Genomic DNA, 55,921 nt, shown 5'->3' on the forward strand with positions numbered 1-55,921 from the left:
TTGCTGGAAGACATCGAACACGCAGCCGAAATGGGCTATCGCATCAAATTGCTGGGCGTGGCGCAGATGACAGGCCGCGGGCTGGAACAGCGCATGAGCCCCTGCCTTGTGCCAGACGGCTCGCCTTTGGGGCAACTGGAAGGCGGCACCAACATGGTGGTGGTCGAAGGCGACGCGATTGAACAAGTCGTGCTGCGCGGACCCGGTGCAGGCGAAGGGCCAACCGCCAGCGCGGTCATGGGCGACGTGATGGACATTGCGCGCGGGTTTAAACTCGCGACATTTGGCCAGCCGGCTGACACGTTGCGCCCTGTGACGGGTGTGAAAGCGATGAAGCCTGCCCCCTTCTACTTGCGCATGATCCTGCTGGACAAACCCGGCGCACTGGCGAAGGTCGCTGCGGTTCTGGGCGACGCTGGCATCTCGATCGACCGGATGCGTCAGGTCAGCCATCAGCAGAAATTGGCACCCGTGCTGATTGTTACCCACAAGTGTACGCGTGACGCGCTGGATACGGCGTTGGCCGGTTTGGCAAAAACCGGGGTGGTCGACGGCGAACCAGTGGCCATTCGCATCGAAGAAGTCTGATCCAACGATGGATTGGCTTGCCGCCATCGACATCTATTGCGAGCGGACCGGGCCGGAATTCTGGGCAGAACCTTTGAACGCCCTGTCGAACCTGTCCTTCATTGGGGCTGCCCTTTGGGGTTGGGTCGAAGCAAAGAAGCGTCACCGAACGGACGTGATGACGGTGATCCTGATTGCACTGGCCGCGATGATCGGGGTCGGCAGCTTTCTGTTTCATACATTCGCAAACACATGGTCCGAATTGGCGGACGTGGTCCCGATCTGGACCTTTGTCCTGCTGTTTGTGCTGGTTGCAATCCACCGGATCGGTGGCGTGCGGCCTGGTCGTATTGGCATTGGGCTGGCTGTGGTGGTCGCCGTCTTTGCCCTGTTATTTGCCTTCGGAGGCGACGGGGCCGACAACCAAGCTATCGCCGGACAACCCGAGATCACCCACACACATAGCCACGCCGAAGAACCCGCAAACACTTTGCTGAACGGATCCGAGCAGTACCTGCCTGCGGTACTCGCATTGCTGGCCTTCGCCTTTCTCAGCCACCGCAAGGGGCACCCGATTGCGCCTTGGGTAGCCGCAGCCACAGCGACTTTCATGGTCTCGCTGACCCTGCGCACCCTTGATATGCACCTATGTGCCATCTGGCCGCTCGGCACCCATTTCATCTGGCATCTTCTGAACGGCACGATGATCGCGCTTCTGTTTCAGGGCCTCATCCGAAGTCGCGACGCACGCACCGTCTAAACAGGCAAAAACCGACCAAATCCCTTGCCCCTGCCCCGCCCGGGCACTAAACCCGTGATCAACCAATTTAAGTAAGGATTGCCCATCATGGCCGATAAAGTCGTTTTCCAGGACCGCATGCTTTCGCTGGGTCTGGCTCGTGTTTCTGAAGCCGCCGCGATGGCCAGCGCCACCCTTGTGGGACGGGGCGATGAAAAGGCCGCAGACCAGGCTGCCGTGAACGCGATGCGCGACCAACTGAACCTTCTCGAAATCCACGGCACCGTGGTGATTGGCGAAGGTGAACGTGACGAAGCCCCCATGCTCTATATCGGCGAAGAGGTCGGCACCGGTGAAGGCCCCGCCGTGGACATCGCTTTGGACCCGCTGGAAGGCACCACGCTCACCGCAAAAGACATGCCCAATGCGCTGACCGTCATTGCCATGGCCCCGCGCGGCACATTGCTGCACGCCCCCGATGTTTATATGGAGAAACTGGCGATTGGGCCGGGTTATCCGAAGGATGTGGTCAGCATGGCGATGTCCCCCGCTGAACGCGTCAAGGCATTGGCCAAGGCACGCGGATGCAAAATGGCCGATATCACCGTCTGTGTGCTGGAACGCCCGCGCCACGAGGAAATGATCGAAGGCATCCGGTCAACCGGTGCGGCGATCCGCCTGATCACCGATGGTGACGTGGCAGGCGTTATCCACTGTGCCGAAGCCGACATCACCGGCATCGACATGTATATGGGCAGCGGCGGCGCGCCTGAAGGCGTGCTGGCGGCCTCGGCTCTGAAATGCATGGGTGGTCAGATGTGGGGTCAGTTGACCTTCCGCAATGATGACGAACGTGGCCGCGCAGCCAAAGCCGGCATCACCGATCTGGACCGCATTTATACCCGCGATGAAATGGTCACCGCAGATGTGATCTTTGCCGCAACGGGCGTCACCGATGGTTCGATTGTATCAGGCATCAAACGCGAACCGGGCTTTCTGACCACAGAAACCCTGCTGATGCGGTCAAAAACCGGTTCCGTACGCCGCATGATCTATCGCAACCCTGTTTCGGCCAGCTGATGACAGAAAGCCGGGCGCTGATCCTGATCGACATCCAGAAAGGGTTTGATGACCCCGTCTGGGGCGCCCGCAACAACCCGCAAGCCGAGGCGAACGCCGCCCGACTACTGACCCATTGGCGGGCGAACGACTGGCCCGTTTTTCACGTTCAGCACCTGTCTGTGACCCCCGGAAGCCCGTTGAACCCAACCGGCGGCGCAATTGATTTCAAACCCGAAGTCACCCCTCTTGCCGAGGAACCGGTCCTGACGAAAAACGTGAACTCGGCTTTCATCGGAACGGATTTGGAAGACCAGTTGCACAAGGCGCGCATCACCGCGGTCGTGATCTGCGGGTTGACCACGCCGCATTGCGTCTCGACCACCACGCGTATGGCCGCAAACCTAGGCTTTCAGGTCACCCTGCCCCACGACGCCTGCGCAGCTTTTACCGGGAACGCAAACGCGGGATGGCGCGCGAGCGATGGACCGACGGCAGAAGAGATCCACACCGCAGCGCTCGATCACCTGAACGGCGAATTCGCCCATGTCTGCACGACCGACGAGGTGATGGCATGAACAGCTTTCTAGGGGTCGACAGCTCGATCACAGGTCGCCGCTGGGTGGGTCCCACAACCGAGATCGACCGTCAGGCCGAAGCTTTGGTGCAGCAAACCGACCTGCCCGCACCGTTGTGCAAAGTGCTGGCCCGGCGCGGCCTGCAAGCAGCGGACGCCCCGGGGTTCCTTGACCCAACCCTGCGCGACCTTCTGCCCGACCCGCGAAAAATGAAAGATATGGAGGCCGCCGCGGCCCGTATCTTGCAAGCGCTCGACCAGAACGAAAAGGTCGCCATTTTCGCCGATTATGATGTCGATGGCGCAACGTCGGCGTCCCTTCTGATCGATTGGTTTCGCCATTTTGGTCGTGACGTCACGCTTTATATCCCGGACCGTATTGACGAAGGCTATGGTCCAAACACGCCCGCGATGGAAGAATTGGCGCAGCGCCACAGCCTGATCATCTGCGTCGATTGCGGCACGCTCAGCTTTGAGCCCATCGCGGCGGCGCGCGCCAAAAAGGCGGATGTCGTGGTGCTGGATCACCACCTTGGCGGCGAGGTCTTGCCAGATGCAAACGCGGTGGTGAACCCGAACCGGCAAGACGAAGTTGATGCACCCGGTTACCTGTGTGCCGCTGGCGTGGTTTTCTTACTGCTCGTGGAACTCGGACGCCTGCTGCGCGATGCAGAACGCGCGGGTCCCGACCTGATTTCAATGCTGGACCTCGTGGCGCTTGGCACGGTGGCCGACGTGGCCCCGTTGACCGACGCAAACCGCGCAATGGTTCGTCAGGGCTTGAAAATCATGGCGCGGCGCAACCGCCCAGGAATGGTTGCGTTGGCCGACGTCGCAGGGTTGAACGAAGCGCCCCGAGCCTATCATCTTGGCTATCTGATGGGGCCACGTGTGAATGCGGGCGGCCGGATCGGAAAGGCCGACCTTGGTGCGCGACTATTGTCTACAACGGACATGAACGAAGCGCGGTCTATCGCCGAAAAGCTGAATGAACTCAATGCTGAGCGCCGCGAAATTGAGGCCCGTGTGCAAGACGCGGCGATGGAACAGGCGGAAGCACGCGGCCTGCAAGCACCCTTGGTATGGGCCGCCGCAGATGGCTGGCATCCCGGCGTGGTCGGTATTGTAGCAAGCCGTTTAAAGGAAGCCGCCAATCGGCCAGCTGTTGTGATTGGCTTCGACGGCGAGGACGGCAAAGGATCCGGGCGATCCGTCTCGGGCATCGACCTAGGCGCGGCGATCCAAAGGCTTGCGGCCGACGGATTGATCACCAAGGGCGGTGGTCACAAGATGGCTGCCGGGCTCAGCCTGACGCGGGATCAGTTGGAACCTGCCATGGCGCGCTTGTCAGAGCTGCTCGCCAAACAAGGTGCAGGTGACCTGGGCGCGGCCGATCTGAAGATTGACGCGCTGTTGATGCCGTCAGCCGCGACAGTTGAATTGATCGAAACGCTGGAACAAGCGGGACCGTTTGGCGCGTCTGCGCCCGCCCCTCGGTTCGCCTTTCCCGAGGTTCAGATTCTGTTTGCAAAACGGGTTGGCCAAAGCCATCTGAAGGTCAGTTTCGGAGACGGGCTTGGCACCCGTATCGACGCCATCGCTTTCGGGGCATTTGATGGCCCGCTTGGCCCGGCACTGGAACAGCATGGGGGTCAACGGTTCCATTTGGCGGGACGACTCGAAATCAACCAATGGCAGGGTCGTACCAGCCCTCAATTACGCTTAGAAGACGCGGCAAAAGCCTGATTTTCATGGGCCTTCCAGTTTTTTCAAAAAAGCTGAGAATCCCTCTTGCACGGCTCGAACCTTTCTCCTAAAAACCCCCTCACCGACAGAGTGGCCCGTTCGTCTATCGGTTAGGACGCCAGGTTTTCAACCTGGAAAGAGGGGTTCGATTCCCCTACGGGCTGCCACTTCTTCCCCTACATGCCGAAAAAACAGTCCGATCAATTTGACTTTGATCGCGATTTTTATGCCGCTCTGCCGACAGGAGCGCGCCTAAAGGCACCTGCTGGATGAATTTCTGCGCTCCCGATATCGGGCCCAAGCCATGCAAACGGCATCCTTTCGACGTTCACAGGCTCAAGGCGACGTTTCGCCAGATACGACGTGAAGGCTGTGCTAAGCCTGTTGCGCCGACTGGCGAAACTCCGGTCGGAAAAGAGTCATGCAGGCGCGGCCCCTGTCTTTGGACATGTAAAGCGCCAGATCGGCGTCGGCGGCCATCTGATCCGCCGTCGCTGGGTTATAGTCATTGCTGCGCGCAATGCCGATGCTGGCTGAAATTCGGCACTCCTGCCCGGCAAATGCAATCGGACACTCAAGCCGCGAGATGATCCGCGTCGCGATGCTTTCCAAGACGTCCTCTTCCGCTAAGCGTCCAAAAAGAATGACAAACTCGTCGCCGCCGACCCGCGCAACCATGTCCGATTCTCTCGTCTCATCCGTCAAGACGCGTGCGACTTCGCGCAAGACGGCATCCCCTGCCGCGTGACCGAGTGTGTCATTCACCGCTTTGAAAAAGTCGAGGTCGATATGCATCAGCGAGAATACACCGCCTTTCCCAATGTGACGGTTAAGATTGGCGTCAAAGGCGCGTCGGTTATGCAGGCCGGTCAACCCGTCTGTCATCGCTTCAACCTGCGCTTCCGCCTTTTCGTCATGGAGGCGGTGCGCGAGTTGGGTGGTTGCTTCCATCGCCGCTGTTTTTGCTTCCATCAAGTACAACATTTCGACGGTCAGATCGGTGGGCGCGAAATCCGAACCAGCAAGCTGATAGCGGGCAACTGCATCGACCACGGAATAGCCGAAGGAAAGGTTCATCAGCACCTGGTTGCTGCCAGGTAGTACGGCCACAGCGCCCACCATCGTAGTGCCTGATCCGTCTTTCAGGCGCAAATACACCTTGGCGTCGCCCATAGCCCGCACATCGTCCATAGACCGAACCACCCGAGGGCGCCGAAGTTCGAATAGGGAAAACGCGCTGCGCCCGACCAATTCACCGCCGAAGATTTTGACAATTGTGGGGCCTGCATGACTGACGCGCGCGCCATCGTCGAGCAGCAAGTGCATCGGCATCATCTGGTCGAGTGTATGCAGCGCTATTGGAATAGAGGTATCGGGTGTCATGACACGCTCGCAGCAGCAAGGTGAAAGGCGCGCCCTTCGCCGTGGCGTATCTCAAGCAGCCTTACCGATATTGTTTCACTTTGATCGTTGCGGCCAAGGTGTTCCAAAAAAGCGAGGGCGCCGTAATCGTCGGCAAGGGCACGAAGGACGCCCAGCAGAACAAAACCCATGCCATGTGATGCGCTAAAGCAGGTAACTTCAAACTCTTCAGTTGAGATCTCGTCCAATTCGATTGCCGGCAGATCGAGATCGGGAACGGCAAGTTGCGCCCGCCCCCTAAGGTCTTCGAGTGAATGAAGAAAATCCGTATAGTTCACGCCACCAAAACGTAGCAGACGCCGAACCCGTTCGACCCGAGCGTCGGTCACGAGGAAGGTTCCAAAATCTTCGAGTAATGTGTCCGACGGTTTGTCCAGTTTTTGAGCGGCCACTGCCACCAAACGATTGGCAACATCGACATCATACCGAAACACAGGTTCGAAGCTGTCATGCCCAAGGTCCAGTTCGCACATGATATCACGCCAGTGCGCGATCCCATACGTGAATATGAGAAACCCTTCAAAACACCAAAAAATCAGACCATGTATTGTCATTGCACACTCGTTTCACCCGCCACGTTAGCAGCCGAGTGTAAACAAACCGGAAATGCACAAACGATCTGATGGCGGTCCCTGCTTAGCGCTGCGCTGAATCAAGCCAGAGGGGAATCTGCCCGATGTCGTCCAAAACAACGTCGGCAAATGGAGCCAACTCCTGCTTGCTCGCAGGCCCTGTCAGAACTGCAATGGTCTTCATGCCAGCCGCCCGCCCGGCGTGCAGGTCATGCAGGCTGTCGCCAACCATAGCGATGCGATCGGGTGCGATACCGGTCGCGACCGCAAAAGCCAGACAGGGACCAGGTTCGGGTTTCGAACCGTGACCACTATCGTATCCGGAAATGAAATCGAACAACCCCGTGACACCGGCCGCGTCCAAATGCGCGCGCGCAGGGCGTTCAGCATCATTTGTGGCAAGGCCAATTTTCAATCCGCGCCCACGCAACGCGTCGAGATACGAGGTCAGAGCTACAACCTGAATTTGCGGGACCACCGCGGCCTCTTCATTAAGAAGTGTTTCCAACTCATCGGCGGAATGGGCAACATGCCGCCGAAGTGCTGCGACGATCTGGGTTGGGGTGCCCGCGATGACGACGCTGTTTGGTTGAAAGCTTCGCGCGTCGACATCATACCCGATGTCGGCTCCGATTAAACGAGCGCGATCCATATCCCCTTCGGTCAGGCGCAAAAGCACGGCCTGCGTCCAACCTTCCCATGTCGCTTCAAACAGAAATAATGTGCCGTCTTTGTCAAATAAAAGGGCGTCGATTGGCATGGATTCTCTTTCCAATTCTGCTGTATCGCATTGGCGATTGAACATTTTCTTTTCAGGTCCAGTGAACCTGTGCCCCACCGGGAAGGGCTTGGCGTGCCGCTGACAATTCCTGATAAGGCATATTCAGCGCATCGCAAACCCGCACCACCCAAGCGTCATCCATCAATAGGAAATCCAGCACCGAGCCCAGAAACGCCGCGTCGCCAGCACCTTGGCGCAGCGTGTCCTGATCGACGCCGGTTGACCCCATGAAAACCGGCAAAAGCTCGTCGTCTGAGACAAGCCATCCCAACACGTTCAGGGCCGTGGCCTCGGCCTTTTCCAGCTTCATCCTCATTCTCCTTAACAAACAGAAAGGTTTTCTTAACCAATCTGGCAGCAAAATGACCAGACCATTCAATTAGGCACAATGACAAGGGCGAGTTGACGATATGAGTGAGAGAATCCTAATCGCGGATGACCTTGCGACCAATCGCATCGTGTTGAAGGTCAAACTGACCGTCGCCTGTTACGAGGTCATTCAGGCGGACCGATGCGCCGACGTGGCTGCACTGGCGCGTGAGACCCGGCCCGACCTGATAATTCTCGGTCGGGGCCGCACCGACTGCAGTTTGTCGACCTGTCGGCAATTGAAGGCGGATGAAGCGCTTGGTTCGATCCCGATAATCATGGTGTCAGATCAGGATGATCAGCCTGCGAGACTGGAAGCGATCATGGCCGGCGCGGATGACGTTTTCTCCAAACCGTTGAACGAAGCCACGCTGATGGCAATGGTGCGGAACCTGATCCGGGCGCGTGGGGCCGAGGACGAAGTGTTGCGGCGGCGCGATCTCTCGCGCGATTTCGGATGCGCTGAAGCGCCTGCCCTGTTTGAACGTCACGCCCGCGTCGCGCTGATTGCCCCGGATGCCGAGACCGGCATTTTCTGGCGCATGCATCTGGCAACCGAAATTCGCCACCGAATTGATATCATGACACAATCTCAGGCGCTGGAAGATATCAGCGCGTTGGGCGGTGTCCCTGACGCCTTTGTCATCGCCTCAACCCTGAGCGAGACGTCAGATGGCCTGCGGCTGGTTAGCGAATTGAGATCGCGCCAGACAACCCGCCACGCCGTCATTGTTGTGCAAGATTGCGGCGAAGCCCCCTCGCCCAGCTCGATGGCGCTTGATCTGGGGGCAAATGCTGTGCTGCGACCGGGCTTTGATGCCCGTGAACTCGCGGTACGTCTGACCCGTCTGCTGGCCCGAAAGTTTGAAGGCGACGACCTGCGAAAAAGCTTTGATACAAGCTTGGCGCTGGCCGTCCGTGATCCGTTGACCGGCCTGCACAACCGTCGCTTTGCACAAAGCTATCTGGACCGGTTGGACCGCGAGTCGCGCAGCAATGGCCAGACCTATGCGGTGATGGTTTTGGATCTTGACCGGTTCAAATCCATCAACGACCAGTTTGGCCACCCGGTCGGCGACGAGGTGTTGGTCGAAGTGGCCACCCGCCTGAAACGCAATCTGCGCGAGATGGACCTGCTGGCGCGATATGGCGGCGAGGAGTTTCTGATCGCATTACCCGGTGTCTCGCGCGCGCAGGCTCAGACGATGGCCGAGCGGTTGCGCCGGGCGGTCGGCGACCATCCGATCGCAACAGGTGGCAGACCCGACTGCATCACGGTGACCTTGTCGATCGGGGTTGCGGTGGCTGACGACGCGATGGGTGTGTCAGGGACGGCGCATGAGTTGCTGCAATTTGCCGACCAAGCGCTTTACCGCGCCAAGTCGGACGGGCGAAATCAAGTCACGTTTGTCTCGGACGCGGCCTGACTCAGCGCGCCCTTTTCCGGATCGACCCTTCAATACGGTCGGCAAAGGCCAAGCGCTCGTCGCTGCTCATCTGTTCGATCCGCTCGACCAGCACCGACCGGGCAAGACCGCCGCGTTGGCGCTGCCGTTCAGATTGTTGGTCCATGATCGAAAGCAGGGCGCCCGCGTCAAACGGATCAGCACGCAACACGGTCAGCATGGACTGGAATTCTTCTGCCAAAGCGCGGCGGTTTTCTGAGAATGAACCGCTCCGATCACGTAGAACTCTGCCGATTTGTCGCCGGTCCGACCGATCCAAAGCGCTGGCCAGTGGCGCGAACCCCAGGTCGCGGATCGCGCCCCGGTTGGGGCCGTGGGCATCAAAGCCATGATCCCAGTGACCGCCCCAATTGGCCCCGGCCACAAGCCCGACCACCAAGAGGTTGAAGGTGAGAGACACGGCTAGAAGGATGCGCGGCCATTTTCGTGGTTTTGCGCCTGACTTGGCTACGGGCGGATGTGTGGGCTCGCTCATCCCTCTTCCTCCATCAAAATATTGGTGCCCAGATAGCTGGGGACGAGATCCTCCAGCGCATAAGTTTCCTCGGCTAGGGTGTAGTCACCGGTCAGGATCAACCCGCCCGAAATCGTCTCAAGCTGTGCGGGAGCGGCAAACCCGATCCAGACACCGGCCACGGTCGCCGTGGCCATTCCAGTCAGGGCGGGCCAGCCGCCAATCGCCGAGATCAGGCTCGCCCAGCCGCCCCGTCGCGCGCGATCTTCGCGAACGTCGGCAAAAGCAGCCTCTGGTTGCCGCTGGTGCTGTGTCGCATCGGCAAGGATCGCCGACACAAGGGCATCGGACGGCATGGCGGCATCAGACCGGGACGCGTCGAAAAACACCTCCAATGCCTGATCATCCAACATGGTCTTGTCAGTCTTTGCCATATCCCAACTCCTCTCGCTGGCTTGCCAATGCTGTCGCAAGCGCTTTCTTGCCCCGCGCGGTCAAACTTTCGACCGCTTCGATGCTGATGTCCATAATCTGCGCAATCTCGGGGTTTGCTTCCCCTTCGATGTGGCGCAGGGTGACCGCGATCCGTTGGCGCTCTGGCAGATCGTTCAGCGCAGCTTGCAATGCAGCTGCCCGATCCGCCTGGATCATCCGATCAACAGCGCCCGGCGTGTCATCGGCTGGTTCTTCGATGGCGTCGATGTCGACCGTGCGCCGCTTGCGCAATCGGTCAGTGCACAGGTTTGACACCACCCGAAACAACCAGGTCGACACTTTGGCCTCGCCGGTGCGCCAATCCGGCGCGATCTTCCAAAGGCGCAACATGGCCTCTTGGGTCACGTCCTCAGCCTCGGCCCTGTCGCCACCTAGCAGACGCGCAGCATAGCCCAAAACCCGCGGCGCGAGCCGGCGGGTCAGCAGCTCAGCCGCCATCGGATCACCGTTCCCGTATAAAACGAGAAGCGCATCATCCGTCGCTTCTGAATACGCGTCCAAGGCCATTTCCATTCGTCCTGCCTAGCCCCTCTGCCACCCAGTGACAACGGGCGCGGTAGCCCCCGCATGATGCGGGGGCACGGGCGATCCTTATCCGCCGTTACGCTTGCCGTCGCCGCCTTTGCCATGGCCGCCGCGTTCATGACCACCTTTGCCGTGACCACGCATGAAGGCTTCTTTTTGTGCCTCATCAAATTCGGCCTGTGAAATTGCATTATCATCGTCGGTGTCAAACCGGTCGATCATGCGATCCATTCGGGCCTGATCCGGGATCATCTCATCAAGGCTCAGCGTGCCATTGCCATTCGTATCGCGCTTGGCGATCATTTTTTCCATCATCCAGCCCATGCGCTTTTCGGCCATCGGGCCTTTGCCCTTTTCCTGACCACCCGCCTTGGCCTGACGCTCGGCCATCATTGCAGCGCGATGCGCCTGCATCTCTTCGACCGACAATTCGCCATCACTGTCTGTATCAGTCGCCGAGAAATGAGCAGCAGCATGCGCTTGCAGGTCTTCAGCGGTGATCTGGCCGTTGGTATCCATGTCCAGATCCGCAAATTCCATTTGCATGAAGCCGCCGTGACGACTCTGCATACCGCGACCCTCTTTGCCACCAAATGCCATTGCGGCAGTGGTGCCAATCGTCAAAGCTGCACCCAGTGCCAGTGCGATGGCCGTTGCTGTGCGTTTTTTCGTCAAAGTCATAGTGTGTTCCTTTTTCCTTGCCTGTTCGCGCCGAGCCTGTATCTGTCCGGCGTCATACCCATTGAACGCGGCAGGTTGCGGTTTCCGTCGCGGATTTGGCAAAAAAATCGCGACATCCCGCCGCAAGAGCGATACGCGGCATGGTTTTCCGCGGTTCAGTCCTTAGGATGGACGGGTGCGCGACAAAGGAAACATGAATGACCGACGTGATGACAATGAACGCCCAACCAATTGCCGATGACGGGCAGGAGCGCGAGCTGAAACCCGCGATCAAGAAAGGCTGGCGCAAGCGTTGCCCCAGCTGTGGCACCGGAAAAATGTTTCAAGGCTATTTGAAAGTGCAGGACAGCTGCACTGTGTGTGGCGAAGAGCTGTTTCACCAGCGCGCTGACGATGGCCCTGCTTATCTGACGATCCTTGTGGTCGGCCACCTGATGGCACCTATGCTGCACATCACCTATGTGAATTTCGTTCAGGATCCGATGGTGCTGGCCTCGATTTTTACGGTGGGCACAGTGGCCGCGTCCCTGTACCTGCTGCCGCGCTTCAAAGGCCTGATGGTCGGGTTCCAATGGGCCAAGCGATCGCACGGTTTTGCAGCAAATCGGCGGCAAAAAGGGGCAAACTGATGGATAAGATGTTGGACAAGTCGAAAATCATCCGGGATGCGGCGACAGTGATCCTGATACGCGACAAGGCCACACGGCCACAGGTGCTGATGGGTCAGCGCGGGGCCAAGGCGGCCTTCATGCCAAACAAGTTTGTTTTTCCCGGCGGCGCGCTTGATCGAACCGACAGCCAAGTTCCTCTGGCCGAGGGCGGGGCCGAGCCATGCCTGACGCGGCTTGGTGAACACGCCGACCCGTCGATTGCGTCTGCCCTTCTGGTGGCCGCCATTCGCGAGTTGTGGGAAGAAACCGGCCAGATGCTGGCCGCACCCGGCGACTGGGCTGGAGACGCCCCCAAAGGTTGGGAAGCATTTGCAGATGCAGGATTGATCCCGTCCGCCCGCGGCATGGCCTTTGTTTTTCGGGCCATCACCCCCAAAGGTCGCCCGCGTCGGTTCGACGCCCGGTTCTTCGCCGTCGACGCCGACGAGCTGCACAGTGATATCGACGATTTCTCGCGCGCCTCGGACGAGCTGAGCCATTTGCAATGGATCCCCTTGGATGACGTGCGCCGCTTTGACCTGCCCTTCATCACCGAAGTTGTGCTGGCCGAGATTGTCGGCAATCTGCCGGAACTGGGTGCCCCCGCACAGGTGCCTTTTTTCAACAACACCGATGAAGAAAGCTTGTTTGAACGGTTGGGCGGTGTTGGCCCGCTGACCGCCGCAGGCTGACAGCTATTTTAGAAATAGCACCAGAACCAGAACAGAGGCGAGGATCAACGCCGTGCCGGCATATTCGCGCCCCGTGACCTTTTCGCGGAACACAAACAGCGTGGCCGCATAGGAAAACAGCAGCTCGACCTGCCCCAGTGCCTTCACCAGCGCAGCGTTTTGCAATGCGAAGGCGGTAAACCAGCAAAAGCTGCCGATCATCGAGCTGAGGCCTACCAGCACGCCCACACGCCACGCGGCGAAGACCCGTGTGATTTCGCCCTTCTCGCGCAAGGACATCCAGATCAACATGACGGTGGATTGAAACGCTGTAACAACGGCAAGGGTAAATCCGGCCCGCGCAATCACATCCTGTGCCGGAAGCGACAACGCCGCCCCGCGATACCCGATAGCCGACACCGAGAACAGGAACCCTGCCCCCAGCCCCAGCGCCGCCGCCCGGTTGAAAAAGCGCTTCCAGCCTGACTTGCCACCCTCGGGCGGGTCTGACAACAAGATCAACCCTATGAACCCCACGGCGATGGCCAAACCGCCAGCAAAGCCGACGCCTTCGCCAAGAACAGCCAAACCAACAAGGGCGGTCAAGACGACTTCGGTCTTTTTGAACGTGATGCCAACAGCGAAATTACGTTCGGCAAACAACGCCACGACACAGATCGTGGCCAGGATCTGGGCGATGCCGCCTGTGAAGGCGAACAGGAAAAACCGCCCCCCCGGTACCGGCGCGCTTTGGTTGGTTGCAGACAGGTAAACCACGAGGATCAGCGCCACCAACGGCGCAGAATAGACGAACCGCGCCAGCGTCGCCCCGGTCGAGGACAGGCGCGTGTCCTTCAGCCGCTTTTGCAGCATGAAACGCAGATTTTGCGAAAACGCCGCCGCGATGGTGATGGGGATCCAAGCTTGCATGGACACCCTTTGGCATGACCTGCCTTAAAACGCCAGCGATCCTAACGGATTTGCAGCCGCGACAGGTCATAACCGTTAAAGCCGAGCACGTCGCTGGCCGCCTTGATGCGATCCTCGCCGCCGGACGTGTTCCGGTCGATAATCCAGCCAAAGCTGCCAGACGGCGTGCCGATAGCTGCGGTCCGATAATCCGCATCAACCCACAGTACCCAATACTGCGTGTCAAATGGGGCAGTCCCGACCGAAATGCGGCCAACCGCAGGTTGTTTTGCCGGGTAACGATCCAGCAGTCCCCCCGGGCCATAAACGTCCAGCCCGGTAATGACGCCACCGCTTTCGGAAAAGGTGACGGCCCCGAAGGATGGCCGCTCGCCCGGATAGACGAACTCGCCCCGGATCACCCAGCGCCCGGCAAAACGGGCCGCATCGAACCGCGTGGTCGAGCCAAGCGTCCGGCTGCTGCTGCGGTGAAACTCGACACCGGAGCCACCGCCACCAACGCAAGCCGTCATGCCCGCGCCAACAGCCAAGGCTGCCGCTGTTTTCAATACCTGCCGCCGCTTCATGGCGTGCTCCTTCCGGTTCGGGTTCACTTTTTTGGCTTGTAGGACCCCGCCAATGACACAGGCGGTCGCTTGTGCTTCACATCAGAACGGCATCGGGTGGGCGCGATGGGCCAAATCAATGTCTTTCAGGACCTCGGCAGACAGCGTGAGGTCTTTGCCGTCCAACACACGGGTTAATTGCTCCATGGATGACGCCCCAAAAATCGTCGACCCCATGAACGGTCGCGAGACCGAGAAGGCCAGCGCCAGATGCACCGGGTCCAGCCCATGTTTCTTGGCAACGGCCAGATAGGCATCGACGGCGTCAAAGGCGCGCGGTGTGCAGCGGCCACCCAGACCGGGCGACAGATCCAGACGCGACCCTTTGGGCACTGCGTTGCCCTGATATTTCCCGGTCAGTAGCCCTGTGGCCAAAGGCGAATAGGACAGAATGCGCACGTCTTCATTCATGCACAACTCCGCCAGATCCGTGTCTGCCAAACGGTTCATCAAACTGTATTCGTTCTGAACAGAGATCACTTCCGGCGCGCCCATGTCGCGTGCAATCCGCAGCCATTGCGCGGTGCCCCATGCGCTTTCGTTGGACAACCCGAAATGGCGCACCTTGCCGGCCTTCACCACGTCGATCATCGCGCTTAGAACGTCGCGCATATGGGCTTCGACCTCGTCCCGGTTCTGGCCAGACGGATCAAAGGTCCAGTTTTGGCGAAACGCATAGCTGCCCCGAATGGGCCAATGGGTTTGATAAAGGTCGATATAATCGGTGTTTAGCTTGGTCAGGCTGTCGTCAACCGCCTCGTGTATGATCGCGCCCGTATATCCCTTGCCACCGCGTTTCCATCCGGGATTGTCACCAGAAACCTTGGTGGCCACCACCACGTCGGACCGGCGACCGCTTTTGGCAATCCAGCTGCCAATCACTTCTTCCGAGCGCCCGCAGGCCTCCGCCTTGATCGGGTTCACCGGATACATCTCGGCGGTATCGATGAAGTTGATGCCATGATCCAGAGACATGTCGATCTGCGCGTGACCCTCGGCCTCGGTGTTGGTGGAGCCCCACAGCATAGACCCCAGGCACAGCGCACTGACCTCAAGCTTGCCGCCTGCCAGTTTGTTCATCTGCATCGCGCCTCTCCTTTAATTGTCTGACCGTCGTTTTTGCCCGGTTCTCGGCGGCAAAGTTGCCCATCAAATCCACGAGGGCAAGAGCCAAAAATACCCCGGACCATGCCTCTAGAACGTCGCGTTGACCGCGCCGCCATCTAGAAGCACATTCTGTCCCACCATGAAGCCCGCATGTTGCGAACACAGGAAGGCGCAGGTCGCGCCAAATTCCTCGGTCGTGCCATAACGTCCGGCAGGGATCGTCGCCGCACGGGCCGCGCGCGCCTCGTCAACCGACCCGCCATGCGCCTCTACCACACCTTTATCCAGTGCGGCGGCCCGGTCCGTGTCATGGATCCCCGGCAGCAGATTGTTGATGATCACGCCCTGCCCGGCCACTTGGCGCGCCGTCCCCGCAACGAAGCCGGTCAGCCCGGTGCGCGCAGTATTCGACAAGCCCAAAACCGGGATCGGTGCCTTGACCGAGAAACTGGTGATGTTCACCACCCGACCCCAACCCCGATCCGCCATTGCGGGGATAAGCGCCTGCATCAGGGCAATCGGCGCCAGCAAATTTGCGTCAAACGCCGCGATAAAGTCATCCCGGTCCCAATCTGACCACAGGCCCGGAGGAGGGCCACCCGCATTTGTCACAAGGATGTCGACATCGCCTGCGGCGTCCAGCACACGTGCGCGCCCGTCTTCCGTGGTCACATCGGCAACAACTGTCACCACGTCCACACCCGTTTGCGCACGGATGTTCTGGGCGGCAGCCAGCAACGGCCCTTCACTGCGCGCATTCATCACCAGCGAAACACCTTCGCGCGCCAATGCCTGCGCACAGCCCAAACCCAAACCTTTCGACGACGCGCATACCAATGCCCGCTTGCCCGAAATTCCCAGATCCATGACGTTCTCCCTTTTCTTGACGTCGCCCGTCGCGCGCCCTGTTCGGCTGAAACCTAACAGGGCTGTTTGGGCGAGGAAAGCGCCCATGCTTATTGCGCCGCCCCGCGCCCGTCGCTATATGCCAACTCATGTTAGACACCGTATCAAATCGCCCCAAATTGCCGCCCGAGATTGCGCGACGTCGCACCTTCGCGATCATCAGCCACCCGGACGCCGGCAAGACCACCCTGACCGAAAAGTTTCTGCTTTACGGTGGCGCCATTCAAATGGCTGGTCAGGTGCGCGCAAAAGGCGAAGCACGCCGCACACGGTCCGACTTCATGAAGATGGAGCAGGATCGCGGCATCTCGGTCTCGGCCTCGGCGATGTCGTTCGATTTCGGCAAGTATCGCTTCAATCTAGTGGACACACCCGGCCACTCTGATTTCTCGGAAGATACCTATCGCACCCTGACCGCTGTGGACGCGGCCGTGATGGTGATCGACGGAGCGAAGGGCGTGGAAAGCCAGACCCAAAAGCTTTTCGAAGTCTGCCGCTTGCGCGATTTGCCGATCCTGACCTTCTGTAACAAGATGGACCGCGAAAGCCGTGATACATTTGATATTATTGATGAAATTCAGGAAAATCTGGCCATTGATGTGTCGCCCGCCAGTTGGCCCATCGGCATGGGTCGCGATTTCATGGGGTGTTATGACCTACTGAACGACCGGCTTGAGCTGATGGATCGCGCCGACCGTAATGTGGTTGCAGAAACCGTTGAGATCAAAGGCCTCGATGACCCGAAACTCGCCCAGCACGTGCCCGCGCATCTGCTCGAGAAATTTCTGGAAGAAGTTGAAATGGCGCGCGAGCTTTTGCCCGCGCTGGACCCGCAATCCGTCCTTGAGGGTCATATGACGCCGATCTGGTTCGGCTCTGCCATCAACTCGTTCGGTGTACAGGAACTGATGGACGGCATCGCCAAATACGGCCCCGAACCGCAGCCCCAACAAGCCGATCCGCGCGCGATTGCACCGGAAGAAACAAAGGTTGCGGGATTCGTCTTCAAGGTTCAGGCCAATATGGACCCCAAACACCGCGACCGCGTGGCCTTCATGCGGCTGGCGTCCGGCCACTTCAAGCGCGGCATGAAGCTGACCCATGTGCGATCAAAAAAGCCAATGGCCGTGTCAAACCCGGTGCTGTTCCTTGCCTCAGACCGTGAACTGGCGGAAGAAGCGTGGGCGGGTGACATCATCGGCATCCCGAACCACGGCCAATTGCGCATCGGTGATACGCTGACCGAGGGCGAGATGATCCGCGCCACCGGCATCCCCTCCTTCGCGCCCGAGCTTTTGCAAGGCGTACGTGCTGGCGATCCGATGAAAGCCAAGCACCTTGAAAAAGCGCTGATGCAGTTCGCCGAAGAAGGGGCCGCCAAAGTCTTCAAGCCCAATATCGGGTCCGGCTTCATCGTCGGTGTCGTGGGCGCGCTTCAGTTCGAAGTGCTCGCCAGCCGTATTGAGTTGGAATACGGCCTGCCTGTCCGGTTTGAGGCGTCTCAGTTCACATCGGCCCGCTGGATACTCGGCGATAAAGCCGAGGTTGAAAAACTGGTCGAAGCCAACAAGCAACACATTGCGCATGACAATGATGGGGATCCCGTATTTCTGACGCGTCTTCAATGGGATATCGACCGTGTTGAACGTGATTATCCCGCGCTGAGATTGTCCGCTACGAAAGAAATGATGGTCTGACCAACAGCGCAGGTGGGCGGCAGTGAAAACCCGCCGACCCGCAAAGTTTTGCTTTTCATTCTCACGCGCATTTCACACACTCCACCCAACGAAAGAGGAGCCAGGTGTTATGAAGACGAGTTCAATTGCCATGGCCGCTGTATTGGGCGCACAGGTCACACCCTTGTTTGCCAACAGCGCCGCCACGAATACTATGGATATTTGGTCGCTGCTGTCTGACATCCAGGTTGAAGAGGTCGTGACCGAGAACAGCTATCGCGTCATTAAAAGCTGGCCAACGGCACTCTCTCAATCGCTGGAAGATGTAGAAATTGCCGGATACGCGATTCCTATGATCCCTGGAGAAACTGTTCAGGACTTGATCCTATCCTCGGATACCGGCATCTGCCCGCTCTGCGGTTCAGTTGACCACGGCGCAACGCTTCAGGTCACGTTGGATGAGCCAATAACCGGTTTCGAGGACGGCGAGCGCATCACGCTGCGTGGCACGCTTGAACGTGTGGAAGACAGCGAAACCTGGCAAGCCGCAAAGCTGACTGGCGCACAGGTGATCGCGCGCTGAACTGCGAGATGTCATCCAAAGAACCCCTCCAAAATCGCGTGTTGCCGACCGGGGATATCGTCGCGGTACCTTCACGCGGCATGTTCACCGGAAACCGAGGGGCTTTGCCGCTTGTGAACGGTCGGATGGGCCACTCGCGTTGGAAACACCAGCACTGGATCATCTGCGCGTTGGCCCATCCAAAAGGGCGGTATCACGGCCCTCAGCCCGCACGTGGCTGGACACCCCTGTTCTTCCTGGACGAGGCCGTCGGCATGGCCGCAGGTCACCGCCCCTGTGCCTATTGCCGACCTGAAGCATATCGCGCGTTCAAAGCGGCTTGGGCCTCTGCCGCAGGCCAGACCGTAAATCATAAAGAAATGGACAAGAGCTTGCACCTGAGCCGGGTTGACCGGGCGCGTAACCAAATTCGGCACGAAGCGATAATGGGCACCCTCCCGAACGACAGCTTTGTTTTACACGAGAACACGCCGCACCTGATCAAGGATGATCACCTTCTTCCCTTCCAAACAACGGGTTATGAGCCGCAGGTTCGCCGACCGTCAGGCAAGGCGACGGTCTTAACCCCGCAACCGCTGATAGAGGTTCTGCGCGCCGGGTATTCGCCAATTCTGCATGATACCGCCTGATCCATGCAACAATCGCAACGCTTGACCGGGATTGTTCACAAAAGCACCCATGTCATTGACCAAGCCGCTTTTTTTCTTTACCCAAAGGGCATATCGAAGGGGCGCAAACATCGCGCACCGGCCATACGGGTCTTCCCTTCTCATCCGCACGGGCCAGTGATGTCCGTGAAACAGGACATACATGACAAAATTTTCTGACCTTAAGCTCAGCCCCAAAGTGCTGAAAGCCATTGACGAAGCAGGCTACACCAGCCCTACCCCTATTCAGGAAGGTGCCATTCCGCCCGCTCTTGAAGGGCGCGACGTATTGGGTATTGCGCAAACAGGAACCGGTAAAACCGCCAGTTTTACCCTTCCAATGATCACTGCCCTTGCCCGTGGCCGCGCGCGCGCGCGTATGCCGCGGTCGCTGGTATTGTGCCCGACACGTGAGCTGGCAGCCCAAGTTGCCGAAAACTTCGACACCTACGCCAAACACGTGAAGCTGACAAAAGCCCTGCTGATCGGCGGCGTCAGCTTCAAGGAACAAGATCAACTGATCGACCGTGGTGTCGATGTTCTGATCGCCACCCCCGGCCGATTGCTGGATCATTTCGAACGCGGCAAACTTTTGTTGACCGGTGTGCAGATCATGGTGGTGGATGAAGCCGATCGAATGCTCGACATGGGCTTCATTCCGGATATCGAAAAGATCTTCTCGCTGACGCCGTTCACGCGCCAGACGCTGTTCTTCTCGGCCACCATGGCCCCCGAAATCGAGCGTATCACCAACACCTTCCTGTCAAACCCGGCCCGGATCGAGGTCGCTCGTCAAGCCACGGCGTCCGAAACAATCACGCAAGAGCTTTGCATGTTCAAAGCCTCGCGCCGTGATCGTGCAGCATCCGAGAAGCGAAAGCTGCTGCGCGCACTGATCGACCGCGAAGGCGACGCCTGCACCAACGCCATCATCTTCTGCAATCGCAAGACGGACGTGGATATCACAGCAAAATCGCTGTCAAAATACGGGTATGATGCGGCTCCCATCCATGGCGATCTGGAACAGTCCAAACGCATGGAAGTTTTGGATGGTTTCAGGGCCGGAACGCTCAGGTTTCTATGCGCCTCAGACGTGGCCGCCCGCGGATTGGACATCCCGAATGTTAGCCACGTATTCAACTATGACGTGCCCGGCCATGCCGAAGACTATGTGCACCGGATCGGCCGCACCGGCCGTGCAGGGCGCGATGGCAAAGCCATCATGATCTGCGAGCCGCGCGACGAAAAGAACCTTGATGCGGTCGAACGGCTGATCGAAAACAAGATCCCCCGCGTCGACAACCCCTTGGTCGACGCGTCTGCGCCGCGCTCAAGCGCAGCCGACAACGACGTGAAAGAGGACCCCGCGCCCAAACGCGGCCGCAGAAGCCCGCGTACGCCGAAAACCGAACCGAACAATGCCCGCGAGGACACGCCCAAAGACCTTGCAAAAGAGCCGCAAAGTGACAACAAGCCCGCGCGCAACCGCGGCCCGCGCGGTGGCGGTCGTCGCGACGACAGAAAATCCGTTGGAATGGGCGATCATATGCCTGATTTTATTGCAAAAAGCTTCGACGATCGGCGCACAAGTTAAAGCACCGATTGCAGCGCATTCAGTGAAGGCCCGCGATGTAGACCGCGGGCCTTTTTTCATACGAAACCTTGTCTTCTTCTGGCAAGAAAATATCCCCGCCGGAGGCTGCCGCGCGCAGCGCGACCCCCTTCCCTATTCCAAACGGCTGACCACCACAGTGACTTCCGGTTTGCGACCAATCTCCTCATTGGTGGATTTGCGGGCAATCCGTTTCAATTCCTCGCCAAGCTTATCGTCATCGCGTAAGGTCTTTCGGCCGGCCCGCATCAGAAACTGGCCCAGATCCTCCTCCAACACGTCAACCAGTGCCGCCTTGGAGCGACCGATTTCAGGCAAGCCCATCAGTTCGACCCATGGGTCGCCCAGCGGCTCGTCACCCTCCACGATCACATTCACGATCACATGACCGTTCAGCGCCAACCGGATGCGGTCGCGCACGACACCATCCAACGCCCCAATCAAAATGTCGCCATCCAGATAGATGCGGTCTGTGTCGACATGCTCGACCACATGCGGCGTGTCGCTGGTCAGATCACACACAGCACCATTCACCACGACCAGTGACGTGCGCCCGCCCTCTTCCGCCAATTTTACGTGTTCGCGCAGATGGCGGTGCTCGCCATGCATCGGGATCACCATCTTGGGATTGATGATGTCATGCGCCCGCTGCAGATCAGGGCGGTTTGCATGGCCGGACACGTGATAGCGGTCATTTTCTGCGACCATGTCCACACCCATCTCGGAGAAGGCATTCATGATACGGATCACTCCGCGCTCATTGCCCGGAATGGTCTTGGACGAGAACAGGAACATGTCCCCTTCCGCCATGGTCAGCCCCATATATTTTCCGCGTGCCAGTTGCGCCGACGCGGCGCGGCGTTCGCCTTGGCTGCCAGTGACGATCAGCATCAAGCTGTCACGCGGGATATCGCGTGCGTCTTCTGGGGTGACAGTGGTCGGAAAATCTCCCAACACACCGGTTTCAATACCGGCCTGGATCATCCGCCGCATGGCGCGACCCAGAAGGCAAACAGATCGCCCGGCGGCCTTCCCGGCCTCCGCCAATTGTTTCACCCGCGCCACGTTTGAGGCAAAGGTGGTGGCCACCACCATCTGCGGCGCGTCTTTGATCAAGGTCACAAGTTCAGGCCCGACCTCGGCTTCCGACCGACCGGGATGGGTGGAAAACACATTGGTGGAATCACAAACCAGAACTTTTACGCCGGGCTTTGCCACCTCGCGCCACAGCGCCTCGTCAAATGGGTCACCCAGCACCGGGGTCTCGTCCAGCTTGAAGTCACCCGTATGCACAATCCGGCCCGCGGGCGTGTCGATCACCAGTCCGGCACTTTCAGGGATCGAATGGCTGAGCGGCAGGAAACTGACCTTGAACGGCCCCGCCTCGATCACCTGCGGATAGACATCGGCGGCGATCACCGCCTCGGGCACCTGCCCTGCTTCCTCCATTTTGCGCTGCGCGTGATAGCGGGTGAAGGGGCGCGCATGGATTGGCGCTTTCAGCCGGGAATACAAACGCCCGATCGCGCCCACATGGTCTTCATGCGCATGGGTGATGAAAATCGCCTCCAACCGGTCGGCATTGTCCGCCAGCCACGTGATATCCGGCATGATCAGATTGACACCCGGCGTCGTATCCATGTCCGGAAACGTGACGCCCAGATCAACTAAGATCAGGCGTTCCTTGCCCGGTTTACCATAGCCATAGACATAGGCGTTCATGCCGATCTCGCCGGCGCCCCCCAGCGGGAGGTAAATCAGACGGTCAGCGGTCATATATTGCCCTGTTCCTTGTTGTAATCGTAAATGCTGACCAGCCCGTGCATGGTCAGATCGTGGTCAATCTCGTCATAAAGATGCGCGCCCTGTTCAAAAAGCGGCGCAAGACCACCGGTGCCTATCACCTTCATCGGCAGACCGTATTCATCTTTCACCCGTTGCACCAGCCCTTGCACAAGGCCGACATAACCCCAGAAAATACCGGACTGAATACAGGCCACTGTATTGGTGCCAATCACCTTGTCTGGTTGTGTGACGTCCACGTGGGGCAGCGCCGCAGCGCCTTGGTGCAGCGCTTCAAGCGACAGGTTTACACCCGGCGCAATCACCCCGCCGATATAGGCCCCATCATGGGCTACCACGTCGATATTGGTCGCTGTGCCAAAGTCGACGACCATACAGTCCCCGCCATAGCGTTCGAACGCCGCCACGGCATTTGCCAACCGGTCCGGACCGGCGACGGTTCCGGTATCAATGCGCGGTGCCACGGGCAGCAAACAATCCGGCTTGCCGACGACAAGTGGGCGGCACCCAAAGAACCGATCCGCGAAGACGCGCAGGTTCCACACAACACGCGGCACCGTTGAGCTGACCACAACCCCGGTGATGTCTGGGTCGATCTTGTAGTGATTGATCAAGGTCGAAAACCACGTGAAATAGGCATCCGCTGTCCGTGAATGGTGGGTCGATGTGCGAAGGGTGCACAAAAACTTGTCGCCATCCCAGATTGAGAAGACCGTGTTGGTGTTGCCGCAGTCGATGGCCAGAAGCATGGATGCCTCCCTCAGAAAAATATCTCGGCCGCGGGGATCACCTCGCGGGATGTGGCTGTTGATAGGACAAGGTTGCCCTCGGCGTCTACCGTGTCAAACCGCCCCACATATTCGTTGCGCGTGGTGCGGGCGGTGATTTCATCGCCCAAACGGGCGGCGCGGGCAAGCCAAGCCTCGCGGATCGGGGCAAACCCATAGGTGGTAAACGTCGCCTCATGCCTTGCATAGGCCGGGGCCAGAAGGTCAAGGAATGCCTCGGGCGTCAGTCTGACGCCGGTTTCGCCCGCAAGGCTCACGGGTGCGACGGCGCGGCCTTCGATCGCGGCCCCTTCCGGCGCGTCGATCAGGTTCACACCGATGCCGATGGCAAAATGGCCGACCTGAGCCCCAAGGCCTGCGCTTTCCAGCAGGATGCCCGCAACCTTGCCGCCGTTCAGCAACACGTCATTGGGCCATTTCAGCGAAAACGCCTCCGCGCGTCCGGTCGCCGCCACAAACGCATCAAACAATGCAAGCGACGCCACGAAGCTTCTGAGCGCGACTTGCGCGGGGGGCTCGGTTGGCCGCATGACAAGCGTGGCCGAGAAATGCCCTTTGGGGTCGGCCCAGACCCGCCCACGCCGACCACGCCCCGCGGTTTGTTTGTGGGCAAAAATCCATGTCGGACCCAAAAGACCCGGCGCGATGCGCCGGGCCTCTTCATTCGTGCTGTCGACCTGATCCAGAACGCGTTTTCCAACGCCGTCGGGCCAAGCCGTGACGGGTTTATTTGACAAGGGCTTCGGCCGCAGCGGCGGCAGCAGTTTCGATGCCAAAGAAATTCACGACACCCAAAACCACAATTGCAGCGGACCCAATCAGCGCCACCCATGCTGCGGGTGACATCTTCATCTCTAGCCCCTCGCCCTCTTCACCGAAATACATGAAGTAGACGATGCGCAGGTAATAGAAGGCACCAATCACCGAAGCGATCACGCCCGCCACCGCCAGCCAAGCCAGACCGGATTGAACAGCCGCGATCAAAACGCCGTATTTGGCGAAGAAGCCCAGCATCGGCGGCACACCGGCCAGCGAGAACAGAAGCACCAGCATCGCCAGCCCTCTGAGCTTGTCATTCACCGCAAATTGGTTCAGCGCCGAGATGTCAGCAATCGGACGGCCGTCACGCTCCATCGACATGATGAAAGCAAATGTGCCGATGTTCATGGTCAGGTAAACGGCCATATAGAGCAGCATGGCTTGGACGCCATATGCGGTGCCTGCCGCAAGTCCCATCAAGGCAAAACCCATATGGGCAATCGACGAATAGGCCATCAGGCGTTTGATATTGGTCTGACCGATAGCCGCGATTGCGCCCAGGAACATCGACAAAACCGCCAGAAGGGCGATGATCTGCTGCCAGTCGCCGACGGCCTGACCGAATGCGTCAAACAGGACGCGGGCGAACAGAGCCATGGCCGCAAGTTTCGGCGCTGTGGCAAAGAAGGCAGTCACAGGCGTCGGCGCGCCTTCATACACATCCGGGGTCCACATGTGGAACGGCACGGCCGAGACCTTGAAGGCCAGACCGGCGGTGACAAAGACCAGACCGATCAGCAAGCCGAGGCCCACGTGACCGTCGCTTGCCGCGGCGATGATACCCGAGAACAATGTCGTGCCCGCATAGCCATAGGTCAGCGATGCGCCATAGAGCAACAGGCCCGAAGACAGCGCGCCCAGCACGAAGTATTTCAGACCGGCTTCGGTCGACTTCACGCTGTCACGGTTCAGCGATGCCACAACATAAAGCGAGAGCGATTGCAGTTCGAGCCCCATGTAAAGCGCCATCAGGTCGCCCGCCGACACCATCATCATCATCCCGACGGTGCCAAGGGTGACAAGGATCGGATACTCGAAGCGCAGAAGGCCGCGACGCGACATCGTCGCCTCGCCCATGACCAGAACAGCCGCTGCCGCCAACAAGATCGCCACTTTGGCGAAACGCGCATAGGCATCGTCGATGAACATGCCGTTAAAGGCAGCCGTCGTCCCGTCTCCGCCCGCAATCATCAGCGCGATGACGACCATCACCGCCCCGGTAATCCATGTGATCGGCTTGGCCAGCGCATCCTTGCCGGTATAGACCGCGCCCAAAAGGGCAACCATCGCATAGATGGCCAAAGCGAGTTCAGGCAGAACCGTTTGAATATCAACAGAGCTCATCTGTGCTCTCCTTAATGCGATGCAGTCTGGGCCATCTCTGCAACGTCTGCAGGAATGGCGGCGTGGAAATTGGTCAGAAGGGCTTCAACCGAGGGGCCGATCATATCGGTCACAAGGCTCGGATAGATGCCCAGAAGCAGGGTCATGAACACCAAGGGGGCGAAGATCATCTTCTCGCGGCTGTCCATATCGGTGATCGACTTCAGGCTTTCCTTGATCAGGTCGCCAAAGACGACGCGGCGATACAGATAAAGCGCGTATGCCGCCGAGAAGATCACGCCCGATGTGGCGACCAGAGCGACCCAGGTGTTGGCTTGGAACATACCGACCAGCGTCAGGAATTCACCGACGAAGCCCGAGGTGCCCGGTAGGCCCACATTTGCCATGGTGAAGAACATGAAGATCAAGGCATAAGCCGGCATACGGTTCACAAGGCCGCCATAAGCATCGATATCGCGGGTGTGCATCCGGTCATAAATGACGCCGACACACAAGAAGAGCGCGCCCGAGATGAAACCGTGGCTCAGCATCTGAAAGATCGCCCCATCCACACCTTGTTGGTTGAGCGAAAAGATACCAGCGGTCACATAGCCCATATGCGCCACCGATGAATAAGCGATCAGCTTTTTCATGTCTTCCTGCACCAGAGCCACCAGCGAGGTGTAGACAATCGCGATGGCTGACATCCAAAGAACGAAGCACGCCAGCGTGTCCGCCCCGACCGGGAACATTGGCAGACTGAAGCGCAGGAAGCCGTAGCCACCCATTTTCAACAGGATCGCGGCCAGAACGACCGAACCAGCGGTCGGCGCCTGAACGTGCGCGTCTGGCAACCAGGTGTGTACCGGCCACATCGGCATTTTCACCGCGAAAGAAGCGAAGAAGGCGACGAACAGAAGCGTCTGCGCGCCACCCACGATTTGAATACCCAAGAGGCTGAACGTGTCAGAGCCAAACTTGTGCGTCATCAATGTCGGGATGTCTGTCGATCCGGCGTCTACATACATGTAAACCATGGCGACCAGCATCAGGACCGAACCCAAGAACGTATAGAGGAAGAACTTGAACGCGGCATAGATACGCTCTTTCCCGCCCCAGATGCCGATGATCAGGAACATGGGGATCAGGCCAGCTTCGAAGAAGAGATAGAACAGCACCAGATCCAACGCCATGAACACGCCAAGCATCAGCGTTTCCAGAAGCAGGAAGGCGATCATGTATTCCTTGACGCGGGACTTTACGCCCCAGCTGGCCCAGATGGTCAGCGGCATCATGAAGGTGGTGAGCATGACAAACAGGACCGAGATCCCGTCGACGCCCATCTTGTATTTCAGGCCCATGATCCAGCTGCCCTCTTCCACGAACTGAAAGCCCGTGTCAGCCGAGTCAAAACCCGTCAGCAGAAGAAGTGAGAACAGGAAGGTGGCCACGGTGGCCGCCAGTGCAAGCCACTTGGCATTGCGCGTGGCCGCCTCGTCATCGCCGCGCAGGAAAAGCGCAAGGATCACAGCCGCAACCAGCGGCAGGAAAGTGATGATGGAAAGCAGGTTATTCATTAGTGCGCTCCACCGCTGAAGAGGATCATGATTGTCACCAGAGCGACGATGCCAAGCACCATCGCGAAGGCGTAAGAGAAGACGTAACCGGTTTGTGCCCGGCCGGCCTGTTTGGTGAACCACGGCACAACGCCCATGGCGACCCCATTCAGGAACCCGTCAATGACGTTGCCGTCACCGCGTTTCCACAAGAACCGGCCGATGGCAAAGGCAGGCTTCACGAAAAGGATGTCGTAGATCTCGTCGAAGTACCATTTGTTCAACAGGAACTGATAGACATGTGGGAAGGTCTCAGCCAGCTTCTTGGGCAGGCTGGTGTTCACCATGTAGAACCAATAGGCCGTCGCCAACCCGATCAGCATCGCGATGAAGGGCGACACTTTCACCCAAGCGGGCGCGTGGTGGGCATCGTCGATCACGGTGTTGTCTGCCGCCATGAAGATCGCGCCTTTCGGAGCTTCCCCGTGATGCGCGGCAGCAACCGGTGCGTGGGCCGGATCAGCCATGGTTGCGGCATGCGCTTCATCCGTGGCGTGGCCATCGTCTGCAGGAGTGCCTTCCGCATGGGTATCCGTGGCAGCCGCACCATCCGTGGCTTCCGCATGGGTGTCGGCAGCCTCGCCGTGCTCACCGGCTTCTGCGTGAGTTTCGATACCGAAGAAGGCGTTGACCTTGTGGTGGTCGCCGAAAAACGAGCCATACCAGATCATGCCTGAGAAGATCGCGCCAAGCGCCAGAACGCCAAGCGGCACCAACATCACCATCGGGCTTTCATGCGCGTGTTCATGCGTGTGCTTGTCGCCGCGCGCCTTGCCATAGAAGGTCATGAACATCAGGCGCCAGCTGTAAAAGCTGGTAAACAGTGCCGCGATGACCAGCATCCAGAAGGCATAACCGCCTTGGGTGCCTGCATAAGCGCTTTCGATGATCGCGTCTTTCGACAGGAAGCCTGCAAAGCCGATCGTGGTCAGCGGGATGCCAACGCCGGTAATGGCCAGCGTGCCGATCATCATCGCCCAGAAGGTCATCGGCAGCTTCTTACGAAGATCGCCATAGTTCCGCATGTCCTGTTCGTGATGCATCCCGTGGATCACGGAACCCGCCCCAAGGAACAGCATCGCCTTGAAGAAGGCGTGGGTCAGCAGGTGGAACATGGCAACCGAATAGACGCCAACACCTGCGGCCACGAACATATAGCCCAACTGCGAACAGGTCGAATAGGCGATCACGCGTTTGATGTCGTTTTGTACAAGGCCAACCGTGGCCGCGAAGAACGCGGTGGTGGCGCCAAGGAAGACGATGAAGTTCGTCGCCTCGGGCGCGTATTCCATCAGGGGCGACATCCGGCAGACAAGGAACACACCCGCCGTCACCATGGTCGCGGCGTGGATCAGAGCCGACACCGGGGTTGGGCCTTCCATCGCATCCGGCAACCAGGTGTGCAGGAACAGTTGCGCCGACTTACCCATGGCCCCGACGAACAGCAGGAACGCCAGAAGGTTGGCGGCGTTCCAGTCGCGCCACAGGAAGTGAAGCTCGGTCTCGGCCAGTGCAGGGGCGGCGGCGAACACGTCGTCCAGCACAATCGAGTCTGTCAGGTAGAACAGACCGAATATCCCCAGCGCAAAGCCAAAATCACCCACTCGGTTCACCACGAAGGCTTTGATCGCCGCCGCGTTGGCCGAAGGCTTCTTATAATAAAAGCCGATCAGCAAGTACGAGGCCACGCCCACGCCTTCCCAGCCAAAGAACATCTGAAGCAGGTTGTCGGCGGTCACCAGCATCAACATCGTGAAGGTGAAGAAGCTGAGATAGGCGAAGAAGCGGGGGCGATAGCTTTCGCCCTCGAACTGCGGATCATGGGCCATGTAGCCCATGGAATAGAGGTGCACCAGCGACGACACCGTGGTGACAACGATCAGCATGATCGCGGTCAGACGGTCCAGCCGGATTGACCAGTCAACGGACAATGTCCCCGACTGCACCCAATTCATCAGGTGGATATGTTGTGTCTCGGCCCCAAGGCCAAGGAAGGTGACCCAGGACAGCAAAGCTGCCAGGAACAACAGCGCGGTGGTCAACACCTGCGCGCCCTTGTCGCCAATGACCCGATGGCCGAAGCCCGCAATCAGTGCGCCGATAAGCGGGGCAAAAAGGATGATCTGTACCATTTGCCGTTAGCCTTTCATCACGTTGACGTCTTCGACATCAATTGTGCCACGGTTGCGGAAGAAGCTGACCAGAATGGCCAGACCAATGGCAGCCTCGGCGGCGGCCACGGTCAGAACAAAGAGCGTGAAGACCTGCCCGGCCAAATCGCCAAGATAGGACGAGAACGCCACGAGGTTGATGTTCACTGCAAGCAGCATCAGTTCGATCGACATCAGCAGGATGATGACGTTCTTGCGGTTCAGGAACAGCCCGAAAATGCCGATGACAAACAACGCCGCCCCGACTGCGAGATAATGTTCAAGTCCAACCATATGCGTGCGTCCCTTCGTTCCGGGCTTGGCTGCCGGTGCAGCGCGCCCAAGTCTTGTTATTCGTTTTCATCTCGGATCCACTCAAAGTCCCTGCCCCGGTTTCACGTCGATGATCTCCATCGCTTTGGCCGGGTCGCGGTGCATCTGGGCAATCACGTTCTGGCGTTTGACGTTGGTGCGGTGGCGCAGGGTCAGAACGATGGCGCCGATCATTGCAACCAGCAGGATCAGGCCCGCCAACTGGAACAGCAGGATGTAGTCGGTGTAGAGGATTTGCCCCAGTGCCTGCGTGTTATGCGCCACGTCCAGAGCCGGTGTAACGGCGGCACGCGCCGCCTCGGCCCCGTCCGAGAACTGCCAGACCCCGAAGATTGTGCCCAGTTCCATCAACAGGATGACACCGATCAACAGCGCCAGGGGAAGCGACTTGGACATCTCGGCCTTCAACTCGGCAAAGTCCACGTCCAGCATCATCACAACGAACAGGAACAATACCGCGACCGCGCCCACATAGACGATCATGAGCAGCATCGCCACGAACTCGGCCCCCAGCAGAACGAACAGCCCTGTTGCGCCAACGAAAGAGGTGATCAGCCACAAGACCGAGTGCACGGGGTTCCTTGCCATCACGGTAAAGAACCCGCCCACCACGGTGGTCAGGGCAAAGAGGTAAAATGCGAAATCGGCAACGCTCATGCGTCCCCCTCCTCGTTGTCGTCAAACACGGCTTGCGCCAGCTCCAATGCACGGGTCATGGCCGGAAGGCCGCCCAGCATCGACATTTGATAGATCACCTCGGCGATCTCTTTTTCAGTCGCGCCCGCTTCCAAAGCGTGGCGCACGGTCAGCTTGATCTGCGCGTCAGCCTGCGCCCCCAGCACGGTCAGCCCTGCCAGCGTGATCAACATCCGCGTCTTGGCATCCAGCCCGTCCTTGTTGAAGGCATTGCCAAACATCATGTCCATCATGTCTTTCGGCATGGTCGGCATGAGCTTGTCGAAGCCCTGAGGCTTGAACGTCTCCAGGGCAGGATTGAAGTTGCGGAGCATTTCCTGCCCCTGCTCCATCATCTGTGCATATAGTTTGGAGAAATCGTTCATTGGTTTTCCTCAGCGATACGGCGCATCAAGTTCGATGTTGCGGGCAATCTCGGCCTCCCAGCGTTCGCCGTTCTCAAGCAGTTTGGCCTTGTCATAGAACAGCTCTTCACGGGTTTCGGTCGCAAACTCGAAATTCGGGCCTTCGACGATCGCATCCACCGGGCAAGCCTCTTGGCAGAAGCCGCAATAGATGCACTTGGTCATGTCGATGTCGTACCGCGTGGTGCGGCGCGAGCCGTCGTCGCGGGGTTCGGCATCAATGGTGATTGCCTGCGCCGGGCAGATGGCCTCGCAGAGCTTGCAGGCAATGCAGCGTTCTTCCCCATTTGGATAGCGGCGCAACGCGTGTTCACCACGGAAACGCGGGGACAGCGGGCCTTTTTCATGCGGATAGTTCAGCGTTGCCTTGGGCGAGAAGAAATACTTCAGCCCCAACCCGAACCCTTTGACGAAATCCGCCAGCAGGAAGTATTTCGTTGCGCGTGCGTAGTCAAAAGCCATCTATCAGCCCCCCACAGCCCAGCGGGCATAAGTGCCCCAGAATGCCCCGAATTGGGCGAAGAATGCGACCAGCACAACCCAAGCCAGCGACAAGGGCAGGAAGACTTTCCAACCGATGCGCATCAACTGGTCATAGCGATAGCGCGGCGTGATCGCTTTGATCATCGAGAAGACGAAGAAGAAGAAGAAAATCTTCGCAAACAGCCACAAGATGCCGTCCGGCAGTGCCTCGACCGGTGACAACCAGCCGCCGAAGAACAGGATCGAGATCAGCGTACACATCAGAACGATGGCCACATATTCACCGATCATGAACAGAAGGAACGGCGTGGACGAGTATTCGACCTGATACCCTGCCACTAGTTCGGATTCAGCTTCTGGCAGGTCGAACGGCGGGCGGTTGGTTTCGGCCAGCGCCGAAATCAGGAACAGGAACACCATCGGGAAATGCGGCAGCCAATACCAGCTCAACAGCCCCTTGCCATCCTGCGCCATCACGATATCGCCGAAGTTCATCGACCCGGTGGTGATGATCACACCGATGATGATCAGGCCTATGGAGACCTCGTAAGAGATCATCTGTGCCGCAGACCGAAGCGAACCCAGGAACGGGTATTTCGAGTTCGAAGCCCAGCCCCCCATGATCACGCCGTACACCTCAAGCGAAGAAACAGCGAAGACAAACAGGATCGCGACGTTCACATCGGCCAGAACCCAGCCATCATTGAACGGGATCACCGACCACGCGACCATGGCCAGAACGAAGCTCATCAACGGGGCCAAGAAGAACACGAAGCGGTCCGCACCTGCGGGCACAACGATTTCTTTCAGCACATATTTGATAAAATCCGCAAAGGACTGCAGCACGCCGAACGCGCCCACCACGTTGGGGCCCTTGCGCATCTGCACCGCTGCCCAGACCTTGCGGTCGAAATAAAGCAGAAACGCCAGCGCCACCAAAAGCGGAACCACGATCAGCAGACATTGTCCGATAATCAGAAGGGCGATGCCCAGATTTGTTGTCGTGAAGAATTCAACCATGTTGCGTCATGCCCTCAGACCGTCGGTATTCATTTTCTCTTGCAGAACCAAAGGGATGCACAGCCACGCCGCAAGGTCCTGCACGCAGGCCTTTCCGTTCGCTTTTGCTGGCCACTTGATTGGTCACGTCCCGGTCCTGCCTCTGTTCTTATTCTGCTGCCAGCTTCGACGTCGCACGTGCGCGCGCCTGAGCCGAAAGCTCTGCCATCACTTCCGACGCCCGTGCAATCGGGTTGGTCAGATAGAAATCTCCGATCGTGTAACGGAAGCTTGCAGCCCCCATCTTTTCGACTGGAAGCGGTTGCCATTCATTTGCGGCGACCTGATCAACGCCCGCCAGAACCGGTGCCTCGGCGACCATCGCGCGGCGCAAGCCGGCTTGGTTGTCCCATGGCAATGTCGCGCCCAGCTCGGCCGACAGCGCCCGCAGGATGGCCCAGTTTTCCTTGGCCTCGCCCGGTGCAAAATTGGCACGCAGCGCCAGTTGCGGGCGGCCTTCGGTGTTGACGAACAACCCGCCCTCTTCCGTATAAGCCGCACCCGGCAGGATCACGTCAGCACGCATCGCGCCGCGATCACCGTGGCTGCCGTGATAGATGACGAAGGGGCCGTTCGCGATGTCGATCTCATCCGCGCCCATGTTGTAAATCACGTCCGCGCCATGGGTGGCGGCTTCCATGCCGCCTTCGGTCACCGCGCCCACATCCATCGCGCCCACACGACCGGCGGCGGTGTGCAGGATCATCAGCTTGGAGCCTGTGTCCTCGGCAAGTTTCATGGCATTCGACAGAACGGCCAGACCGTCGGCTTCGCGCAAGGCGCCCTGGCCGACGATCACCACCGAGGGTGCGTTTTTCACAGCGCCGTATTCTTTGCCAACGATGCTGTTCAGCGCCGCGCGGTCAGTGCCGACATGCGCGTAATCATAGGTCAGATCAACGGCCTCGCCGACCAATCCAACCTGAGCACCCTTAAGCCACGCCTTGCGAATGCGCGCGTTCAAAACCGGCGCTTCGACGCGTGGGTTGGTGCCGATCAGCTGGATGAATTTGGCATTGTCGATATCTTCGATCGTCGCAGTGCCCACATAACCCGAGCGGTTGCCGATGGGCAGGCGCGCGTTGTCGGTGCGGCATTCCACGTTGCCACCCTGCCCCTCGATCAATGCTTTGAGCGAGAAGGCGGCTTCGGCCGAGGCCAGATCACCGACCAAACCGGCAACCTTCTTGGCGCTTTTCATGGCCTCGGCGGCTTTGGTCAGCGCCTCGCCCCATGTGGCTTTGCGCAGCTTGCCGTTTTCACGCACATACGGCACGTCCAGACGTTGGCGACGCAGCCCATCCCAGATGAAACGGGTTTTGTCGGAAATCCATTCCTCGTTCACACCGTCATGGTTGCGCGGCAGGATCCGCATCACTTCGCGGCCCTTGGTGTCCACCCGAATGTTCGACCCAAGCGCATCCATCACGTCGATGGTTTCGGTCTTGGTCAGCTCCCACGGGCGGGCGGTGAACGCATAAGGTTTCGAGGTCAAAGCGCCAACCGGGCACAGGTCAATGATATTGCCCTGAAGATTGCTGTCCAGCGTCTGGTTCAGATAGCTGGTGATTTCGGCATCTTCGCCACGGCCAGTCTGGCCCATCTGGGCAATGCCCGCGATTTCAGTGGTAAAGCGCACGCAACGGGTGCAACTGATACAGCGCGTCATCGCAGTGCCCACCAGCGGACCAAGGTCCAGATCGTCCACGGCGCGCTTCATCTCGTTGAACCGGCTGCCCGACAGACCATAGGCCATGGCTTGGTCCTGCAGGTCACACTCGCCACCCTGATCGCAGATGGGGCAATCCAGCGGGTGGTTGATCAGCATGAATTCCATGACGCCTTCGCGGGCCTTCTTGACCATCGGCGAATTGGTTTTCACAACGGGCGGCTGCCCTTCAGGACCGGGGCGCAGATCGCGCACCTGCATCGCACAAGAAGCCGCCGGCTTGGGCGGACCGCCCACAACCTCGACCAGACACATGCGGCAGTTACCGGCAATCGTCAAACGCTCGTGATAGCAGAAACGCGGGACTTCGATCCCGGCCACTTCACAGGCTTGGATCAGCGTCATTGCGCCATCCACTTCGACTTCCATGTCGTCAATGACGATCTTTTTCAAGTCGCTCATCACGGTCCCTTTTTCGTTTCGCGGGCCGGGGTTTTCCCCGTGCCCGCACGTGTTTGCCCCTAGCCCTCGGTCAGCAATGACCCAGAGAAGGTGCCTTTTTCCATATTCTCACGCCCAATGGCGCAGTAACTTTCTTCGTCGCCCGGCGTCGCCCCGCGCTTCGCCAACATCGGCTCTGCGATTGCGCGAAATCTGGCTTGCTCGGTCTCGCTGTCCACATAATCCAGCACTTCGCTGGTCGAATAGCCCAGGCTTACGGCATGGCTGCGCAGTGCAAACGCCTTGTTCAACAGGCGAAATTTTCGAAGCTTCAGGGTCGAGCAATTCTCATCGATCAGATAGGCAATCGAGGCTCCAAGAAGTTCATTATGCGTGCGCTTGTCGTTGCGAAGCGCTGTGTAGTCCGTCGCAGATGCGATGCCTGCTGTGGCTGTCAGCACCAAAACGGATGCGAGGGTGATCATACGTAGTTTAATCATGACAAGTCTCCTTTCGTCAGAAAGGAGATGGTGATGCGGGATGTTGTCATGCAATAACAACGTGCTGATAGGGGCACAGAAGCGCCTGTTTTCAGTATGTTGCGTTGCATTTTCATCTTCATCACTCTTTTGTGCCACATGCGCCGGATCACTCCGCCGCGATGCTGGCTTTACCTTGTTTGTTCACTTGAATGCGGTCTTCGATCTCGTGGCGGAAATTGCGGATCAGGCCCTGAATGGGCCATGCAGCCGCGTCGCCAAGGGCGCAGATCGTGTGGCCTTCCACCTGTTTGGTCACGTCCCAAAGCATGTCGATTTCCTCGACATCGGCTTCGCCACGCATCAGCCGGTCCATCACGCGCATCATCCAGCCGGTGCCTTCGCGGCATGGCGTACACTGGCCGCAGCTTTCATGTTTATAGAACTTCGACAGACGCCAGATCGCTTTGATGATGTCGGTCTGCTTGTCCATTACGATCACGGCAGCGGTACCCAAGGACGAGCCTTTTTCACGCAGCGCATCGAAGTCCATGACCGCATCACGCATGTTTTCACCGGTCACGCAGGGCACGGACGATCCACCGGGGATCACGGCTTTCAGGTTATCCCAGCCGCCACGAATGCCGCCGCAGTGCTTTTCGATCAGCTCTTCAAAGGTAATCGACATCGCCTCTTCAACAACACAGGGATTGTTCACGTGACCCGAGATGCCAAACAGCTTGGTGCCCGAATTGTTCGGGCGTCCAAAGCTTGCAAACCATTCCGGCCCCCGACGCAGGATGGTCGGCACGACCGCAATGGATTCCACGTTGTTCACAGTGGTCGGGCATCCATACAGACCCGCGCCCGCCGGGAAAGGCGGCTTCATGCGCGGCATGCCTTTTTTGCCCTCAAGGCTTTCGAGCAAGGCGGTTTCTTCACCGCAGATATAGGCCCCTGCCCCGTGGTGTAGGAAAAGGTCGAAATCCCAGCCTGATTTCGCAGCGTTCTTGCCCAGAAGACCGGCGTCATAGGCTTCATCAATTGCGGCCTGCAGAGCCTCACGCTCGCGGATATATTCGCCGCGAATATAGATGTAGCAGGTGTTGGCGTTCATTGCGAAAGACGCAATCAATGCCCCTTCGATCAGCGTGTGCGGATCGTGGCGCATAATCTCGCGGTCTTTACAGGTGCCGGGCTCGGACTCATCCGCATTGATCACCAGATAGGCCGGGCGACCGTCGCTTTCTTTCGGCATGAAGGACCATTTCAGACCGGTTGGGAAACCCGCACCACCACGACCACGCAGACCCGAGGCTTTCATCTGCTCGATGATCCACTCGCGGCCCTTCTTGATGATCCCGGCAGTGCCATCCCAATGGCCGCGTTGCTGTGCGCCCGCAAGGGTGCGCTCGTGCATGCCGTAAAGGTTGGTAAAGATCCGGTCTTTATCCTGCAGCATTCGCTCTTATCCTTCATCCGTCTGGCGTTTGCGCCAGATCCGATACGTTACCACCAGGCCAAAAAAGAACCCGGCAAGAGCCAGAAGATCCACCAGCGCCATGGTCCTGTTGGACCAATCGAGGCTTTTTCCGACCCAAGTGCCACCGACCCACAGCGCACCGGTGAACGCGATGACAAGACCTGCCAGGCGCCCTTCCCGCTGAATGCTGTTTTTTGGATCGGTGTGCATTGTTTGTGTCATCCCTTAATAGACGTCGCCCTTCTTGACCTTTTTCGAGAACGCGGTTTCGCCGCCCTCGGCCAAAGTCTTGGCTTGATCCACCCAGCCGTCACGTTCGATCCGGCCTTTGAAGCTTAGATTGTCATCAACCCACGAAATCTCGTCCGGGCCCCATTTGGCGACCTGATCGAAATGCCAGAAGCCAAGAGTGTTCAACGTCTGCTCCAACTTCGGACCAACGCCCTTGAGTTGCTTCAGATCGTCGGCACCCGACTTGCGCGGCGCTTTCAGGGTGCGCGGCTTTTTGGGTTTGCCAGTCGGTGCGGCCACAGCAGCTGTTTTCGCCGGAGCTTTGCTGGCCGGTTTTGCTGCTTTCGCGGCAGGTTTGCTGGCTGGCTTTGCCGCTTTCGCCGCTGGCGCCTTGGCGGTTGACGTTTTGGTCGCCGACGAAGCCTTCGCTGCCGGCTTCTTGGCAGCTGGTCTCTTTGCCGCCGTTTTCTTCGCCGCCGTTTTCTTCGCCACTGGCTTCGGAGTCGCCGCTTTCGGGGCTGGGGCTGGCGTCTCTTCGGCTGGCACTGGCGCGCCGTCCATTGCCGCTGCCGGGATGTCCGCCGCTGCTGCCGCCACATTCCCAGTTGCAGACGCATCAGGCGCGCTCGTGCTGGTTGCCGTAGAGCCGCTCAGACTTGCTGCCGTGGTTGCGCCGCGCGCCGGGCGCGTATCGACCACTTCGCCGCATAGCCATTTTTGAAGCAGAATTGCCGCGACAACCGCCACGATAATGCCGACGATCAGGCCGATAAAGCCTGAGATCATCAGGAAAACTGCGAAACCAAGCAGCGCGCCGATGATCCAGCAGATGTTCTTGCAGGTAAAAAATCCGGTATTGTTACTCATTGTCCCTATCCCTGTTGCTGATGTTGGACACACTTATCGGGCGCACAGATGCGTTGGCATTTTTTTGCCTTTTCATACGCTTATGTTCCAAACGACCCGTCAACATACCTGATACTTAGTAGACCTCGCCCTTCTTAACTTTCTTCGAGAAGGCTGTTTGACCGCCCTCTGCCAGAACCTTGGCTTGCTCTACCCAGCCGTCGCGCTCAATCCGGCCCTTGAAGGACAGTTGGTCGTCGACCCAGGCAATCTCGTCCGCGCCCCATTTGGCAATCTGGTCAAAATGCCAGAAGCCAAGGCCGTTCAGGACACCCTCAAGCTTTGGGCCAACGCCCTTGAGCTGTTTCAGGTCATCTGCGCCCGACTTGCGGGCGGCCTTCATGGTACGCGGCTTTTTCGCGGTGCCGGTGGCGGCGGGGGCCGCAGCGGCTTTTGTCGTTTTTACAGGCGCTTTCGCTGCCGTTTTCTTAGGTGCCGCCTTCTTCGCTGCTTTTTGTTGGTTAGCAGGTTTACCGCTGGCCGCAGGCTTCGGCGGTGACGCTTTTCCACTGGTGGCGTTCTTGCCCAACCATGGAGTCAGCAGGGGAACCTCGGTGCCGTCGATCCGCTTGATCGTATCACCGATATCCGTCGCCAGCTGCGCGCTTGCATTATACTGTGTTTTGCCGCTGTCATATTCTTTCAGACTGGTCAGCCCCGACAACGGTTCGGACGCATATCGCCCGTTTTGCGGGCCCGGCGTCGGAACCTTGCCCGCCGCCAATCCCTCCAGCAATTTGGTGAAGCTTTCAGTCGTCAGGTCTTCATAATAGTCTTTGCCGATCTGCGCCATCGGCGCATTGGTGCAGGATCCCAAACACTCGACCTCTTCCCAGCTGAACTTGCCGTCCGCAGATACCACATGCGGCTTGTCGGCGATCTTTTCGCGGCACACCGCAATCAGGTCTTCCGCGCCACAAATCATGCAGGACGTGGTGCCGCAAATCTGGATATGTGCAACAGATCCAACAGGTTGCAGTTGGAACATGAAGTAGAACGAGGCCACCTCCAGCACGCGAATATCAGCCATGCCCAGCATGTCGGCCACATGCTCAATCGCGGGCTTGGTCAACCAGCCTTCCTGTTCCTGCGCCCGCCACAACAGCGGGATCACAGCCGAGGCCTGACGCCCCTCAGGATATTTCGAAATCTGCCCTTCGGCCCACGCTTGGTTTGCGGGGGTGTAAGCGAAGCTTTCAGGCTGTTCATGATAGAGACGGCGAAGCATTAGCGGTCGATCTCCCCAAACACGACGTCCATGGTGCCGATGATGGCGGCGACGTCGGCCAGTTGGTGGCCACCGGCCACGTGGTCCATAGCTTGAAGGTGCAAATATCCCGGCGCGCGGATCTTGGCGCGGTAGGGTTTGTTCGACCCGTCCGACACCAGATAGACGCCAAATTCGCCTTTGGGGGCCTCAACCGCGGCGTAAACCTCGCCGGCGGGCACCTTGAAACCTTCGGTGTAGAGTTTGAAGTGGTGGATCAGGCTCTCCATCGAGCGCTTCATATCCCCACGGGACGGCGGCGACAGCTTGCCGCGCGCCATAACTTCGCCCTGCCCGTCTGGCGCGCGCAGTTTCGCAATGGCCTGATGCATGATCTTCAGCGACTGGCGCATTTCTTCCATGCGGACAAGATAGCGATCATAGCAATCGCCGTTTTTACCAACCGGGATTTGGAATTCAAACTCGTCATAGCATTCATAGGGCTGCGCGCGACGCAGGTCCCACGCAAACCCGGATCCGCGAACCATCACGCCCGAGAAGCCCCAGTTCAGGATGTCTTCTTCGGTCACGATGCCGATATCGGCGTTGCGCTGTTTGAAGATGCGGTTTTCGGTTAGCAGGCCGTCGATATCTGCAATCTTGGCCGGGAATTCATTGGCCCATGTCTCGATATCGTCGATCAGCTCGGGTGGCAGGTCCTGGTGAACGCCGCCGGGACGGAAATAATTCGCATGCAAACGGGCCCCGCAAGCGCGTTCGTAGAAGATCATCAGCTTCTCGCGCTCTTCAAAACCCCAAAGCGGAGGGGTCAGCGCGCCAACATCCATCGCCTGTGTTGTGATATTCAGAAGGTGGTTCAGGATGCGGCCGATCTCTGAAAAGAGCACGCGGATCAGCGAGCCACGGCGGGGCACGTCCACACCGCACAGCTTTTCAATCGCCAGACACCAGGCGTGTTCCTGGTTCATCGGCGCCACGTAATCCAGCCGGTCGAAATAGGGCAGGTTTTGCAGATAGGTGCGGCTCTCCATCAACTTTTCGGTGCCGCGGTGCAAAAGGCCGATATGCGGGTCAGCGCGTTCGACAATCTCTCCGTCCAGCTCCAACACCATACGCAGCACGCCGTGGGCGGCCGGGTGTTGTGGGCCGAAGTTGATGTTGAAATTGCGGATCTTCTGTTCGCCGGTCAGGGCGTCGTTGAAATCCTTGGATCCGTCCATCATGCGCTCACCATCTTCTGGGTCCATTCCGACGGAAGCTCACCCATGAACTTCTCGACGAAATTGTATTGCGGTTTAAGGGCTGCCTGAAGTTGGGCGCGTTGGCCCATCGGCAGGTCGGCTTTCATGCTTTGATGCACCACACGGTCAAACGATGCGGGCTGGGGTGTGATCCCCAAAAACGCGCACAGTCGTTCGATCGCGTCGGGTGTGAACAACCGTTCGTAAAATTCAATATGCAGCGCCTCGCGCGGGATCGCGCGGGTCAGCCGGTTCAGCGTGCGGCGATAGTTTGACCGATCCAGAATGTTGTCCGCCGTGCCGTTCAGCACACCATCAACCTTCGCATCCAGCGACGACACGTTAGTGCCCGCCATCATACGGATATTTGACCAAACACGTTCAACAGGATCGCGCATCAGATAGACAAACCGCACCTTGTCGGTCAGCGCCGCCATGGTTTTTATCGATTTTTCTTTCAGCAAGCCATAAGCCGGGGTGAAGTCGCCAATCACGCGGGCTTTGGCGCCGCCGTCCTGCACATAACGCAAATAGGCCGCGTCATCCCGCGTCTTGCCATCAAACACCGACAGCCAGCGCTCCAGATCCGCGATAAGCCGTTTCTGCCAAGCGGTCGGCTTGTCTTTGCGGGCAGCCTCAAGACGGGTCTGCGCCTGCTGGCGATAGAAATCGCCCGTGCCCTGCTCCAACGCGTCGAAGTAGTGCAATTCCTTCATCGCCGGAAGATGACACTCCCGGTGGCCCGACAGGTAATCGAACAGCCAGCTTGTGCCAGCCTTCGTTGCCCCAAGGCAGAATATGAAGGTTTGCCCGCTCATCTGGTTCAGCCTTTGGCCTCGTCAGATTTCTCGTCACCCGGAAGGATGTAGTTGGCCCCTTCCCACGGCGACATAAAGTCGAACTGGCGATACTCCTGAGTCAGTGACACGGGTTCGTACACCACGCGTTTCTCGACCTCGTCATAGCGCACTTCGGTATAGCCCGTTGTCGGGAAATCCTTGCGCAGCGGGTGGCCGCGAAAACCGTAATCTGTCAAGATGCGGCGCAGGTCCGGATGGCCAGAAAACAGAATGCCAAACATGTCAAAGACTTCACGCTCGAACCAACCAGCCGAGGGATGAACCTCGGTGATCGACGGCACCATGTCGTCTTCGCGCACAGCGACTTTCACGCGAACGCGCTGGTTCGTGTACATCGACAGGAAATGGTAAACCATGTCGAAGCGCGCTTCCCGCGATGGATAGTCAACCGCTGTGATATCCACCAATGACGAGAATTTGCAGGTCTTGTCGGTTTTCAGAAAGTCGATGAAAGACGGGATGGCGGACAACGGCACATTGACCGTCAGTTCGCCGAAAGCGATGTCCCAACTCAGAACGCAATCAGGGCGTTTGATTTCCAGAAGGGCACCAAGTTCTTTCAGGGCGTCACTCATCGCTTACCTCACAATCGTGCCGGTGCGGCGGATTTTGCGTTGCAGTTGCAGAATGCCATACACAAGCGCCTCGGCGGTCGGGGGGCAACCAGGGACATAGATGTCCACGGGCACGATCCTGTCACAGCCGCGCACCACCGAATAGGAATAGTGGTAATAGCCGCCACCATTGGCACATGACCCCATCGAGATCACATAGCGCGGATCGGGCATCTGGTCATACACCTTGCGCAGCGCCGGAGCCATCTTGTTGGTCAGTGTGCCGGCGACAATCATTACGTCCGATTGGCGTGGGGAAGCGCGCGGCGCAACGCCGTAACGCTCAAGGTCATAGCGCGGCATGGACGCATGCATCATCTCAACCGCACAGCAGGCCAGACCAAAGGTCATCCAGTGCAGCGAACCGGTGCGCGCCCAGTTGATGATGTCATCTGTGGTGGTCAGCAAAAAGCCTTTATCGGCCAGTTGATCGTTCAAAAGGCGCGTACCATGCTCGCGGTCGCCTTGTGCCGTGTTGGCTCCAGTCATCACTCCCATTCGAGCGCCCCTTTTTTCCACTCATATGCAAAGCCGATCGTCAGAACGGCCAAGAATACCATCATCGACCAGAACCCGACCAACCCGACATCCTTGAAGGCCACGGCCCATGGGAACAGGAAGGCAATCTCCAGATCGAAGATAATGAACAGGATCGACACCAGATAGAACCGAACATCGAACTTCATCCGCGCATCATCAAAAGCGTTGAACCCGCATTCGTAAGCGCTGAGTTTTTCGGGGTCGGGATTGCGCACTGCCAACACAACGGCTGCAAGGATCAGAACAAGTCCGATAACAATGGCTAATCCAAGGAAAATGATAATGGGGAGATATTCTCTGAGAAGGTCTTCCACGTACGGCTCCTTTGAACGGTTTACCCGTCTGTCGCTAGCTATCAGCGGTTTACCTTTGCGTGTTCGCAGGGTCAACCAAGAGCCGCTCGCATTCCGGTTTATGAATGCTTGCGCAAAACACGCGACTGGCGGGCCAGTATACCGTTGTTTGCAAGGGTTTTCGGCACAGGTTAAGCATTTTGCGGGCGCAGAATTTCCTCACTTGTTAACCAAAAAACCATCGCATTTTGCCGTCGCGCAGCAAAAGGTAGCCAAAACTGGCCAGAAAAAAGAGACTCACCCACTTGAAAATGCAGGTGGCCATTCTAATCGGGAAAGGTGGGGCAAGGCCCGGCGACACCCGCCGGGTCCTGCGGTCAGGTCAGGCCCAGCTGGGCTTGCGTTTGTCGAAGAAGGCGGCGATGCCTTCCTGCGCTTCGGCACTTTCCCAGCGGGCGACCAGACCGGCGATGGTCTCGTCGATGATCGCCTCAGAGATGGGCGGGCCAAGCCGGCGGGCCAGGGCTTTGGCCTCTGCCACCGCGCCGGGGGCGACGGACAGGTAAGGCGTCACTTCGGCCTCAACCGCAGCGTCCAGATCATCCGGGGCAACCGCTTTGGCCAAAAGGCCCAGCGTCACCGCTTCATCCGCGTCAAAGATGCGTGCCGACATGAACACTCGGCGGGCCATTGCTTCGCCCAAACGGGCCAGAACATAAGGGCCAATGGTGGCTGGGATCAGGCCCAGCCGGGTTTCGGTCAGGCCAAATTTGGCCCCGGTCACACCGATGGATACATCCGAAACCGACGCCATCCCGACCCCGCCGCCAAACGCTTGCCCCTGCACCTTCGCAATCAAGGGCTTGGGCATTTCATTCAACGTATTCAACATTATAGCCAGCTTTTTAGCCTCGACCCCGCGCGTCACAGGATCTGCCGCCATCTGGTCCTGCATCCAGCGCAGATCCCCCCCGGCACAGAAGCTTTTGCCCGCGCCTGTCAGGATCACCACACGCACCGCATCGTCTGCGCCCAGCGCATGGGCTGCATCTGTCAGGTCTTCAATCATCTGGGCTGACAGGGCGTTGTGCTTGTCGGCCCGATCCAGCAGCAGTGTCGCGACACCACGTTCGTCGGTGGTGATGGAAATCGTTTCGTAACCCATGGTCACTCCCCTGCCCGCATCTGCCGCGCCATTTGTGCGGCCTTGTTTAGAATTTCCCGGTCCAACCCGGTGGTGAAACCCAGCGACGTCACGCGATCATGCACCGCTTCGGTTGCCACGTTTCCTTGTGCGCCGGGGGCATAGGGGCAACCGCCCAACCCCCCCACAGCGGCATCAAAAACGCGAAGGCCCTTTTTCAACGAAACCTCGATATTGTCGCAGGCCCGGCCAGACGTGTCGTGATAATGGCCCGCGAACATGTCCGGACCCGCCACGCCAAGCACAGCGTCCAGCATCGCGTCGGTTGTTTCAGGCGTCGCCTGCCCAATCGTGTCGCCCAGCGAGATTTCATAGCACCCCATGGCGATCAGTTGTTCGGCCACCCAAGCCACCTTGTCGGGCGGCGTCGGTCCGTCATATGGGCAGTCCGTCACGCAGGAAATATAACCGCGCATCATAATCCCCGCCTCGGCCGCGGCATCGGCCACGGGCTGAAAGCGTTCAAGGCTTTCAGCAATGGTGCAATTGATGTTGGCCTTGGAAAACCCTTCTGACGCCGATCCGAAAATGGCAATCTCGTCCGCCTTGGCCGCCACTGCTCCTTCGAACCCGCGCAGGTTTGGCGTCAGCGCGGCATAGGAGACATCTTTGGCCCGCGTGATCCCGGCCAACACATCCGCTGAATCCGCCATTTGTGGCACCCATTTGGGGCTGACGAAGCTCGCGACCTCGATCCGCTTGAAACCCGCACCGGACAGAAGATCGACCAGCGCGATCTTCTCGGCGGTCGGGATCTGACGTTTCTCATTCTGCAGCCCGTCGCGCGGGCCGACTTCGAAAATCTCGACATAATCCAAGGCGGTCACTCCTCTGGAACCGGATAGAATTCTTGTTGATAGAACCGTTGCTCGCCCTCACGCTCCACGACGCGCTGATAGGATGGCATCGCTTCGATCCGCGCCTTGTAAGCCAGGATGTTCGGGAACTCGTCCAGCTTCACATAGTAGGGCACAGCGAACAGGTTAAAGCCCAACATGATGTCGGCGCCCGAGAAGCCGTGGTCCAGCAACCAATCGCGACCGTCCAGCCGCGCCTCAAGCCCAACAAGCGTATGACGCAACCGGGCTACGTTCAGCTTGATCACAATCGGGCTTGGTTTCGCAGGCGGCCGCAGAAACACCATTTGCAGGTTCAACTGCTCGATCAGGCTGGCCATGGTCTCGGAATAGTGGATCCATTGCAGATAATCGGTTCGCTCAGCCCCGCCCGGTGCGATACCCAGTTCGGGGGCGAATTCCTCGATCAGATACTGAACGATGGCGCCGCTTTCACTGATCCGCTTGGTGCCGATTTCCAAGGCCGGCACCCGCGACGCGGTCGAGACTTTGGGCAAGTCGCCTTCGTACATCTGCTTTGAGCCTATCTGGTATTCCACAACCTCAAGAGTTCGACCCAGCTTTTCTTCCAGTCCAATCTCTTCGATCAGCCAAAGAACCCGGATCGAGCGGGCGTATTGAACATGATGCAGACGGAAGGTCATCAGCTTTCCTCTTCTTCTTCCTCAAGACGCACAAGCGGCGCGCCCGCCTCGACCTGATCGCCATCGGCGACCAGCACCTCGGCGACGACACCATCGCGCGCGGCGGTCAGGCTGTGTTCCATCTTCATGGCTTCCAAAATGGCCAACCGGTCGCCCTGCTTGACCTCTTGGCCCGCCTTCGCAAAGACGGCCTTAACCAGACCCGGCATCGGCGCCTCGACCACGCCTGCGCCAGCCCCTGCGCCCGCATCTTGGTCCAACGGGTCAACCACGTGGAACTCCAACCCGGACTGTGCAAAGACGGTCACGACGTTGCCAGCCTTAGCGACGCGCGGGCCACGGTCGCCGCCCATCTTCCATTGGCCGTTAAGGCATGTGGCCTCGATGCTGTCCTCGCCGACGGTGATCACATGACGGTCAGCCCCATAAGAAGTCACGACAACCTCATACGTATCTTCGGCATGGGTCAGGGTCACAAAGTGGTTCAATCCGCCCCACAGGGTAAAGCCCGAGCCTTCGCGTTTCAAAAGCCCCAGCGCGCACAGCGCGGCCGCTCCGATATCAGCCATGCTTGGGCCGGGATCGGCGGTCAAAGCCTCTAGATCCCGTTCAATCAGGCCAGTATCGACTTCGCCTGCCGCAAAGCCTTCGTGACGAGTCAGCGCGCCCAGAAAGGCAAGGTTTGTCACCGACCCCGCAACTTCCGTATGCGTCAGGGCCGAGGACATCTGGCGCAATGCCGCCGCCCGTGACCCGGCATGGACAGTGATTTTGGCGATCATCGGATCATAGAACGGGCTGATCGTGTCGCCTGCCCCGACGCCGGTATCGGCCCGTGCGCCGTCTGGGAATTTCAGGTGCGTCAGCGTGCCCGTGGCCGGCAAGAAGCCCTTGGGCACATCCTCTGCATAAAGCCGCGCCTCAAAAGAATGACCGTTGATGGTCAGCTCGTCCTGCTGCTTAGGAAGCCCCTCACCCGAGGCGACACGCAACTGCCATTCGACCAGATCAACGCCGGTGATGGCTTCGGTCACGGGGTGTTCCACCTGCAAGCGGGTGTTCATTTCCATGAACCAGAACCCGTCCGTGCGCAGCCCGTTAGCCCCGTCTACGATAAACTCCACAGTGCCCGCACCCTTGTAACCGATGGCTTCGGCTGCGCGAACGCCCGCCATGCCCATCGCCTCGCGGACGTCTTCGGTCATGCCCGGCGCGGGCGCTTCCTCGATCACTTTCTGGTGGCGACGTTGCAGCGAGCAGTCGCGTTCAAACAGGTGCACCGCGTGCTTTCCGTCGCCAAATACCTGCACCTCGATATGGCGCGGCGACAGGATGTATTTCTCGACCAGCACATCCGCATTGCCAAAAGCGGTTTTTGCCTCGCCCTGAGCCGACGCCAGCGCGTCTGCGAAATCTTTGGGGTCATCGACGCGGCGCATGCCCTTACCGCCGCCGCCCGCCACGGCCTTGATCAACACCGGATAGCCCATATTGTCAGCTTCGGACGCCAGCAACGCCGGGTCCTGATCGGCACCGTGATAGCCGGGCACGACCGGCACGCCGGCCTCGACCATCAGCTTTTTGGCCGCATCTTTCAGACCCATCTTGCGGATCGCATCCGAGGACGGCCCGATAAAGACCAAGCCCGCTTTTTCCACGGCATCCACGAAGTCCGGGTTTTCCGACAGGAAACCATAGCCGGGATGGATCGCCTGCGCGCCGGTGTCCAGCGCCGCCTGAATGATCACATCGCCCTTCAGATAGGACTGCGCGGGTTGCGGCGGGCCGATATGCACCGCCTCATCCGCCATCTTCACATGGCGTGCGGCCGCATCGGCGTCGGAATAGACCGCCACTGTGGCCACCCCCAGCTTGCGGGCCGTATCAATCACGCGGCAAGCGATTTCGCCCCGGTTTGCAATCAGGATCTTCGTGAACATCTGTGTTCCTCCTTCGGGTGGGACCATAGTCCCGGCATCTTGAGCACCCAGGGGCGCAGTAATTTATTAACCGTTCAGGCGGTCGCACCAGTTGATGCGCGCGCCGGTGCGATAGGCGACAGCCAGCCCATCCTTGATCAACGTCTCGCCAACGTCGCGACCATTTGCAGACAGGCGCACCAGCTCGCGGCCAAATTTGTCGTGCCCCTCATGGCGCATCGTGATCTCGGCCCCTTTGACGATCTGGCGCAGACGGTCCGTAGCCCGGTCGCCCAGCGCCTTTTCTTGGGCGCATCCCGGCTCTTTTGTCTCGGGCGTATCAAACCCCACCAAACGCGCGGTGCGCTTGCCAGTTGGGCATTTCAGCTCGACCGTGTCTCCGTCATAGACATAGCCAAGCTGGCAGCCATCAATCGCACTGGTCCGCGGCACGGGCGCGATACGCTCGGCCAGCGAATAGAGGACCAGAAGGGTCAACCCGCAATACATGACGAGGTTCGTATCCACCGCTTACATCCGGAACACGCCGAATTTCGTCGGCTCGATCGGGGCATTCAGCGCTGCCAGCAGAGACAGGTACAGCACCTCGCGCGATTTGCGCGGATCGATCACGCCGTCATCCCAAAGACGCGCCGAAGCATAAAGCGGGTGGCTCTGTTCTTCGAACATGTCGATAGTGGGTTGCTTGAACGCGGCCTCTTCGTCCTTGGACCATTCGCCGCCCTGACGCTCGATCGCGTCGCGTTTCACGGTGGCCAACACGCCCGCCGCCTGTTCGCCGCCCATCACCGAAATCCGCGAATTGGGCCACGACCACATAAAGCGCGGCTGATAAGCGCGTCCGGCCATGCCGTAATTGCCCGCGCCATAAGAACCGCCGACAACCATGGTCACTTTCGGCACGTTGGTGGTGGCCACAGCGGTCACCATTTTGGCGCCGTGGCGGGCGATGCCTTCGTTCTCATACTTGCGGCCAACCATAAAGCCGGTGATATTTTGCAGGAAAACCAAGGGGATATTGCGCTGGCTGCACAGCTCAACAAAATGCGCGCCTTTCTGGGCGGCTTCCGAGAAGATCACGCCGTTGTTGGCGATGATCCCGATAGGGCAGCCTTTCAGATGGGCAAAACCGGTGACCAGTGTTTCGCCAAAGCGCGGCTTGAACTCGTCAAAACGCGAGCCATCGACGATGCGCATGATCACTTCGCGAATGTCGTAGGGCGTTTTAAGGTCGGCAGGCACAACGCCCAGCAATTCCTCGGGGTCATAGGCCGGTTCTTCCGGTTCCTGCCACTTCACGGTGATCGGTTTTTCACGGTTCAGGCTTTCCACCGCCCGACGCGCCAAGGCCAGGGCGTGGGCGTCATCCTCGGCAAGATAGTCAGCCACGCCCGACAGGCGCGTGTGCACGTTACCACCGCCCAGGTCTTCGGCTGTCACAACCTCGCCTGTCGCGGCCTTCACCAAGGGCGGACCGGCAAGGAAGATGGTCCCCTGCTCTTTCACAATGATCGTCACGTCCGACATGGCAGGCACATAAGCGCCACCAGCGGTACATGACCCCATGACCACTGCGATCTGCGGGATGCCCTTGGCGGACATCCGCGCTTGGTTGTAGAAAATCCGGCCAAAGTGGTCGCGATCGGGAAACACCTCGTCCTGATTTGGCAGGTTGGCGCCGCCACTATCGACAAGATAAATACAGGGAAGATTGCACTCCTCAGCGATCTCTTGGGCGCGCAGGTGCTTTTTCACCGTCATCGGGTAATAAGTGCCGCCTTTGACGGTGGCATCATTACAGACGACCATCACCTCTTGCCCATGCACCTGACCAATGCCCGCCACGACACCCGCCGCAGGGGCCGCGTTGTCATACATATTGTGCGCAGCTGTCGCACCGACCTCCAAAAAGGGCGACCCCGGATCGAGCAGGTTCGACACCCGGTCACGCGGCAACATCTTGCCCCGGCTCAGGTGGCGATCACGTGATTTCTGCCCGCCGCCCATCACGGCCGCTTCGGCAGCGTCTGCTACCACTTTCAGGGCGTCAAGGTGACCAGAACGGTTGGTCTTATAGGCCTCAGAGCCGGGTGTTGCTTGGGAAGTCAGTTTCATCTCAGCATCCTTCGTGGTTGCAGATTGTATCGCCATAACCGTTCAGGTCGGCCTCAAGCACGAGCGTCTGGCGGGCGGTCTGGTGCAGCATGCAAGCAACTGACGCAGGGCCGCCGCCTGTTCCGCCACCCCATTTCGTGCGTTCATAATCGCATGACGCATCGCGGAAGGTGATCCACGCACGCTGCATCGTCAAAAGCGCGGGGGCTTGTTGAGGAGCCGCCGACCCAAGGGTCGCCATCTCTTCATCTTCGGCCTTCAGGCGGGTCATCAGCAGCCCATAGGCGTGGTTCAGCCGTCGATCCCAGTCTTCGTATTCCAGCCCAAGACAGGACGACATGCCAACTGTGCTTGATCCACCTTCGGTCGCTGCCATGCAGGAATTGGCGGCGGCGCCAACACACCGCATTGGATCGCCCCCTTCGCCCATAGCAGACAGGCAGTCGGTGGTGGGTTGAAAGCTATACGTCATGTTCTGCGCCATGGCCGGAGAAGCCAATGTCAAAAGAACCGCGAAGATACCACTGCGAATACGCATCACATCTTGCCCATCAGCTCGCGACCGATCAGCATCCGGCGGATTTCCGAGGTGCCCGCACCGATCTCCATCAGCTTGGCGTCGCGGAAGATTCGGCTGACCGGCGTTTCGTTCATGTAACCTGAGCCGCCCATCGCTTGCACTGCTTGGTGCGCCTGCTTCATTGCCTCTTCCGAGGCATAAAGCACACAGGCCGCCGCATCCTGTCGGGTCACCTGACCGCGATCACAGGCTTTAGCAACTTCATACACATACGCGCGGGCCGAGTTCATCGCGGTATACATATCCGCAATTTTGGCCTGCATCAGCTGGAAGTCCCCAATCGGGCGGCCAAACTGTTTGCGTTCTTTCATATAGGGCATGATTTCGTCCATGCAGGCGGCCATGATGCCCGTACCAATGCCCGACAGAACCACGCGTTCATAGTCCAGCCCTGACATCAGAACAGCAACGCCTTTACCCTCTTCGCCCAAGACGTTCTCAAACGGCACTTCGACGTCCTCAAAGATCAGCTCGGCAGTGTTTGACCCGCGCATCCCCATCTTGTCGAAATGCGGGCTGGTTGAGAAACCCTTCATATCCTTCTCGATGATGAAGGTGGTTATGCCCTTGGGGCCGGCATCCGGATCAGTTTTGGCATAAACCACCAAAGTGTCGGCATCCGGACCGTTGGTGATCCAGAACTTGGTGCCATTCAGCACATAGTAGCCATTGCGCTTCTCGGCGCGCAGCTTCATCGACACAACGTCCGACCCTGCGCCCGCTTCGGACATCGCCAGCGCGCCCACATGCTCGCCCGAAATCAGCTTCGGCAGGTATTTCTGCTTCTGGTCTTCGGTGGCGTTGCGGCGGATCTGGTTCACGCATAGGTTCGAATGCGCCCCATAGCTGAGCGAGACCGAGGCCGAGGCCCGCGCAATCTCTTCAACGATCACCACATGCGCCAGATATGACATCCCCGCCCCGCCATATTCCTCGGGCGTGGTGACCCCCAGCAGACCCAGTTCTCCGAACTCTTTCCAAAGTTCATTGGGAAACTCATTTTTCTGATCCACTTCCGCGGCGATCGGTTTGATCCGGTCTTGCGCAAATCGATGCACCATATCGCGCATGGTGTTGACGTCTTCGCCCAGGTCGAAATTCATAGAGTGATTGAACATGTGCCGCTTCCTTCTGGATCAGGTATTCGGGATCGCATTATTGAACGCTTGTTCATTTAATTGCGCAAAGCTCGATTCGGGTCAATACAGCCGTAAACTCACGCAGCGTCACATTAACCGATGCCGGGCTTCTTCTGGCCCTAAATATCCTGGGGAAGAGCCAAATCCCGGATTTGGCTCTGGGGCAAAGCCCCTTACCGCGCTTGCTGAAACACCGACCCAACCACATCGCGAATAATCCGCGCGATTTGCGCACAATCATCCAGACTGAAGGTCAACGGCAAACGCAGGTCCAGTATGCCGCGCAACACCCGATCCGACTTTGGCATTGATGGCGTATCAGCATAGCGCCAACTGTCATATCGGCTTGTAAACCCGCTGGGTTCCGCCCCGCCGAACCATTTCATCTCAACTCCGCGATCGCCACAGCGGGCCACGACAGCGCGCACATCCTCTTCCGCCCAATCCAGCAGCAGGAACTGGAACGAGGACATGACGTAGCCCTCTTTCTCAGGACGCTCGATCAGCGTCAAACCGGGCACCTCCCGCAATCCCTGCTCCACCACCTGATAGCGGGCGTTCCACGCGGCACATTGATCCGCAAGGCGCGCCAGTTGTGGTCGTAATATCGCGGCCCGCAGATTATCCATCCGGCCCGATATATTTGGCGTCACATATTTCACCCGTTCAAACGCTTCGGCAGGCGGACCCGCCAGATGCCGCTCATAAAGCATATAGCTGCCTGACAGGATAATCGCACGGGCCATCAGATCGGGGTCGTCCGAGATTAAAAGCCCGCCCTCACCGGAATTCGCATGTTTGTACGTCTGCGTCGAATAGGCCGCCATCGCGCCGTGCCGCCCCGAAAGCGTGCCATTCCAGCGCGCGCCCATCGTGTGGGCGCAGTCTTCGATGACCGTGACACCCGCCGCATCCGTGATCGCCATCAGACGATCCATATCGCAAATATGCCCGCGCATATGGCTGAGCAGCAACACCTTCGGCGTATCCGGCCCCGCGACTTTTGCCGCCAGATCGTCCAGATCTATTGTTAAAGCTTTCGTGACCTCGACAAACACCGGCGCGCCACCGACCGAGGCGATCGCGCCCGGCACCGGGGCCAAGGTGAAGGCGTTGGTCAGGACCCGATCTCCCGGCGTGACGCCCACCGCCCGCAGCGCGGTCGCGATAGCATACCCGCCCGACGCGCACGCCAAGGCGTATTTCGACCCCATCGCGGCGGCGAATTCCTGCTCTAACAAGGCGGTGTGCGATGTTTCGCCTTCGGCCACGTTATAGCGGTGCAATCGCCCGTGGCGCAGCACGTCAAGGGCAGCCTCAATCCCGTCGTCCGGGATTGGTTCCTGCTGGGTGAAATTGCCTGTGAATCGCTCGGTCATGGCCTGACCCTGCGCGGGTCCGGGCGTGGCGTCAATGGGTGGCCGGTCTGGTTTGAGCGTTCGGATCAGCCGATAAGGTCTGCGACCACTCGATCCAGATCATCGAAGTGATCCAGCATCGCCTCGGGCGCTAGACGGGACACGCCGGGCCCTTCCGGTCCGAAGCCGACAAGAATGCAGGGCACCCCAGCCGCCCGTGCGGTCAGGCGATCGGTCTCCGTATCACCCACCAAAAGCGCATGCGCCGGATCCCCCCCCGCCCCATGCGCCGCAGCAACAAACGGGGCCGGGTCCGGTTTACGGGTGGGCAACGTGTCCGCCCCGATCAACGAGGTAAAGCGATCCAGAATGCCCATCCGGGTCAGCAACAACCGGGCAAGCCCTTCAGGTTTATTGGTGCATATCCCGACCGCATAACCGCCCGCATGTAGCCGTCCTACCGCTTCCATCGCACCCGGATACAACTGCGTGTGCCGATCTATGTTGGCTTCATAGGCCTCCAGCAGGTTCGGAAACTCCCGATCAATCGCGGCCTCTTCCACGTCGCCACCATTCAAGCGCGAAAAGCCCAGACGCAGCATCGCCCGACCACCATGAAAGGCCGTCAACTGGTCGTTGGCCGGGTCCAGCAGATCACCATGCCCCAGCGCCACGAAACAGGCGTTCGCCGCGGCGATCAAATCCCCCGACGTATCGGCCAATGTGCCGTCCAGATCAAAGATAACCGTTCGTCGTCCTGCGCGCCGCCCCGGCGTTGCTGTATCGCTCATCAGGTTCCTTGCTTTGGCAATATCACGCAAAGCCTGTAACCTCGCGTAAGGTTAATTGAACAGCTTTCACTTGCGAGCCGCGCCCCAAGGGGTAAAACGGACGAAAAGAAATTGGAAGAGCAGATAGATATGGCGACTGCCTTGATTGTCCTTGCCGCTGGCATGGGAACACGAATGAATTCAGACCTGCCGAAAGTGATGCACGAGATTGCAGGCGCGCCGCTATTTGCGCACGCGCTGGCCTCTGGCGCGGCCCTGTCGCCGGACCGGGCTGTTCTGGTAGTTGGGCATGGGGCCGAGATGGTCGGGGCTACCGCGAAAGACATTGACCCCGACATCATAATTGCCGTGCAGGAAGAACAGCTTGGCACTGGCCATGCGGTCCTTCAGGCACGAGCGGCGCTGGAAGGTTTCGACGGTGACGCAATCGTCCTTTATGGCGACACACCCTTCATTCGCCCTGAAACACTGGAGGCGATGGCCCAAGCCCGCGCCGATGGGGCCGACGTTGTCGTGCTGGGCTTCGAAGCAGCCGATCCTGGCCGTTATGGCCGGTTGATCGTCAATGGCGGCACATTGGACCGGATCGTTGAGTTCAAGGACGCGTCGGATGAGGAACGTGCCGTAACACTTTGTAACAGCGGTGTTATTGCTGCAGACACCAACCTTCTGTTCGACCTTCTGGATGGGGTCGGAAACGACAATGCGGCAGGCGAATACTACCTGCCCGATATCGTGTCGGTTGCGCGCGCACGCGGTCTGACAGCGACTGTCGTGACCTGCGATGAGGCCGAAACGCTGGGCATCAATTCCCGCGCCGAACTGGCCGCAGCCGAGGGTGTGTTCCAGACCCGCGCGCGTGAAGCCGCGCTGGGAGATGGCGTGACCTTAATAGCGCGTGACACGGTCTTTTTCGCCCATGATACCGTCATCGGCCGCGATAGCGTGATCGAGCCCAACGTGATCTTCGGCCCCGGCGTCACCGTGGAAAGCAATGCCCGCATCCGGGCGTTTTCACACCTTGAAGGCTGCCACGTGTCGCGCGGTGCAGTGGTCGGCCCCTTTGCCCGCCTGCGCCCCGGTGCAGAACTGGCCAACAACGCCAAGGTGGGCAACTTCGTCGAGATCAAGAACGCGCAGATCGAAGAAGGCGCGAAGGTCAATCACCTGAGCTATGTGGGCGATGCCCGCGTGGGCGAGCACGCCAATATCGGCGCTGGTACCATCACCTGCAATTATGATGGAGTCTCAAAGCATCATACAGACATTGGCGCACGGGCTTTCATCGGGTCAAACACCTGCCTTGTCGCGCCCGTCTCGGTCGGCGATGACGCCATGACGGCAACCGGCACCGTGGTCACGAAAAACGTAGCCGCCGGTGCGATGGCCGTTGGGCGCGCGAAGATGGAGGTCAAACCCGGCCTCGCCCTCAAATTGTTCGAAAAGTTAAAGGCCACAAAGGCCAGACGCCAGAAAGGATCCTGAAAATGTGTGGTATTGTAGGGGTCTTGGGCAATCACGAAGCCGCGCCCATCTTGGTTGAGGCGTTAAAACGGCTCGAATACCGCGGCTATGACAGCGCTGGGATTGCCACCATCAACGAGGCCGGGGAACTGGACCGCCGTCGTGCGGTGGGCAAGTTGGTGAACCTGTCAGATACCCTGGTGCATGACCCGTTGGCGGGCAAATCCGGCATTGGACACACAAGGTGGGCCACCCATGGCGCGCCGACAACTGAAAACGCCCACCCGCACCGCGCCGGATCCGTCGCGGTCGTTCATAACGGCATCATCGAGAACTTCCGCGAACTGCGTGAGAAGCTCGCTGCTGAAGGGCTGAAGTTCTCGACCGAGACAGACACCGAAACGGTTGCCCTGCTGGCCCAAAGCCACATCGCAAAGGGCAAGAACCCGAAAGAGGCTGTCTCCGCCACATTGGATGAACTGGAAGGCGCGTTTGCCCTGTGTTTCCTGTTTGACGGCGAGAACGACCTGATGATTGCCGCCCGCAAAGGCAGCCCCTTGGCAATCGGCCATGGCAACGGCGAAATGTTCGTGGGGTCAGACGCCATCGCCTTGGCACCGATGACCGACAAGATCACCTATCTGGAAGAAGGCGATTGGGCCGTCATCACCCGCGACGGGGCGCAGATTTTCGACGCTGACGGTCGCCTCGCCAACCGCCCGGTGAAACAGGTGCGTCTTGACGCAGCACGGATCGAAAAGGGTGGCTACAAGCACTACATGGCGAAGGAAATCGCCCAGCAGCCTTCTGTTGTTGGCGAAGTGCTGAAGGCTTATGTCAAAGGCGACCAGATTACCATGGATCTGGGTGGCGTCGACTTCGCCGATGTTGATCGACTGTCCATCGTGGCGTGTGGCACCGCCTACTATGCCGGGCTGGTGGCAAAATACTGGTTCGAACACTACGCCCGCCTGCCCATCGATATCGATGTCGCGTCCGAATTCCGCTATCGTGAAGCGCCTTTTGCGCCCAAAACTCTGGGCGTCTTTGTCAGTCAGTCCGGCGAAACCGCGGACACGCTGGCTGCGCTTCGGTATTCTGCTGGCAAGGTCGACAAGATCGTCAGCCTGATCAACGTCCCGGAAAGCTCGATCGCGCGCGAAAGCGATGTGGCGGTCGAAATTTATGCAGGACCGGAAGTGTCTGTGGCATCGACCAAAGCGTTCACCTGTCAGTTGACCTGCTTTGCCATCATGGCGCTGAAAGCCGCCCATGATCGCGGACATCTGGATGATGCGAGCTTGGCCAGCCACCTTGCCGATTTGCGTCAGCTTCCAGGACTGATGAGCCATGCACTGACCATCGACACAGCCACGAAAAAGATCGCCCACAAACTGGCCGAAGCGCGTGACGTGCTGTTTCTGGGGCGTGGGCAGATGTTTCCATTGGCCCTTGAAGGCGCACTCAAACTGAAAGAAATCAGCTATATACACGCCGAAGGTTACGCGTCAGGTGAATTGAAGCATGGCC

The 55,921-nt window shown here is 58.9% G+C and carries 58 protein-coding genes and 1 tRNA gene (2 of these 59 only partly in view); 15 read left to right on the forward strand and 44 right to left on the reverse strand.

What is annotated here, in order from left to right; genetic code table 11:
• The 6 genes from K3556_RS10005 to K3556_RS10030 form a co-directional block, all read left to right on the forward strand.
• On the forward strand, positions 1-588 hold the 3' end of the coding sequence (locus tag K3556_RS10005; RefSeq protein WP_260516651.1) for a homoserine dehydrogenase. It extends 705 nt beyond the left edge of the window; 588 of the gene's 1,293 nt are visible here — the last part of the coding sequence; its start codon lies off the left edge, out of view; its stop codon occupies positions 586-588.
• Between the two features lie 7 nt (positions 589-595).
• Positions 596-1,327 (forward strand): ceramidase, encoded by a 732-nt coding sequence (locus K3556_RS10010; protein ID WP_260516652.1) that lies wholly within the window; start codon positions 596-598, stop codon positions 1,325-1,327.
• 87 nt (positions 1,328-1,414) lie between these two features.
• The gene (gene glpX, locus K3556_RS10015; protein WP_260516653.1) at positions 1,415-2,386 is read left to right on the forward strand and encodes a class II fructose-bisphosphatase; all 972 of its coding nucleotides are present in this window, start codon (positions 1,415-1,417) and stop codon (positions 2,384-2,386) included.
• On the forward strand, positions 2,386-2,943 hold the full coding sequence (locus K3556_RS10020; protein ID WP_260516654.1) for a cysteine hydrolase family protein: 558 nt from the start codon (positions 2,386-2,388) through the stop codon (positions 2,941-2,943). Before glpX ends, K3556_RS10020 begins: the two co-directional genes overlap by 1 nt.
• Positions 2,940-4,688 (forward strand): single-stranded-DNA-specific exonuclease RecJ, encoded by a 1,749-nt coding sequence (gene recJ / locus K3556_RS10025; protein WP_260516655.1) that lies wholly within the window; start codon positions 2,940-2,942, stop codon positions 4,686-4,688. Before K3556_RS10020 ends, recJ begins: the two co-directional genes overlap by 4 nt.
• A gap of 92 nt (positions 4,689-4,780) precedes the next feature.
• A tRNA-Glu gene (locus tag K3556_RS10030) sits at positions 4,781-4,855 on the forward strand.
• A 208-nt stretch (positions 4,856-5,063) separates the two neighbouring features.
• Here K3556_RS10030 and K3556_RS10035 read toward each other — a convergent pair.
• The 4 genes from K3556_RS10035 to K3556_RS10050 all read right to left on the reverse strand — a co-directional run bounded on the left by K3556_RS10035 (position 5,064) and on the right by K3556_RS10050 (position 7,779).
• Positions 5,064-6,071 carry a GGDEF domain-containing protein gene (locus K3556_RS10035; protein ID WP_260516656.1) on the reverse strand — a complete coding sequence of 336 codons (1,008 nt, stop codon included), beginning with the start codon at positions 6,069-6,071 and terminating at the stop codon, positions 5,064-5,066.
• Complete coding sequence (locus tag K3556_RS10040; RefSeq protein ID WP_260516657.1) at positions 6,068-6,664, reverse strand: heme NO-binding domain-containing protein; 597 nt, start codon at positions 6,662-6,664, stop codon at positions 6,068-6,070. The genes K3556_RS10035 and K3556_RS10040 overlap by 4 nt, the downstream gene beginning before the upstream one ends.
• A gap of 82 nt (positions 6,665-6,746) precedes the next feature.
• On the reverse strand, positions 6,747-7,442 hold the full coding sequence (locus K3556_RS10045) for an HAD family hydrolase (RefSeq protein ID WP_260516658.1): 696 nt from the start codon (positions 7,440-7,442) through the stop codon (positions 6,747-6,749).
• A 52-nt stretch (positions 7,443-7,494) separates the two neighbouring features.
• On the reverse strand, positions 7,495-7,779 hold the full coding sequence (locus tag K3556_RS10050) for a DUF3572 domain-containing protein (protein ID WP_260516659.1): 285 nt from the start codon (positions 7,777-7,779) through the stop codon (positions 7,495-7,497).
• Between the two features lie 94 nt (positions 7,780-7,873).
• Here K3556_RS10050 and K3556_RS10055 point away from each other — a divergent pair, with 94 nt between their 5' ends.
• Positions 7,874-9,259, forward strand: coding sequence for a diguanylate cyclase (locus K3556_RS10055; RefSeq protein WP_260516660.1), 1,386 nt, complete (start codon positions 7,874-7,876; stop codon positions 9,257-9,259).
• A 1-nt stretch (position 9,260) separates the two neighbouring features.
• Here the strand turns inward: K3556_RS10055 and K3556_RS10060 are convergent, their stop codons facing one another.
• From K3556_RS10060 to K3556_RS10075, 4 genes are all read right to left on the reverse strand, one after another.
• Entirely contained in the window at positions 9,261-9,773 is a 513-nt protein-coding gene (locus K3556_RS10060) for a periplasmic heavy metal sensor (RefSeq protein WP_260516661.1), read from the reverse strand.
• Positions 9,770-10,186 carry a hypothetical protein gene (locus K3556_RS10065; protein ID WP_260516662.1) on the reverse strand — a complete coding sequence of 139 codons (417 nt, stop codon included), beginning with the start codon at positions 10,184-10,186 and terminating at the stop codon, positions 9,770-9,772. Before K3556_RS10065 ends, K3556_RS10060 begins: the two co-directional genes overlap by 4 nt.
• A complete protein-coding gene (locus K3556_RS10070) occupies positions 10,173-10,760 on the reverse strand; it encodes an RNA polymerase sigma factor (RefSeq protein ID WP_260516663.1) in 588 nt (195 codons plus the stop codon). Before K3556_RS10070 ends, K3556_RS10065 begins: the two co-directional genes overlap by 14 nt.
• Positions 10,761-10,838: 78 nt before the next feature.
• A complete protein-coding gene (locus tag K3556_RS10075) occupies positions 10,839-11,453 on the reverse strand; it encodes an EF-hand domain-containing protein (protein WP_260516664.1) in 615 nt (204 codons plus the stop codon).
• Positions 11,454-11,650: 197 nt separating this feature from the next.
• Here K3556_RS10075 and K3556_RS10080 point away from each other — a divergent pair, with 197 nt between their 5' ends.
• Together K3556_RS10080 and K3556_RS10085 are read left to right on the forward strand one after the other, a co-directional pair.
• Complete coding sequence (locus K3556_RS10080; RefSeq protein ID WP_260516665.1) at positions 11,651-12,082, forward strand: DUF983 domain-containing protein; 432 nt, start codon at positions 11,651-11,653, stop codon at positions 12,080-12,082.
• Positions 12,082-12,795: an NUDIX hydrolase gene (locus K3556_RS10085; protein ID WP_260516666.1), complete on the forward strand. Its 714-nt coding sequence runs from the start codon at positions 12,082-12,084 to the stop codon at positions 12,793-12,795. Before K3556_RS10080 ends, K3556_RS10085 begins: the two co-directional genes overlap by 1 nt.
• Positions 12,796-12,798: 3 nt before the next feature.
• Here K3556_RS10085 and K3556_RS10090 read toward each other — a convergent pair whose 3' ends face one another.
• The 4 genes from K3556_RS10090 to K3556_RS10105 all read right to left on the reverse strand — a co-directional run bounded on the left by K3556_RS10090 (position 12,799) and on the right by K3556_RS10105 (position 16,283).
• Positions 12,799-13,704: a DMT family transporter gene (locus K3556_RS10090; protein ID WP_260516667.1), complete on the reverse strand. Its 906-nt coding sequence runs from the start codon at positions 13,702-13,704 to the stop codon at positions 12,799-12,801.
• 41 nt (positions 13,705-13,745) lie between these two features.
• On the reverse strand, positions 13,746-14,270 hold the full coding sequence (locus tag K3556_RS10095; protein WP_260516668.1) for a lipocalin family protein: 525 nt from the start codon (positions 14,268-14,270) through the stop codon (positions 13,746-13,748).
• An 81-nt stretch (positions 14,271-14,351) separates the two neighbouring features.
• Positions 14,352-15,395, reverse strand: coding sequence for an aldo/keto reductase (locus K3556_RS10100; protein WP_260516669.1), 1,044 nt, complete (start codon positions 15,393-15,395; stop codon positions 14,352-14,354).
• A 108-nt stretch (positions 15,396-15,503) separates the two neighbouring features.
• Entirely contained in the window at positions 15,504-16,283 is a 780-nt protein-coding gene (locus K3556_RS10105; protein WP_260516670.1) for an SDR family oxidoreductase, read from the reverse strand.
• A gap of 128 nt (positions 16,284-16,411) precedes the next feature.
• On the opposite strand from K3556_RS10105, the gene K3556_RS10110 reads away from it, so the two are divergent.
• From K3556_RS10110 to K3556_RS10125, 4 genes are all read left to right on the forward strand, one after another.
• Positions 16,412-18,019 carry a peptide chain release factor 3 gene (locus K3556_RS10110; protein WP_260516671.1) on the forward strand — a complete coding sequence of 536 codons (1,608 nt, stop codon included), beginning with the start codon at positions 16,412-16,414 and terminating at the stop codon, positions 18,017-18,019.
• Between the two features lie 109 nt (positions 18,020-18,128).
• Entirely contained in the window at positions 18,129-18,581 is a 453-nt protein-coding gene (locus tag K3556_RS10115; RefSeq protein WP_260516672.1) for a hypothetical protein, read from the forward strand.
• Between the two features lie 80 nt (positions 18,582-18,661).
• A complete protein-coding gene (locus K3556_RS10120) occupies positions 18,662-19,210 on the forward strand; it encodes a hypothetical protein (RefSeq protein ID WP_260516673.1) in 549 nt (182 codons plus the stop codon).
• A 181-nt stretch (positions 19,211-19,391) separates the two neighbouring features.
• Entirely contained in the window at positions 19,392-20,822 is a 1,431-nt protein-coding gene (locus tag K3556_RS10125; protein ID WP_260516674.1) for a DEAD/DEAH box helicase, read from the forward strand.
• A 132-nt stretch (positions 20,823-20,954) separates the two neighbouring features.
• On the opposite strand, the gene K3556_RS10130 is transcribed toward K3556_RS10125, so the two are convergent.
• The 32 genes from K3556_RS10130 to K3556_RS10285 all read right to left on the reverse strand — a co-directional run bounded on the left by K3556_RS10130 (position 20,955) and on the right by K3556_RS10285 (position 52,927).
• The gene (locus K3556_RS10130; protein WP_260516675.1) at positions 20,955-22,616 is read right to left on the reverse strand and encodes a ribonuclease J; all 1,662 of its coding nucleotides are present in this window, start codon (positions 22,614-22,616) and stop codon (positions 20,955-20,957) included.
• On the reverse strand, positions 22,613-23,392 hold the full coding sequence (locus K3556_RS10135) for a type III pantothenate kinase (protein ID WP_260516676.1): 780 nt from the start codon (positions 23,390-23,392) through the stop codon (positions 22,613-22,615). Before K3556_RS10135 ends, K3556_RS10130 begins: the two co-directional genes overlap by 4 nt.
• A gap of 11 nt (positions 23,393-23,403) precedes the next feature.
• Positions 23,404-24,168, reverse strand: a complete 765-nt coding sequence (locus K3556_RS10140) for a biotin--[acetyl-CoA-carboxylase] ligase (RefSeq protein ID WP_260516677.1) — start codon at positions 24,166-24,168, stop codon at positions 23,404-23,406.
• On the reverse strand, positions 24,158-25,594 hold the full coding sequence (gene nuoN / locus K3556_RS10145) for an NADH-quinone oxidoreductase subunit NuoN (RefSeq protein ID WP_260516678.1): 1,437 nt from the start codon (positions 25,592-25,594) through the stop codon (positions 24,158-24,160). Before nuoN ends, K3556_RS10140 begins: the two co-directional genes overlap by 11 nt.
• Positions 25,595-25,605: 11 nt before the next feature.
• Complete coding sequence (locus K3556_RS10150; protein ID WP_260516679.1) at positions 25,606-27,150, reverse strand: NADH-quinone oxidoreductase subunit M; 1,545 nt, start codon at positions 27,148-27,150, stop codon at positions 25,606-25,608.
• Positions 27,150-29,321, reverse strand: a complete 2,172-nt coding sequence (nuoL, locus tag K3556_RS10155) for an NADH-quinone oxidoreductase subunit L (protein WP_260516680.1) — start codon at positions 29,319-29,321, stop codon at positions 27,150-27,152. Before nuoL ends, K3556_RS10150 begins: the two co-directional genes overlap by 1 nt.
• 6 nt (positions 29,322-29,327) lie before the next feature.
• Positions 29,328-29,633 (reverse strand): NADH-quinone oxidoreductase subunit NuoK, encoded by a 306-nt coding sequence (nuoK, locus tag K3556_RS10160; protein WP_191285578.1) that lies wholly within the window; start codon positions 29,631-29,633, stop codon positions 29,328-29,330.
• Between the two features lie 81 nt (positions 29,634-29,714).
• Positions 29,715-30,329 carry an NADH-quinone oxidoreductase subunit J gene (locus K3556_RS10165; RefSeq protein ID WP_260516681.1) on the reverse strand — a complete coding sequence of 205 codons (615 nt, stop codon included), beginning with the start codon at positions 30,327-30,329 and terminating at the stop codon, positions 29,715-29,717.
• On the reverse strand, positions 30,326-30,733 hold the full coding sequence (locus tag K3556_RS10170; RefSeq protein ID WP_260516682.1) for a carboxymuconolactone decarboxylase family protein: 408 nt from the start codon (positions 30,731-30,733) through the stop codon (positions 30,326-30,328). Before K3556_RS10170 ends, K3556_RS10165 begins: the two co-directional genes overlap by 4 nt.
• A 9-nt stretch (positions 30,734-30,742) precedes the next feature.
• Positions 30,743-31,234, reverse strand: a complete 492-nt coding sequence (nuoI, locus tag K3556_RS10175) for an NADH-quinone oxidoreductase subunit NuoI (RefSeq protein ID WP_260516683.1) — start codon at positions 31,232-31,234, stop codon at positions 30,743-30,745.
• Positions 31,235-31,237: 3 nt separating this feature from the next.
• On the reverse strand, positions 31,238-32,275 hold the full coding sequence (gene nuoH / locus K3556_RS10180; protein ID WP_260516684.1) for an NADH-quinone oxidoreductase subunit NuoH: 1,038 nt from the start codon (positions 32,273-32,275) through the stop codon (positions 31,238-31,240).
• 148 nt (positions 32,276-32,423) lie between these two features.
• Positions 32,424-34,445: an NADH-quinone oxidoreductase subunit NuoG gene (nuoG, locus tag K3556_RS10185; protein ID WP_260516685.1), complete on the reverse strand. Its 2,022-nt coding sequence runs from the start codon at positions 34,443-34,445 to the stop codon at positions 32,424-32,426.
• 59 nt (positions 34,446-34,504) lie between these two features.
• Entirely contained in the window at positions 34,505-34,924 is a 420-nt protein-coding gene (locus tag K3556_RS10190) for a DUF5333 domain-containing protein (RefSeq protein ID WP_260516686.1), read from the reverse strand.
• 148 nt (positions 34,925-35,072) lie between these two features.
• Positions 35,073-36,365 (reverse strand): NADH-quinone oxidoreductase subunit NuoF, encoded by a 1,293-nt coding sequence (gene nuoF / locus K3556_RS10195; RefSeq protein ID WP_260516687.1) that lies wholly within the window; start codon positions 36,363-36,365, stop codon positions 35,073-35,075.
• 6 nt (positions 36,366-36,371) lie between these two features.
• On the reverse strand, positions 36,372-36,608 hold the full coding sequence (locus tag K3556_RS10200) for a DUF5337 domain-containing protein (RefSeq protein ID WP_260516688.1): 237 nt from the start codon (positions 36,606-36,608) through the stop codon (positions 36,372-36,374).
• 3 nt (positions 36,609-36,611) lie between these two features.
• Positions 36,612-37,484, reverse strand: a complete 873-nt coding sequence (locus tag K3556_RS10205; RefSeq protein WP_260516689.1) for an NADH:quinone oxidoreductase — start codon at positions 37,482-37,484, stop codon at positions 36,612-36,614.
• A gap of 115 nt (positions 37,485-37,599) precedes the next feature.
• The gene (locus tag K3556_RS10210) at positions 37,600-38,751 is read right to left on the reverse strand and encodes an NADH-quinone oxidoreductase subunit E (protein WP_260516690.1); all 1,152 of its coding nucleotides are present in this window, start codon (positions 38,749-38,751) and stop codon (positions 37,600-37,602) included.
• Positions 38,751-39,971 (reverse strand): NADH-quinone oxidoreductase subunit D, encoded by a 1,221-nt coding sequence (locus K3556_RS10215; protein ID WP_260519222.1) that lies wholly within the window; start codon positions 39,969-39,971, stop codon positions 38,751-38,753. Before K3556_RS10215 ends, K3556_RS10210 begins: the two co-directional genes overlap by 1 nt.
• Positions 39,971-40,810 carry a sulfotransferase gene (locus tag K3556_RS10220; protein ID WP_260516691.1) on the reverse strand — a complete coding sequence of 280 codons (840 nt, stop codon included), beginning with the start codon at positions 40,808-40,810 and terminating at the stop codon, positions 39,971-39,973. The genes K3556_RS10215 and K3556_RS10220 overlap by 1 nt, the downstream gene beginning before the upstream one ends.
• Before the next feature lie 5 nt (positions 40,811-40,815).
• On the reverse strand, positions 40,816-41,427 hold the full coding sequence (locus tag K3556_RS10225) for an NADH-quinone oxidoreductase subunit C (RefSeq protein ID WP_260516692.1): 612 nt from the start codon (positions 41,425-41,427) through the stop codon (positions 40,816-40,818).
• 3 nt (positions 41,428-41,430) lie between these two features.
• Positions 41,431-41,964: a NuoB/complex I 20 kDa subunit family protein gene (locus K3556_RS10230; RefSeq protein ID WP_091429419.1), complete on the reverse strand. Its 534-nt coding sequence runs from the start codon at positions 41,962-41,964 to the stop codon at positions 41,431-41,433.
• A complete protein-coding gene (locus tag K3556_RS10235; protein ID WP_260516693.1) occupies positions 41,955-42,320 on the reverse strand; it encodes an NADH-quinone oxidoreductase subunit A in 366 nt (121 codons plus the stop codon). Before K3556_RS10235 ends, K3556_RS10230 begins: the two co-directional genes overlap by 10 nt.
• A 361-nt stretch (positions 42,321-42,681) precedes the next feature.
• Entirely contained in the window at positions 42,682-43,464 is a 783-nt protein-coding gene (locus K3556_RS10240) for a crotonase/enoyl-CoA hydratase family protein (protein ID WP_260516694.1), read from the reverse strand.
• Between the two features lie 2 nt (positions 43,465-43,466).
• Entirely contained in the window at positions 43,467-44,321 is an 855-nt protein-coding gene (locus K3556_RS10245; protein ID WP_260516695.1) for a hydroxymethylglutaryl-CoA lyase, read from the reverse strand.
• 5 nt (positions 44,322-44,326) lie between these two features.
• Entirely contained in the window at positions 44,327-45,004 is a 678-nt protein-coding gene (locus K3556_RS10250) for a glutathione S-transferase family protein (RefSeq protein ID WP_260516696.1), read from the reverse strand.
• Positions 45,004-46,944, reverse strand: a complete 1,941-nt coding sequence (locus K3556_RS10255) for an acetyl/propionyl/methylcrotonyl-CoA carboxylase subunit alpha (protein ID WP_260516697.1) — start codon at positions 46,942-46,944, stop codon at positions 45,004-45,006. The genes K3556_RS10250 and K3556_RS10255 overlap by 1 nt, the downstream gene beginning before the upstream one ends.
• A gap of 66 nt (positions 46,945-47,010) precedes the next feature.
• Positions 47,011-47,451, reverse strand: a complete 441-nt coding sequence (locus tag K3556_RS10260) for a thermonuclease family protein (RefSeq protein WP_260516698.1) — start codon at positions 47,449-47,451, stop codon at positions 47,011-47,013.
• A 3-nt stretch (positions 47,452-47,454) separates the two neighbouring features.
• A complete protein-coding gene (locus tag K3556_RS10265) occupies positions 47,455-49,059 on the reverse strand; it encodes a carboxyl transferase domain-containing protein (protein ID WP_260516699.1) in 1,605 nt (534 codons plus the stop codon).
• 1 nt (position 49,060) lies between these two features.
• Entirely contained in the window at positions 49,061-49,597 is a 537-nt protein-coding gene (locus K3556_RS10270; RefSeq protein ID WP_260516700.1) for a lysozyme inhibitor LprI family protein, read from the reverse strand.
• Entirely contained in the window at positions 49,597-50,757 is a 1,161-nt protein-coding gene (locus K3556_RS10275) for an isovaleryl-CoA dehydrogenase (protein WP_260516701.1), read from the reverse strand. The genes K3556_RS10270 and K3556_RS10275 overlap by 1 nt, the downstream gene beginning before the upstream one ends.
• A gap of 194 nt (positions 50,758-50,951) precedes the next feature.
• Entirely contained in the window at positions 50,952-52,157 is a 1,206-nt protein-coding gene (locus K3556_RS10280; protein ID WP_260516702.1) for a DegT/DnrJ/EryC1/StrS family aminotransferase, read from the reverse strand.
• 65 nt (positions 52,158-52,222) lie between these two features.
• Positions 52,223-52,927, reverse strand: coding sequence for an HAD-IA family hydrolase (locus K3556_RS10285; protein WP_260516703.1), 705 nt, complete (start codon positions 52,925-52,927; stop codon positions 52,223-52,225).
• 129 nt (positions 52,928-53,056) lie between these two features.
• Here K3556_RS10285 and glmU point away from each other — a divergent pair, with 129 nt between their 5' ends.
• Together glmU and glmS are read left to right on the forward strand one after the other, a co-directional pair.
• Complete coding sequence (gene glmU / locus K3556_RS10290) at positions 53,057-54,412, forward strand: bifunctional UDP-N-acetylglucosamine diphosphorylase/glucosamine-1-phosphate N-acetyltransferase GlmU (protein ID WP_260516704.1); 1,356 nt, start codon at positions 53,057-53,059, stop codon at positions 54,410-54,412.
• Between the two features lie 2 nt (positions 54,413-54,414).
• Positions 54,415-55,921: the 5' portion of a glutamine--fructose-6-phosphate transaminase (isomerizing) gene (gene glmS, locus K3556_RS10295; protein ID WP_260516705.1), read on the forward strand. The gene runs 314 nt beyond the window's last position; only the first 1,507 of its 1,821 coding nucleotides appear in the window; the start codon lies at positions 54,415-54,417; its stop codon lies off the right edge, out of view.

Source organism: Aliiroseovarius sp. M344, assembly GCF_025140835.1.
In the GTDB taxonomy this organism is placed as follows: Bacteria; Pseudomonadota; Alphaproteobacteria; order Rhodobacterales; family Rhodobacteraceae; genus Aliiroseovarius.

Excerpts from the sequence above, each read along its gene's own strand:
- K3556_RS10060 (WP_260516661.1), bottom strand. The coding sequence starts at position 9,773 with ATGAGCGAGCCCACACATCCGCCCGTAGCCAAGTCAGGCGCAAAACCA.
- K3556_RS10285 (WP_260516703.1), bottom strand. The coding sequence starts at position 52,927 with ATGAGCGATACAGCAACGCCGGGGCGGCGCGCAGGACGACGAACGGTT.
- K3556_RS10220 (WP_260516691.1), bottom strand. The coding sequence starts at position 40,810 with ATGAGCGGGCAAACCTTCATATTCTGCCTTGGGGCAACGAAGGCTGGC.
- K3556_RS10090 (WP_260516667.1), bottom strand. The coding sequence starts at position 13,704 with ATGCAAGCTTGGATCCCCATCACCATCGCGGCGGCGTTTTCGCAAAAT.
- K3556_RS10050 (WP_260516659.1), bottom strand. The coding sequence starts at position 7,779 with ATGAGGATGAAGCTGGAAAAGGCCGAGGCCACGGCCCTGAACGTGTTG.
- K3556_RS10210 (WP_260516690.1), bottom strand. The coding sequence starts at position 38,751 with ATGCTTCGCCGTCTCTATCATGAACAGCCTGAAAGCTTCGCTTACACC.
- K3556_RS10190 (WP_260516686.1), bottom strand. The coding sequence starts at position 34,924 with ATGATTAAACTACGTATGATCACCCTCGCATCCGTTTTGGTGCTGACA.
- K3556_RS10255 (WP_260516697.1), bottom strand. The coding sequence starts at position 46,944 with ATGTTCACGAAGATCCTGATTGCAAACCGGGGCGAAATCGCTTGCCGC.
- nuoH (WP_260516684.1), bottom strand. The coding sequence starts at position 32,275 with ATGGTTGAATTCTTCACGACAACAAATCTGGGCATCGCCCTTCTGATT.
- K3556_RS10045 (WP_260516658.1), bottom strand. The coding sequence starts at position 7,442 with ATGCCAATCGACGCCCTTTTATTTGACAAAGACGGCACATTATTTCTG.
- K3556_RS10165 (WP_260516681.1), bottom strand. The coding sequence starts at position 30,329 with ATGAGCGTTGCCGATTTCGCATTTTACCTCTTTGCCCTGACCACCGTG.
- K3556_RS10130 (WP_260516675.1), bottom strand. The coding sequence starts at position 22,616 with ATGACCGCTGACCGTCTGATTTACCTCCCGCTGGGGGGCGCCGGCGAG.
- K3556_RS10135 (WP_260516676.1), bottom strand. The coding sequence starts at position 23,392 with ATGCTTCTGGCCATCGACTGCGGCAACACCAACACGGTCTTCTCAATC.
- K3556_RS10275 (WP_260516701.1), bottom strand. The coding sequence starts at position 50,757 with ATGTTCAATCACTCTATGAATTTCGACCTGGGCGAAGACGTCAACACC.
- glpX (WP_260516653.1), top strand. The coding sequence starts at position 1,415 with ATGGCCGATAAAGTCGTTTTCCAGGACCGCATGCTTTCGCTGGGTCTG.
- K3556_RS10150 (WP_260516679.1), bottom strand. The coding sequence starts at position 27,150 with ATGAATAACCTGCTTTCCATCATCACTTTCCTGCCGCTGGTTGCGGCT.
- K3556_RS10065 (WP_260516662.1), bottom strand. The coding sequence starts at position 10,186 with ATGGCAAAGACTGACAAGACCATGTTGGATGATCAGGCATTGGAGGTG.
- K3556_RS10250 (WP_260516696.1), bottom strand. The coding sequence starts at position 45,004 with ATGACCTTCCGTCTGCATCATGTTCAATACGCCCGCTCGATCCGGGTT.
- K3556_RS10270 (WP_260516700.1), bottom strand. The coding sequence starts at position 49,597 with ATGCGTATTCGCAGTGGTATCTTCGCGGTTCTTTTGACATTGGCTTCT.
- K3556_RS10085 (WP_260516666.1), top strand. The coding sequence starts at position 12,082 with ATGGATAAGATGTTGGACAAGTCGAAAATCATCCGGGATGCGGCGACA.
- K3556_RS10105 (WP_260516670.1), bottom strand. The coding sequence starts at position 16,283 with ATGGATCTGGGAATTTCGGGCAAGCGGGCATTGGTATGCGCGTCGTCG.
- K3556_RS10010 (WP_260516652.1), top strand. The coding sequence starts at position 596 with ATGGATTGGCTTGCCGCCATCGACATCTATTGCGAGCGGACCGGGCCG.
- nuoI (WP_260516683.1), bottom strand. The coding sequence starts at position 31,234 with ATGGCTTTTGACTACGCACGCGCAACGAAATACTTCCTGCTGGCGGAT.
- nuoL (WP_260516680.1), bottom strand. The coding sequence starts at position 29,321 with ATGGTACAGATCATCCTTTTTGCCCCGCTTATCGGCGCACTGATTGCG.
- K3556_RS10035 (WP_260516656.1), bottom strand. The coding sequence starts at position 6,071 with ATGACACCCGATACCTCTATTCCAATAGCGCTGCATACACTCGACCAG.
- nuoG (WP_260516685.1), bottom strand. The coding sequence starts at position 34,445 with ATGAGCGACTTGAAAAAGATCGTCATTGACGACATGGAAGTCGAAGTG.
- K3556_RS10075 (WP_260516664.1), bottom strand. The coding sequence starts at position 11,453 with ATGACTTTGACGAAAAAACGCACAGCAACGGCCATCGCACTGGCACTG.
- K3556_RS10280 (WP_260516702.1), bottom strand. The coding sequence starts at position 52,157 with ATGACCGAGCGATTCACAGGCAATTTCACCCAGCAGGAACCAATCCCG.
- K3556_RS10265 (WP_260516699.1), bottom strand. The coding sequence starts at position 49,059 with ATGAAACTGACTTCCCAAGCAACACCCGGCTCTGAGGCCTATAAGACC.
- K3556_RS10120 (WP_260516673.1), top strand. The coding sequence starts at position 18,662 with ATGTTCACCGGAAACCGAGGGGCTTTGCCGCTTGTGAACGGTCGGATG.
- K3556_RS10040 (WP_260516657.1), bottom strand. The coding sequence starts at position 6,664 with ATGACAATACATGGTCTGATTTTTTGGTGTTTTGAAGGGTTTCTCATA.
- K3556_RS10020 (WP_260516654.1), top strand. The coding sequence starts at position 2,386 with ATGACAGAAAGCCGGGCGCTGATCCTGATCGACATCCAGAAAGGGTTT.
- K3556_RS10070 (WP_260516663.1), bottom strand. The coding sequence starts at position 10,760 with ATGGAAATGGCCTTGGACGCGTATTCAGAAGCGACGGATGATGCGCTT.
- K3556_RS10225 (WP_260516692.1), bottom strand. The coding sequence starts at position 41,427 with ATGAGTGACGCCCTGAAAGAACTTGGTGCCCTTCTGGAAATCAAACGC.
- K3556_RS10095 (WP_260516668.1), bottom strand. The coding sequence starts at position 14,270 with ATGAAGCGGCGGCAGGTATTGAAAACAGCGGCAGCCTTGGCTGTTGGC.
- K3556_RS10100 (WP_260516669.1), bottom strand. The coding sequence starts at position 15,395 with ATGCAGATGAACAAACTGGCAGGCGGCAAGCTTGAGGTCAGTGCGCTG.
- K3556_RS10170 (WP_260516682.1), bottom strand. The coding sequence starts at position 30,733 with ATGAACGATTTCTCCAAACTATATGCACAGATGATGGAGCAGGGGCAG.
- K3556_RS10110 (WP_260516671.1), top strand. The coding sequence starts at position 16,412 with ATGTTAGACACCGTATCAAATCGCCCCAAATTGCCGCCCGAGATTGCG.
- K3556_RS10055 (WP_260516660.1), top strand. The coding sequence starts at position 7,874 with ATGAGTGAGAGAATCCTAATCGCGGATGACCTTGCGACCAATCGCATC.
- K3556_RS10215 (WP_260519222.1), bottom strand. The coding sequence starts at position 39,971 with ATGGACGGATCCAAGGATTTCAACGACGCCCTGACCGGCGAACAGAAG.
- nuoN (WP_260516678.1), bottom strand. The coding sequence starts at position 25,594 with ATGAGCTCTGTTGATATTCAAACGGTTCTGCCTGAACTCGCTTTGGCC.
- K3556_RS10205 (WP_260516689.1), bottom strand. The coding sequence starts at position 37,484 with ATGAGTAACAATACCGGATTTTTTACCTGCAAGAACATCTGCTGGATC.
- K3556_RS10115 (WP_260516672.1), top strand. The coding sequence starts at position 18,129 with ATGAAGACGAGTTCAATTGCCATGGCCGCTGTATTGGGCGCACAGGTC.
- K3556_RS10200 (WP_260516688.1), bottom strand. The coding sequence starts at position 36,608 with ATGACACAAACAATGCACACCGATCCAAAAAACAGCATTCAGCGGGAA.
- K3556_RS10240 (WP_260516694.1), bottom strand. The coding sequence starts at position 43,464 with ATGGGTTACGAAACGATTTCCATCACCACCGACGAACGTGGTGTCGCG.
- nuoF (WP_260516687.1), bottom strand. The coding sequence starts at position 36,365 with ATGCTGCAGGATAAAGACCGGATCTTTACCAACCTTTACGGCATGCAC.
- recJ (WP_260516655.1), top strand. The coding sequence starts at position 2,940 with ATGAACAGCTTTCTAGGGGTCGACAGCTCGATCACAGGTCGCCGCTGG.
- K3556_RS10080 (WP_260516665.1), top strand. The coding sequence starts at position 11,651 with ATGACCGACGTGATGACAATGAACGCCCAACCAATTGCCGATGACGGG.
- glmU (WP_260516704.1), top strand. The coding sequence starts at position 53,057 with ATGGCGACTGCCTTGATTGTCCTTGCCGCTGGCATGGGAACACGAATG.
- nuoK (WP_191285578.1), bottom strand. The coding sequence starts at position 29,633 with ATGGTTGGACTTGAACATTATCTCGCAGTCGGGGCGGCGTTGTTTGTC.
- K3556_RS10125 (WP_260516674.1), top strand. The coding sequence starts at position 19,392 with ATGACAAAATTTTCTGACCTTAAGCTCAGCCCCAAAGTGCTGAAAGCC.
- K3556_RS10230 (WP_091429419.1), bottom strand. The coding sequence starts at position 41,964 with ATGGGAGTGATGACTGGAGCCAACACGGCACAAGGCGACCGCGAGCAT.